The organism is Corallococcus sp. AS-1-6 (assembly GCF_020037015.1).
Taxonomy (GTDB): domain Bacteria; phylum Myxococcota; class Myxococcia; order Myxococcales; family Myxococcaceae; genus Corallococcus.
Genome location: NZ_JAIQDE010000005.1, coordinates 284,471 through 340,142, shown reverse-complemented (window position 1 = coordinate 340,142; position 55,672 = coordinate 284,471). Strand labels below are relative to the sequence as shown.

The 55,672-nt window shown below is 70.5% G+C and carries 49 protein-coding genes and 2 pseudogenes (2 of these 51 cut by a window edge); 23 read left to right on the top strand and 28 right to left on the bottom strand.

The annotated features are described in order from the left end of the window. From K8612_RS09920 to K8612_RS09875, 10 genes and pseudogenes are all read left to right on the top strand, one after another. Nucleotides 1-1,206: the 3' portion of a glycosyltransferase gene (locus K8612_RS09920; RefSeq protein WP_223762108.1), read on the top strand. The gene continues 708 nt to the left of window position 1, outside the view; only the last 1,206 of its 1,914 coding nucleotides appear in the window; its start codon lies beyond the left edge, outside the window; its stop codon occupies nt 1,204-1,206. 90 nt (nt 1,207-1,296) lie between these two features. Then, a complete protein-coding gene (locus K8612_RS09915) occupies nt 1,297-2,400 on the top strand; it encodes a class I SAM-dependent methyltransferase (protein WP_223762107.1) in 1,104 nt (367 codons plus the stop codon). 171 nt (nt 2,401-2,571) lie between these two features. After that, nucleotides 2,572-3,252 (top strand): RedB protein, encoded by a 681-nt coding sequence (locus K8612_RS09910; RefSeq protein WP_223762106.1) that lies wholly within the window; start codon nt 2,572-2,574, stop codon nt 3,250-3,252. Further along, nucleotides 3,252-4,751 carry a methyl-accepting chemotaxis protein gene (locus tag K8612_RS09905; RefSeq protein WP_223762105.1) on the top strand — a complete coding sequence of 500 codons (1,500 nt, stop codon included), beginning with the start codon at nt 3,252-3,254 and terminating at the stop codon, nt 4,749-4,751. The genes K8612_RS09910 and K8612_RS09905 overlap by 1 nt, the downstream gene beginning before the upstream one ends. 42 nt (nt 4,752-4,793) lie before the next feature. Continuing rightward, on the top strand, nt 4,794-6,005 hold the full coding sequence (locus tag K8612_RS09900; RefSeq protein WP_223762104.1) for a proprotein convertase P-domain-containing protein: 1,212 nt from the start codon (nt 4,794-4,796) through the stop codon (nt 6,003-6,005). A 155-nt stretch (nt 6,006-6,160) separates the two neighbouring features. Beyond that, nucleotides 6,161-6,757 carry a hypothetical protein gene (locus K8612_RS09895; RefSeq protein ID WP_223762103.1) on the top strand — a complete coding sequence of 199 codons (597 nt, stop codon included), beginning with the start codon at nt 6,161-6,163 and terminating at the stop codon, nt 6,755-6,757. Then, a complete protein-coding gene (locus K8612_RS09890) occupies nt 6,754-7,332 on the top strand; it encodes a fimbrial protein (protein ID WP_223762102.1) in 579 nt (192 codons plus the stop codon). Before K8612_RS09895 ends, K8612_RS09890 begins: the two co-directional genes overlap by 4 nt. 30 nt (nt 7,333-7,362) lie before the next feature. Next, nucleotides 7,363-7,797 (top strand): annotated as a pseudogene (locus tag K8612_RS09885) (SRPBCC domain-containing protein); the annotation flags it as partial. After that, nucleotides 7,797-8,126 (top strand): helix-turn-helix transcriptional regulator, encoded by a 330-nt coding sequence (locus tag K8612_RS09880; protein WP_223762101.1) that lies wholly within the window; start codon nt 7,797-7,799, stop codon nt 8,124-8,126. The pseudogene K8612_RS09885 and the gene K8612_RS09880, both read left to right, overlap by 1 nt. Before the next feature lie 106 nt (nt 8,127-8,232). Then, on the top strand, nt 8,233-8,748 hold the full coding sequence (locus tag K8612_RS09875) for an OmpA family protein (RefSeq protein WP_223741946.1): 516 nt from the start codon (nt 8,233-8,235) through the stop codon (nt 8,746-8,748). Between the two features lie 50 nt (nt 8,749-8,798). On the opposite strand, the gene K8612_RS09870 is transcribed toward K8612_RS09875, so the two are convergent. From K8612_RS09870 to K8612_RS09835, 9 genes are all read right to left on the bottom strand, one after another. Beyond that, entirely contained in the window at nt 8,799-9,824 is a 1,026-nt protein-coding gene (locus tag K8612_RS09870) for an acetylserotonin O-methyltransferase (RefSeq protein ID WP_223762100.1), read from the bottom strand. Between the two features lie 17 nt (nt 9,825-9,841). After that, complete coding sequence (locus K8612_RS09865) at nt 9,842-10,669, bottom strand: crotonase/enoyl-CoA hydratase family protein (protein ID WP_223741948.1); 828 nt, start codon at nt 10,667-10,669, stop codon at nt 9,842-9,844. Between the two features lie 47 nt (nt 10,670-10,716). Next, nucleotides 10,717-11,664, bottom strand: coding sequence for a hypothetical protein (locus K8612_RS09860; protein ID WP_223762099.1), 948 nt, complete (start codon nt 11,662-11,664; stop codon nt 10,717-10,719). A gap of 24 nt (nt 11,665-11,688) precedes the next feature. After that, complete coding sequence (locus K8612_RS09855) at nt 11,689-12,999, bottom strand: DUF1444 family protein (protein WP_223762098.1); 1,311 nt, start codon at nt 12,997-12,999, stop codon at nt 11,689-11,691. Between the two features lie 44 nt (nt 13,000-13,043). Continuing rightward, on the bottom strand, nt 13,044-15,209 hold the full coding sequence (locus K8612_RS39515) for an MYXO-CTERM sorting domain-containing protein (RefSeq protein ID WP_223762097.1): 2,166 nt from the start codon (nt 15,207-15,209) through the stop codon (nt 13,044-13,046). A 25-nt stretch (nt 15,210-15,234) separates the two neighbouring features. After that, on the bottom strand, nt 15,235-15,366 hold the full coding sequence (locus K8612_RS38845) for a hypothetical protein (RefSeq protein ID WP_255671480.1): 132 nt from the start codon (nt 15,364-15,366) through the stop codon (nt 15,235-15,237). Between the two features lie 59 nt (nt 15,367-15,425). Then, nucleotides 15,426-17,063, bottom strand: coding sequence for an LVIVD repeat-containing protein (locus K8612_RS09845; RefSeq protein ID WP_223762096.1), 1,638 nt, complete (start codon nt 17,061-17,063; stop codon nt 15,426-15,428). A gap of 66 nt (nt 17,064-17,129) precedes the next feature. Continuing rightward, nucleotides 17,130-18,146: an acetylserotonin O-methyltransferase gene (locus K8612_RS09840; protein ID WP_223762095.1), complete on the bottom strand. Its 1,017-nt coding sequence runs from the start codon at nt 18,144-18,146 to the stop codon at nt 17,130-17,132. Nucleotides 18,147-18,242: 96 nt separating this feature from the next. After that, entirely contained in the window at nt 18,243-19,034 is a 792-nt protein-coding gene (locus tag K8612_RS09835) for an endonuclease/exonuclease/phosphatase family protein (RefSeq protein WP_223762094.1), read from the bottom strand. 77 nt (nt 19,035-19,111) lie between these two features. On the opposite strand from K8612_RS09835, the gene K8612_RS09830 reads away from it, so the two are divergent. The 3 genes from K8612_RS09830 (at nt 19,112) to K8612_RS09820 (ending at nt 24,905) form a co-directional block, all read left to right on the top strand. Continuing rightward, nucleotides 19,112-20,014, top strand: coding sequence for a tyrosine recombinase XerC (locus K8612_RS09830; RefSeq protein WP_223741954.1), 903 nt, complete (start codon nt 19,112-19,114; stop codon nt 20,012-20,014). Between the two features lie 99 nt (nt 20,015-20,113). Beyond that, complete coding sequence (katG, locus tag K8612_RS09825) at nt 20,114-22,294, top strand: catalase/peroxidase HPI (protein WP_255671479.1); 2,181 nt, start codon at nt 20,114-20,116, stop codon at nt 22,292-22,294. 211 nt (nt 22,295-22,505) lie between these two features. Further along, the gene (locus K8612_RS09820; RefSeq protein WP_223762093.1) at nt 22,506-24,905 is read left to right on the top strand and encodes a M20/M25/M40 family metallo-hydrolase; all 2,400 of its coding nucleotides are present in this window, start codon (nt 22,506-22,508) and stop codon (nt 24,903-24,905) included. A 57-nt stretch (nt 24,906-24,962) separates the two neighbouring features. Here K8612_RS09820 and K8612_RS09815 read toward each other — a convergent pair whose 3' ends face one another. Together K8612_RS09815 and K8612_RS38840 are read right to left on the bottom strand one after the other, a co-directional pair. After that, nucleotides 24,963-26,087, bottom strand: coding sequence for an Ig-like domain-containing protein (locus tag K8612_RS09815; protein ID WP_223762092.1), 1,125 nt, complete (start codon nt 26,085-26,087; stop codon nt 24,963-24,965). 188 nt (nt 26,088-26,275) lie between these two features. Beyond that, complete coding sequence (locus K8612_RS38840; RefSeq protein ID WP_255671478.1) at nt 26,276-26,410, bottom strand: hypothetical protein; 135 nt, start codon at nt 26,408-26,410, stop codon at nt 26,276-26,278. A 53-nt stretch (nt 26,411-26,463) separates the two neighbouring features. Between K8612_RS38840 and K8612_RS09810 the strand changes: the two genes are divergently transcribed. Continuing rightward, nucleotides 26,464-26,664, top strand: a complete 201-nt coding sequence (locus tag K8612_RS09810) for a glutathione binding-like protein (protein ID WP_373692094.1) — start codon at nt 26,464-26,466, stop codon at nt 26,662-26,664. 93 nt (nt 26,665-26,757) lie between these two features. On the opposite strand, the gene K8612_RS09805 is transcribed toward K8612_RS09810, so the two are convergent. After that, entirely contained in the window at nt 26,758-28,044 is a 1,287-nt protein-coding gene (locus K8612_RS09805) for a hypothetical protein (RefSeq protein WP_223741958.1), read from the bottom strand. A 359-nt stretch (nt 28,045-28,403) separates the two neighbouring features. Here K8612_RS09805 and K8612_RS09800 point away from each other — a divergent pair, with 359 nt between their 5' ends. The 5 genes and pseudogenes from K8612_RS09800 to K8612_RS09780 all read left to right on the top strand — a co-directional run bounded on the left by K8612_RS09800 (nt 28,404) and on the right by K8612_RS09780 (nt 33,950). Then, entirely contained in the window at nt 28,404-29,171 is a 768-nt protein-coding gene (locus K8612_RS09800) for an endonuclease/exonuclease/phosphatase family protein (RefSeq protein WP_223741959.1), read from the top strand. Further along, nucleotides 29,159-29,839 carry a hypothetical protein gene (locus K8612_RS09795; protein ID WP_223741960.1) on the top strand — a complete coding sequence of 227 codons (681 nt, stop codon included), beginning with the start codon at nt 29,159-29,161 and terminating at the stop codon, nt 29,837-29,839. Before K8612_RS09800 ends, K8612_RS09795 begins: the two co-directional genes overlap by 13 nt. A gap of 145 nt (nt 29,840-29,984) precedes the next feature. Further along, nucleotides 29,985-32,456, top strand: coding sequence for a PQQ-dependent sugar dehydrogenase (locus K8612_RS09790; protein WP_223762090.1), 2,472 nt, complete (start codon nt 29,985-29,987; stop codon nt 32,454-32,456). Nucleotides 32,457-32,766: 310 nt separating this feature from the next. After that, nucleotides 32,767-33,198, top strand: a pseudogene (locus K8612_RS09785) (DUF6310 domain-containing protein); the annotation flags it as partial. Beyond that, entirely contained in the window at nt 33,195-33,950 is a 756-nt protein-coding gene (locus tag K8612_RS09780; protein WP_223762089.1) for a DUF5953 family protein, read from the top strand. The pseudogene K8612_RS09785 and the gene K8612_RS09780, both read left to right, overlap by 4 nt. Nucleotides 33,951-33,956: 6 nt before the next feature. Here K8612_RS09780 and K8612_RS09775 read toward each other — a convergent pair whose 3' ends face one another. The 5 genes from K8612_RS09775 to K8612_RS09755 all read right to left on the bottom strand — a co-directional run bounded on the left by K8612_RS09775 (nt 33,957) and on the right by K8612_RS09755 (nt 41,352). Continuing rightward, nucleotides 33,957-34,664 (bottom strand): DUF1361 domain-containing protein, encoded by a 708-nt coding sequence (locus K8612_RS09775; protein WP_223762088.1) that lies wholly within the window; start codon nt 34,662-34,664, stop codon nt 33,957-33,959. 158 nt (nt 34,665-34,822) lie between these two features. Then, the gene (locus K8612_RS09770; RefSeq protein WP_223741963.1) at nt 34,823-35,629 is read right to left on the bottom strand and encodes a hypothetical protein; all 807 of its coding nucleotides are present in this window, start codon (nt 35,627-35,629) and stop codon (nt 34,823-34,825) included. A gap of 110 nt (nt 35,630-35,739) precedes the next feature. Next, nucleotides 35,740-37,599, bottom strand: coding sequence for an ankyrin repeat domain-containing protein (locus K8612_RS09765; RefSeq protein ID WP_223762087.1), 1,860 nt, complete (start codon nt 37,597-37,599; stop codon nt 35,740-35,742). An 80-nt stretch (nt 37,600-37,679) separates the two neighbouring features. Beyond that, nucleotides 37,680-38,603 (bottom strand): hypothetical protein, encoded by a 924-nt coding sequence (locus K8612_RS09760; protein ID WP_223762086.1) that lies wholly within the window; start codon nt 38,601-38,603, stop codon nt 37,680-37,682. Between the two features lies 1 nt (nt 38,604). Then, nucleotides 38,605-41,352, bottom strand: coding sequence for a TonB family protein (locus K8612_RS09755; protein ID WP_223762085.1), 2,748 nt, complete (start codon nt 41,350-41,352; stop codon nt 38,605-38,607). A gap of 183 nt (nt 41,353-41,535) precedes the next feature. Here K8612_RS09755 and K8612_RS09750 point away from each other — a divergent pair, with 183 nt between their 5' ends. Beyond that, complete coding sequence (locus K8612_RS09750) at nt 41,536-42,207, top strand: hypothetical protein (RefSeq protein WP_223762084.1); 672 nt, start codon at nt 41,536-41,538, stop codon at nt 42,205-42,207. Between the two features lie 8 nt (nt 42,208-42,215). On the opposite strand, the gene K8612_RS09745 is transcribed toward K8612_RS09750, so the two are convergent. The 4 genes from K8612_RS09745 to K8612_RS09730 form a co-directional block, all read right to left on the bottom strand. Further along, entirely contained in the window at nt 42,216-42,716 is a 501-nt protein-coding gene (locus K8612_RS09745; RefSeq protein WP_223741968.1) for a hypothetical protein, read from the bottom strand. Between the two features lie 72 nt (nt 42,717-42,788). Beyond that, complete coding sequence (locus K8612_RS09740; RefSeq protein ID WP_223762083.1) at nt 42,789-43,541, bottom strand: bifunctional 2-polyprenyl-6-hydroxyphenol methylase/3-demethylubiquinol 3-O-methyltransferase UbiG; 753 nt, start codon at nt 43,539-43,541, stop codon at nt 42,789-42,791. A gap of 45 nt (nt 43,542-43,586) precedes the next feature. Beyond that, nucleotides 43,587-46,037, bottom strand: a complete 2,451-nt coding sequence (locus K8612_RS09735) for an excinuclease ABC subunit UvrA (RefSeq protein WP_223762082.1) — start codon at nt 46,035-46,037, stop codon at nt 43,587-43,589. Beyond that, complete coding sequence (locus tag K8612_RS09730; RefSeq protein WP_223741971.1) at nt 46,034-46,348, bottom strand: metalloregulator ArsR/SmtB family transcription factor; 315 nt, start codon at nt 46,346-46,348, stop codon at nt 46,034-46,036. Before K8612_RS09730 ends, K8612_RS09735 begins: the two co-directional genes overlap by 4 nt. 182 nt (nt 46,349-46,530) lie before the next feature. On the opposite strand from K8612_RS09730, the gene K8612_RS09725 reads away from it, so the two are divergent. Next, nucleotides 46,531-46,845: a hypothetical protein gene (locus K8612_RS09725; protein ID WP_223741972.1), complete on the top strand. Its 315-nt coding sequence runs from the start codon at nt 46,531-46,533 to the stop codon at nt 46,843-46,845. A 30-nt stretch (nt 46,846-46,875) separates the two neighbouring features. On the opposite strand, the gene K8612_RS09720 is transcribed toward K8612_RS09725, so the two are convergent. Next, nucleotides 46,876-47,421 carry a hypothetical protein gene (locus K8612_RS09720; protein ID WP_223762081.1) on the bottom strand — a complete coding sequence of 182 codons (546 nt, stop codon included), beginning with the start codon at nt 47,419-47,421 and terminating at the stop codon, nt 46,876-46,878. Next, nucleotides 47,418-48,002, bottom strand: coding sequence for a hypothetical protein (locus K8612_RS09715; RefSeq protein ID WP_223762080.1), 585 nt, complete (start codon nt 48,000-48,002; stop codon nt 47,418-47,420). Before K8612_RS09715 ends, K8612_RS09720 begins: the two co-directional genes overlap by 4 nt. A 43-nt stretch (nt 48,003-48,045) precedes the next feature. On the opposite strand from K8612_RS09715, the gene K8612_RS09710 reads away from it, so the two are divergent. Then, nucleotides 48,046-48,843 carry an endonuclease/exonuclease/phosphatase family protein gene (locus K8612_RS09710; RefSeq protein WP_223762079.1) on the top strand — a complete coding sequence of 266 codons (798 nt, stop codon included), beginning with the start codon at nt 48,046-48,048 and terminating at the stop codon, nt 48,841-48,843. A gap of 6 nt (nt 48,844-48,849) precedes the next feature. Here the strand turns inward: K8612_RS09710 and K8612_RS09705 are convergent, their stop codons facing one another. Together K8612_RS09705 and K8612_RS09700 are read right to left on the bottom strand one after the other, a co-directional pair. Beyond that, the gene (locus K8612_RS09705; RefSeq protein WP_223762078.1) at nt 48,850-49,236 is read right to left on the bottom strand and encodes a hypothetical protein; all 387 of its coding nucleotides are present in this window, start codon (nt 49,234-49,236) and stop codon (nt 48,850-48,852) included. Nucleotides 49,237-49,243: 7 nt separating this feature from the next. After that, a complete protein-coding gene (locus tag K8612_RS09700; RefSeq protein ID WP_223762077.1) occupies nt 49,244-51,610 on the bottom strand; it encodes an SH3 domain-containing protein in 2,367 nt (788 codons plus the stop codon). Nucleotides 51,611-51,753: 143 nt separating this feature from the next. Between K8612_RS09700 and K8612_RS09695 the strand changes: the two genes are divergently transcribed. Beyond that, nucleotides 51,754-52,731, top strand: coding sequence for an alpha/beta hydrolase (locus K8612_RS09695; RefSeq protein ID WP_223762076.1), 978 nt, complete (start codon nt 51,754-51,756; stop codon nt 52,729-52,731). Between the two features lie 6 nt (nt 52,732-52,737). Here the strand turns inward: K8612_RS09695 and K8612_RS09690 are convergent, their stop codons facing one another. The 3 genes from K8612_RS09690 to K8612_RS09680 form a co-directional block, all read right to left on the bottom strand. Continuing rightward, a complete protein-coding gene (locus K8612_RS09690) occupies nt 52,738-53,772 on the bottom strand; it encodes a hypothetical protein (RefSeq protein ID WP_223762075.1) in 1,035 nt (344 codons plus the stop codon). Between the two features lie 113 nt (nt 53,773-53,885). Next, nucleotides 53,886-54,791 (bottom strand): hypothetical protein, encoded by a 906-nt coding sequence (locus K8612_RS09685; protein ID WP_223762074.1) that lies wholly within the window; start codon nt 54,789-54,791, stop codon nt 53,886-53,888. A gap of 60 nt (nt 54,792-54,851) precedes the next feature. Next, on the bottom strand, nt 54,852-55,672 hold the 3' portion of the coding sequence (locus K8612_RS09680) for a matrixin family metalloprotease (protein WP_223762073.1). 649 nt of this gene lie beyond the right edge of the window; 821 of the gene's 1,470 nt are visible here — the last part of the coding sequence; the start codon falls outside the window, past its right edge — the gene reads right to left on this strand; its stop codon occupies nt 54,852-54,854.

The following is a 55,672-nucleotide window of genomic DNA, read 5'->3' as shown; positions in this document are numbered from 1 at the left end:
CTGGCGCAGGAGCACCTGTCGCTGCCGCTCGCGTACAAGGCGCTGCTCGACGGGCGGCGCTGGTGCCGCACCGTGTACTACGCGGGCGAGGTGCGCACGCCCCGGGTGCTCGTGGAGTACGGAGAGGGAGGGCAGGGCGCGTCCGACGCGCGCTTCTACAACATCCAGCGCCTGGGGCTGGAGCAGGGGCGGACGCTGGACCAGGTGTACCCCGTGGGCACCTGGCCCAACTTTCAAATCCTGCGCAACGGCCACCTGTGCGACCGCGTGGGCGCGGTGAGCGCGTCCGTGGCGGACGAGCTGCGGTTCCTGGACGCGCGCTACGCGCTCCAGCCGGTGACGGTGGTGCCGCACGGGCACCGGCCCGTCGACACGGGCTGGGACGCGAAGGAGGCCTCGCGGGCGAAGGTGCTGGCCCACGCGCGCAAGGCGTGGGGCAGGGACTTCCGCCTGCTGCTCACGCACATCGCGCGGGACGAGGTCTGCAAGGGGCTCTGGCGCGACGTGGACGTGTGCGAGCACCTGGCCCCGCGGCTGCCACCGGAGCGCAAGCCCGCGCTGCTGGTGATGGTGACGGAGTGGAACGAGGCCGAGCCGTCCGACAACCTGCGCGGCCTGAAGGCGCGGGTGGACGCGTTCAACGCGAAGGACACGGGCCTGCACATCGCGCTGGTGAACCAGCCCACGTGGCCCGAGGGCCTGGACTTCACGCGCGACGACCTGCACCGCGCCACGGACGTGTCCCTGGGGCAGTCGCTGTATGAGTCCTATGGCCTGGCGCAGTTGGAGGCCCTGGGCTGCGGCGCCATCTGCGTCATCTCCGGCGTCAGCGGCGCCCGGCGCGCCCTGAAGGCCGTGTGCGAGCGGCAGGGGCTGTCGGAGGCCGCGCATCCGAACCTCGTGGTGTCGGATCCGGTGGCGGATGCCCGGGCCGCGGCTCTGGCGGACTCGGTGGAGGGCTGGAAGGCGCTGCCCGCCAGCGTGCTGCGGGAAGAGGAGCTGCGCACCGCGGAGCGCGTGGCGGAGGAGGTGGTGCGCCGCCTGCCGCGCGACGCGCACGAAGGCCGCCTCCTGCTCGCGACCGGCTGGGCGCTGTCGGAGCGACTGCGCTGGGAGCTGCTCATCCGCGAGCAACTGCTGCCGCTGCTGCGCTTCCCCAAGGAGGCGGCGGAGGAAGCGTCCGACTGGAGCGCGGCCCATGGCTGAGCCCCACGCTCGCCGTCACGTGAAGCCGGGGCCGTGCTTCTGGAGTGCGCGGCGCCCAGGACCCATCCCTTTCAGAGTGGAGCGCGGAACATGGCTGAGAACGAGCAGGCCCCGGCGCTCATCGTCGTGGCCCACCCGGAGGACGCGGTCCGGCTGTTCAGCACGGTGGCGCCGGGAGCGGACCTCGCGGTGGTGACGGAGGACGGGAGCGCCGGCCGGGAGCTGGAGGCCGTGGGCCGGGCCCTGGGCGCGAGGAGCACGCACCTGTTGCTGTCCCCGTCGGAGGTGGGGCCGTGGTGCCGCGAGCAGCGCATCCGAGGCGACACGCGCGTCTACACGCACAGCCCGCAGGAGGACGCCCCGCTGCACCGCGAGGTGGCGCTGCTCGTCAGCCGCGTCTTCGAGCGGCTGTGGGTGCCCGCCACGGGCGCCAGGCCCACGGCCTGCACGGTGCTGGACGACGCGGCCTGGCAGCGCAAGCTGGCGCTGCTCAACTCCCTCTACCGGGAGCGCCCGGACGGCGCCTCCTCCGGCGCGTGCACGGACCCCGTGCGGGACGGGCCCGGCATCGAGGCCTTCACCCGGGTGCGGGCCGGGGACGTGGTTCGCGCCCTGTCCCTCACGAAGCCGGAGGTCTTCGCGGAGCTCGTGGACCCCTGGGGCTTCGCCCATTCCACGTACGAAGGCGAGCGCTTCGCCCTCACCGCGAAGGTGCTCGGGGCGCTGCGCCAGGAGGGACCGCCCCGGCGCGTGGTGGACGTGGGCGCCTGCGAGGGGATGATGACGGAGCACCTGCTGGCGCTCTTCCCGGACGCGACCCTCCAGGCCGTGGAGTCGGAGCCCCGCTTCGTCGCGCGCCTGCGCGAGCGGCTGGGGCGCCACGCGCGCGTGCGCATCGTGGAGGCCCGCGCGGAGGACGTGGCGCTGGACGCGGACCTGGTGCTGCTGGCGGAGGTGCTCTACTACCTGTCCGAGGACGCCAGCCGGAGCCTGCTGGACCGCCTGCGCGCGTCCCACCTGCTCACGTCCTACGGCGGAGGCTTCGGCGCCCAGGTGCACGCCGCGCTCGCCGCGCGCGGCTGGAGGTGCGTCCGGTCCGCGACACTCCCGGGCCGCGTCGAGCCCGTGGACGGCGCCTCGAGCCCGCTGCTCGTGCGCCGCGCGGGCACCGAAATCCGGCTCTGGAAACGGTGATAACAAGAATTCAGGGTGGGGAGCCCCGGCTCGCCCGATGGGCGGGGGCGCTTCTCTCCCGGAAGGGGACGACACCTGGGTTTGTCGTCATTCCAGGTATCAGGTTTGTATAGCCTTGCCTGCTTGAATATGCGTTGCCATTGGCACGGGAACTCTTCAGCATGACCGTGCATGGCCTCCCCGGTTGTTTCGCATGACTCAGCGGATGCCCCGGCCCGGGCGTCCCCTGAGGCGGGTCTGAAACACGGCGCGCTCCGGCGCCGGGCGCTGCCGTGGTTGGTGGGCGGCTGGCTCGTGGCGAGCGTGCTGGGGTTGGGGCTCGTGTGGTCTCACGCGAACGCGGCGGGGCTCGCGGCCACGCCCCCTGTCCGGCTGCCGGAGCGGTTCGCGCGGGCGCCGGGCACGTGGACGCTGCTCGTCTTCCTCCACCCCCAGTGCCCGTGCTCCCGCGCGACGCTGGCGGAGCTGGCGAAGCTCCTGGACCGGCACGGCGCGCGGCTCTCCACGCGCGTGTTCGTCTGGGCGCCGCGTGAGGCCCCGCCGGGCTTCGAGCGCTCGGAGCTGTGGACGCGCGCCGGGGCCCTGCCTGGGGTGGAGGTGGTGGCGGACGTGGACGGGCAGGCGGCGCGCGAGCTGGGCGCGCGCACCTCGGGACAACTGGTCCTCTTCTCGCCGGACGGCGTGGAGCGCTTCAGCGGGGGCATCACCCCCGCGCGAGGCCACGAAGGCGACAGCGCGGGGGGCAGGGCCCTCCGGGCGCTCCTGGATTCGCAGGTCTCCAGCGCCGCCCCCGCGCCTGTTTTTGGCTGTGCCCTGGAGACACCCCCCGCCTCCGCCGGTGATGACACGTGATGAGAATCCAGTTGTCCGAAGCCGCCGTGTCCGAGCGCGCGAACCAGTTGTTCGCCGCGCAGTGTCTGTCATTGGGCCGGCGGACCGACCGGACCTTCGTGGTCCTGATGGTGTTGCAGTGGCTGGGCGGCGTCGCCGCGGCGGTGTACCTGTCGCCCCGGGCCTGGGAGGGCCTGGAGAGCACGACCCACTCCCACGTGCTGGCCGCGGTGGGGCTGGGCCTGGTGCTGGGGAGTCTGCCGGTGGTGCTCGCGCTCACGCGGCCCGGCCGTGAGTCCACGCGGCACGTCATCGCGGTGGGGCAGGCGCTGATGTCCGGGCTGCTCATCCACCTGATGGGCGGCCGCATCGAGACGCACTTCCACATCTTCGGCTCGCTGGCGCTGATTGCCATCTACCGGGACTGGAAGGTGCTGCTCACCTTCAGCGGCGTGGTGGCGGCGGACCACTTCCTGCGCGGCATGCTCTGGCCGGAGTCCATCTTCGGCATGCACGCCCGCGAGTCCTGGCGGTGGATGGAGCACACCGCGTGGGTGGTGTTCGAGGACATCTTCCTCATCGCCTCCTGCGTGCAGGGCCAGCGCGACCTGAAGGAGGCCGCGCGGCGCGAGGCGCAGTTGGAGCTGTCGCGGAGCGCGGTGGAGGAGCAGGTCGTCCGTCCGCTGATGGGCTCCGCGGACGCGCTGCGCGACTCCGTGCGGACGCTGACGGAGTCCACCCGCGAGCAGCGCCAGGAGCTGACGCGGCAGGCCCGCGCGCTGGAGGAGACGCGGGTGACGGCGGAGGAGATCCGCCAGACCTCGCTCGTGGCGTCGGCGCAGGCCGAGCGGGTGCTGGAGGCCACGCGGGAGGCCGGGGACGTGGGCGCGGCGGTGGAGGAGGCCATCGGCCGGAGCGTGGAGGGGCTGGCGGACCTGCGCGCGCAGACGGCGGACCTCTCCGAGCGCGTCCAGGGGCTCGCGACGTACACCGAGCGCATCGCCGGCATCACCCGGACGGTGCAGGACCTGGCGGACCAGTCCAACGTGCTCGCCATCAACGCGGCCATCGAGGCGGCGAGGGCCGGGGAGGTGGGCCGGGGCTTCGCGGTGGTGGCGCGGGAGATGCGGGGCCTGGCGTCCCAGTCCGTGACGGCCACGCAGCAGGTGCGCGCGGTGCTGGAGGACACGCGCTCCCGAATCCAGGGGGTGGTGGATCTCACCCACCAGGGCGGCGAGCGCATGGGCCGGGGCATCGAGACCATCCGCGCCTCCGGCGAACGGCTGGGCATGCTGTCCGGGCTGGTGAAGGGCAACGCGGACTCCGTCCGCCAGATCTCGGCGTCGGTGAGCCAGCAGTCGGCGGGCGTGTCGCAGATCTTCAACGCCGTGTCGGACCTGAACGCGGTGATGCAGGCCTCGGTGGCCCGCGTGGAGGCCACCCACGCGGCGGCGGACCGCCTCCAGCAGGTCACCGACCAGGTCCACGGCGTCATCGCGCTGTATCAAGAGAGGACCTGAACGGTCACCGACACGCGGCCCGTCTTGGAGTACATGGACGCCATGAACTCCAGACTCCGTCGTTTTCTGTCGTTTTCCTCGGTTCCCCTCCTCCTGAGCTGCGGCGCCGCCGCGGTGTCGGACACCCCGGCCGAAGCGCTGGCGGTGCAGGCGCAGGAGCTGGCCACGGGCACGCCCGCGGGCATCGGGGTGGTGCTGTTCCTCAACGAGTACTCGCTGAGCTTCAACGTCCTGGACACGCAGGTGCCGCTCAACTCGCAGGCGGCGCAGAGCATCATCAACTACCGCTTCGGGCCGGACGGCATCCCGCACACGGCGGACGACAAGCGCTTCGTCTCCATCGAGCAGGTGGACGCGCTGCCCTACGTGGGGCCCGCGGCGCTGACGGCGCTGGAGACGTACGCCCGGGGCACGGGCCGGGTGGAGCTGCCGGTGGACGGCTGGGTGGGCACGTTCCAGGGCGTGTCCTTCAACGTGGCGGAGGCCCGCCGGGTGCTGGCGGTGGTGAACACGCAGCCGCTGGCGGCGCTGCAGTCCACGTACAACGTGCCCGCTGCGGCGGCGAACGCCATGGTGGCGGCGCGGCCGTTCTACGACATCCTCAAGCTGGGCCGGCTGCCGTCCGTGGACGCGACGGCGCTGCAGAACCTCAAGACGGCCACCCTGCAGGGCGAGGAGGGCGACCCGTGCACGGGCGCCGGGACGTGCGGGCCGAACCTCCACTGCGAGGGCAAGCCGTATGACGGCTCCAGCGCCTACGGCCGCTGTGTGACGACGGTGAGCATCCCGGGCGACGGCGCGTCGTGCTCGCGCTTCGTGCCGTGTGAGGAGGGGCTGGCGTGCCACGGCCTGGACTCGGGCGCGACGGAGGGCTGGTGCCGGCCGGCGTGGATGTCCGGCGAGTTCACGGCGTACGCGGACCTGACGCTGCAGGGGAACACGACGCCGCAGACGGCGACGCAGCCGGTGGTGGGTCTGGCGACGGTGCCGGAGGACATCACGGTGGAGCTGGACCTGGCGCACAACAACCCGTCCAAGCTGGTGCTGACGCTGGAGGATCCGGGCGGTGAGACGGCGCTCCTGTGGGACGGCCCCAACGAGGGCACGCCGCCCAAGCGCATCCCGGTGACGCGCGGCATCCCGCGTGACGGCTCCGTCAACGGCCTGTGGAAGCTGCACATCGTCAACCCGTCGGGCGTGGGCAACGGCACGCTGCGCGAGTGGAAGCTGAAGCTCACCAGCCGCTGGGACTGACGCGCGTCCTTCGAGCCCCTCGAAGGATGCGTTGACGCCCGCGAGCCCCGTGCTCGCGGGCGTTCTATCGGGGAATCCAGGCGACGCGACGGACGAGACCGGCCGCGACGTCATCGAACGGGGGGGCTCCACCTTCGCGGGCGAGGAGTGAAGACATGCATCCAGTGACAGGGAACATGGGGCCGCCGCTCGTCGCGGGGGTCGTCTGGTATGCCATTGGACGCTTCTACGAGGCGCTCGATGGCACGGTGCAGGACGTGGGCTACTTCGCGCACCTGGGAGGCGTGGAGGGGCCGCTCTTCAACGGGCCGCCGGGGGAGGCCACGGCCTTCTTCACCTTCCGCGCCGAGCCCTTCACGCCCCAGCACCTGACCAACGGCGACCTCACCGTGGCGTTGGATCCGGTGGGCCGCTTCACGCTGTATTTCAACCCGGAGCCTTGCGGAGACTTCTCCGCGCCGGAGAGCTTCGCGGTGGGCCAGCCCATCGCGACGCTCCAGCGCCTCTCCACGGTGGTCGGGACGGCGGTGGGGCCGCTCTCCAGCAACCTCTTCTCCGCAGTGCTGTGCTCCAGCGAGGACTTCGTCTTCCGGGGCCGGACGTGGAACCTGGGGCGCTTCCTGCCTCGCGGCATCACCCAACTGGGGACCGGAAGCACCGCCGCGCTCCAGCCGACGCCCGAGGGCTACCGGAGCGTCACGGCCTTCGTCGGCACGGCGATGGCGCTGGGCGGTGAAGTGCGCGCGCCATGAGCTCCCGCCGGAAGGGGGTCTTCCTCGTCCTCGGCGTGCTGGCCTGTTCGTGCCTGGGCGTGGTGGCCGTCAACACGGTCCGCCACTTCGTGCGCTTCGGTCAGCGCGCCCGCGCGGCCGAGTGCAGGTCGAACCTGCGGGCCTGGTACAGGCTCCAGCGCCGCCACTTCCAGGACACGAAGACCTACGAGCCCGTCTTCGCGAGGGTGGGCTTCGCGCCCGAGCGGGGCAACCGCTACGCGTACTTCGCGGGCCGGGGACCGATGGAGCTCCGCGACCGGGAGCGAAGCGAAGCTCCAGAGGGAGCGGTGGCCATCGGCGCGGATACCTTCCAGTTCACCTACCTGCGCCCCTTCGACGTGGAGGCGCTTCCTCCGTCGTTGAAGGCCCGGCTCGGCGTCTCCGGCACGTGCCCCGCCTGCGCCATCACCCTGGCGTGCGTGGGGAACACGGACGAGGACGCGACGCTGGATGTCTGGGTCCTCTCCACCGGAGCGCTGGACCTCCAGGACGTGGACGGAGAGGCAGCCGGGCCCGGTGTCCCCGTGCAGCTCGTGGACGACACGAGGGACTGACGCCCCGGGGGGGCGTAGCGGAAGGGCGGCCGGTATCAGCTCAAGGGGAACGCGGGGGGCACCATCACCCGCTGCGACAAGCCCTCGGCGTTCGACCTGACCTGGGAGATGAACGGCGGCATGAGCTGGGTGACGGTCCGCCTGTCGCCGGAAGGGAAGGGCACGCGGCTGACGCTCGAGCACATCGTGCACTCGGCGGACGTGGAGCAGTTCTGGAGCCAGTTCGGTCCTGGCGCCACGGGCGTGGGCTGGGACCTGGGCTTCCTGGGGCTGGGCCAGTACCTGGAGACGGGCAGGGACGTGGCCGCGGAGGCCGCTGCGTCCTGGGTCGCCTCGGATGAAGCGAAGGCCTTCATGCGCGCCAGCGCCCAGGCCTGGGCCGACGCCCATGTGGCGGGCGGTGAGGCGCCGGACGTGGCTCGCGGGATGGCCGAGCGCACGGCCGCGTTCTATACAGGGGGCTGATGCACGCCTTCGACGTCCTCGGCGATCCGGTCCGCCGCCGCATCCTGGAGCTGCTCGCGGAAGGCGAGCACGCTTCGGGCGAGGTCGTGGACGTCATCCAACGTGAGTTCGGCATCACGCAGTCCGCCGTCTCGCAGCACCTGAAGGTCCTGCGGGACAACGGCTTCGCGACGGTGCGGGTGGATGGCGCGCGGCGCCTCTACGCCGTGGACGCCGCGCCGCTGGCGGAGGTGGACGCCTGGTTGGAGCGCTTCCGGGCGTTCTGGACGCCGAAGCTGGACGCCCTGGCTACAGAAGTCGCGCGGGGGAAGAAAAAGCGGGGCGAGTAGGGCAGGCGACCTCCGCGGCCCACGCCGTGTCGCTGGACGCGGCGTGCCGCCCTCGGCAGCTTCTCGCTCCGGCTCCCTTCCCCCTGGAGCCCAAGGAGTCTCACGGATGAAGCTCAAGGCGCTCTGCATCGCCGTATCGCTGCTGGCCGTCCCGGGCGTGGCCTCCGCGCAAAGCCCCTTCGATTCAATCAAGAAGGCCGCGGGTGACGCCGGCAAGTCCACCGTGGAGAAGCGCGTCAACACGAAGCTCACGGAGGAGGGCCGCAAGAACCAGTGCAGCTTCAAGACGGGCACCGCCGAGCTGGCCCCCGGCTGTGACGCGAAGCTCAAGAAGCTCACCAACGCGCTCGTGGACGCGAAGAAGCAGCTCGTCGCCGCGGGGGTCAAGAGCTACAAGTTCGAGGTCTCCGGTCACACCGACTCGACGGGCGACGCCGCGAAGAACAAGGCGCTCAGCGAGCAGCGCGCGGAGGCCATCGTCAAGGAGCTGATCGCGCGAGGCATCCCCCGCAACGAAATCACCGCCGTGGGCTATGGCTCCGAGCGCATGCTGGTGAAGCCGGACAACACCGAGGCGAAGAAGGCGCAGAACCGCCGCTACGAGCTCCAGGTCCGGCTGTAATCCCTCGCGGGCCGTGACGAAGGGCGGCGCCGGTGGCGCCGCCCCGTCACTCAGGCCTTCACCGCCTCGATGATGCTCGTCCCGCTCTGGGTGGGGATGAGGCGGTGGACCTTCCAGGCGGTCGCGCCGAGCAGCGCCTGGAACTCGTTGTAGGTGCGCTCGCGTCCGTTGGCGACCACCAGCATGTTGAGGTCCATCAGGTGGGTGATGTCGGGCGTCCGGTTGTCCGGGATGACCATCTCCACCACGAAGAGCCGAGCCCCGGCGGGGGCCGCCTCGTGGAGCCGGCGCAGGAGGGTGGTGCAGGCGTCATCCTCCCAGTCGTGGAGGATGTGCTTGAGCAGGTAGGCGTCGGCGGCGGGGATGCCGGGCTCGAAGAAGTTCCCGGTCACCACCTCCACCCGGCTGGCGAGGCCCCGGGACGCCAGGACGGGCTTCGCGCTCTCGGCGACCTGGGGCAGCTCGAAGAGGATGCCCCGGCAGGAGGGATGGGCGCGCAGCACCTGCGCGAGCAGGTCGCCGTGGCTGCCCCCGATGTCCGCCACGCGGGCGAAGGCGGAGAAGTCGACGTGCCGGGCCACCTGGCTGGACACCATCTCGGACCAGTCCCCCATGGACCGGGCGAAGTGCTCCGCCTCGTCGGGGTTCTTGGCGAAGTGCTCCCAGATGTCGGAGCCCAGCGCGGCCTGGATGGGAGCGCTCCCGGTGCGGATCGCCTCGGTGAGCTGCCCCCAGGGCAGCCAATGCGAAGGGCTGCTCTGGATGATGGCCAGCTCCCGCAGGGAGCCAGGGGTGTTCGAGCAAAGGCCCTCGCCCATGGGGGTCAGGGCGAAGGTCCGCTCGGCGAAGGCCACGAAGAGGCCCGTGGCGAGGCCGGCGCGCATCAGCCGGAACAACGCCTCTGGGTGGACGCCCAGCTCGCTCGCGAGCGAATCACTGTCACGGGCCCCATCCGCGAGCAGGTCCGCGATTCCCAGACGGGCCACGGTGCCAATGACCTGGGTGCGCCAGTAGCTGGTGATGGCCAGGTGGAGCTGCTGCGTAGGGGAAGGACTCTCGCCATGCGCGTTTTCCATGGCGCGAGTCTACCGTCTCAGCGGCCCTGGAATTTGGGCGGGCGGCGCTCGGCGAAGGCGGAGAAGGCCTCCGTCAGGTCCAGCGACTGGAGGAACGCCGAGTTCCACACCGCCACGTAGCGCAGCCCGTCCGCGATGGACTTGTCCGCGCAGTACTCCATCACCTGCTTGGCGCCCTGGACCACGAGCGGCGGGTTGTCCGCGATGCGCCTCGCCGTCGCCCTCGCCTCCGTGAGCAGGGCCTCGGGGGAGGGGAAGACCTCGTTGACCAGGCCCATGCGCAGCGCGCGCGCCGCGTCCACGTCACCGCCGGTGTAGGCCAGCTCCCGCGTGTTCCCCTCGCCAATGATGCGCGGCAACCGCTGGAGCGCGCCCAGGTCCGCGACGATGCCGACCTTCACCTCGCGCAGGGAGAACTTCGCCTCCTGCGAGCAGTACCGGAAGTCACACGCGGCGATGAGGTCCATCCCTCCGCCAATGCACCAGCCATGCACCGCGGCGATGACGGGCTTCCTGCACCGGGCCATCCCTTCCGTGGCCTGCTGCATCTCCCCAATCAGCTTGAGCAGCCGGCTGCGCTCCAATGCCAGGTTGCTCTCGCCGGTCAGCAGCGGCCCCAGGGACTCCATCATCCCCATCAGGTCCAGGCCGTAGGTGAAGTTCTGGCCCTCACCGCGCACCAGCAGCACGCGCACGTCGTCGTCGGCGTCCAGCGCGCGGAGCGCCTCGGGCATCTCCCGCCAGAAGTCGGGGCCCATGGCGTTGCCCTTGCCCGGGCCGGTGAGCACCAGCTCGGCGATGCCGTCGGCCTTCTCGATGCGCAATGACTTGTAGGTGCTGTCCATCCAGTCCCTCCCAGGACGTGAGCGGATGGCACTTGAGCAGATGCCGCTCAGGCGGGCCAGAACCGGTGGCACTCCGCGCTCCATTCGGCACGGCGGGCGCGGTCGAATGTCCAGGTCTTGTAGCGGTAGTCGTGACGGCTGCGCTTCTGGAAGTAGAAGGACCAGCGCCCCGACTCCCGCACCCCGAACACGGTGCCGAACTGGATCAGCTCGTCCTGGTCCACCTTCCAGAACGACCGGAAGGCATGGGTGCCCACGTGGTACCAGGAGGCGCCGCTCACGCCGCGTTCATATTCGAGCTGCGCGGTGCCCGCCGCGCTCAGCATGCCGGGCATGTAGTCATGCATCGACGCGGAGGCGGACGACTGCTGGCTGCCGCCCATGACCTTCCGGGCGGCGTTGAAGCGGGCCTCCATGACCTGGACCTTCGCCTGGTACCTCGCCGCGTCGTTGGGCGCGTTCGCTCCCGCCGAGTTCGCGTTCAGGTGGTACACCGTCGGCGAGGCCGGATCTCCAGTGACGAAGATGGAGCACCCCTGGAGCGCGGCGGTGACGAAGTAGTTCGCGTGCGAGCCCAGCCGCACGCAGTGGGTGCTGTCGAAGCCCCAGTGCAGGTAATAGAGGTCGAAGGACTGCGCCACCACCGGGCCGCCCACCTCCAGCGACAGCAGGTTGTGGTCCCCGTTGAAGAGGATGCCGGTGCCCGGTTCGGTGATGGGGTTCGTGTTCTCCGACAGGTCAACGGCCTCGTGCAGCGCTCCGCTGAGCACACAGCCCTGCGTGTCGTAGACCGTGGCCTCCAGCCCGTGCGGGTCCAGGTTTCGCGCGTGCATCAGCCGCTTCAACCCGACCAGGGACCGTTGCTGGGACGGCGGTGGCGCCACCCTGAGGGCCGGGAAGACGGCCTGCTTCGAGGCCTTCTTCACCAGGTCCTGCGGCTTGTAGAGGGGAACGAGCGCCAGGGGCCATCTCCAGGTTGGGGGCCGCGTGAGCATACCGCCCGCGGGGCAGCCCTGGCGTCAGGGCACGTCCATGGCCGTCGGATCCGCCTTCCAGCGCTGGAGCTGCTCCTTGGAGGGAAAGCCCGTCACGCGGTAGCGCTCCGGGTACACGCCCAGCTCGGGCATCAGCAGCGTCCCCGCGTCGCGCACCACCAGGTCCCACCGGACCGAGGCCACCGGGGGCGCGTCCGGGCCCAGCGCCGCGTCCACGAAAAGGATGACATCCGCTCGCGGGAGCAGCGACTCGCCTTCATTGGACCAGACGGTCTGACCGAAGTAGCGCCCTCGGGCGTCCTTCTGCGGGAGCAGGCTGGCGACGAAGACGTCGCCTGGCTCCTCCTGCTTCCGGAGCCGCTCGGTCTGCTCCTGGTAGCCGCGCACCCGGCTGGCGAACGCGAGGTTCTCCAGGATGCTCCGCGACGGGCTCTCCCGGCTGGGGAGGAAGGGCTTCCATCCGTCGGTGGTGAGGCGCAGCGCGTGCCCGTCCACGGGGCGTGGCGCCTGGACGCCCTCCAGCGCGGCTTCCGCCAGCGTGAGCAGGCCCGTGGCGTCGTCGGCGCCCGTGATCAGCACCGTGTCCCGGTTGGGGACGACCACCACCGGATCGCCCTTCACCTCGCAGCCGCGCACCACGTCGTCCAGCAGCAGCCGTGAGGCACCGTAGCTGTCGTTCGTGAAGAGCGCGCAGGCGCCCAGGGTCAGGTTCCTGAGCGGCGCGGCCTCCATGCGCCGCAGGTTGGCCATCGCGTCCGCGCGGGCCTGCTCGTAGGTGATGCCCCAGCGCGCCAGCTCCTCCGTGGGGACGTAGCGCATGGCGTCCGGGGTGTCCTGGACGAGCGCCTCCGCCAGCACCTCGCCCACCGGCCGCCAGGACACCGGCGCGGACCCACCGGCCTGCTGGGAGAACGCCTCGAAGGTGTCGCGGGCGCGCACCACGAGCATCAGTTGGGAGCGCGCCTGCGCGTACGTGGCCGGGGCCTCCGGGAGGACGCCCGTCCGTCCCAACCTCGCGAGCGCCTCGCCGCGCCGCTCGGGCGGGGCGTCCTGGTACTCGCGGTAGAAGTTCGCGAGGTTGAGGGTCATCCCCAGGCCGCCGTCCGGGGCGAAGCGCTGGATGAGGAACTGCTCCGGGTCGTACTTCCATTCGCCCGTGGGGTCCGCGGCGCGGAGGGCCCCCAGCGCCAACTGGGCGTAATCCTCCCGGTCGCTCGCCTCCAGGGACAGCGGTTCATGGACCTTGGGTGTTCCGTTGGCGAAGACCAACGCGGCGACGAGCACCAGGGCCGACACACCGAAGCCCGCCACCTTCCACTGCGTGTTGCGTGACATGGGCCCGGCAGCAGACACCTGCCGGGCCACGCTGTGCAACCTTCCTACGACGCCCGAGCGCGGCGGCGGCGCAGCAGCAGGGCCAGGGGCAGGAAGCCCCAGAAAGGCGCGCCCGCGGACGAACATCCGCAGCCGGAGTCCTCGGGCGCCTCCGGGGTGTCCGTACCCGCGTCGACGGTCGTCCCCGCATCGACCGTCGCGCCCGCATCCGGCCGCGTGCCGCCGTCCATGCCTGCATCCACACCGCCGTCCGTGCCCGCGTCGCTGCCACCATCCGTGACGCCCCCCCCACCGTCGGTGCCTGCATCCACGCCGCTGTCCAGGCCCGCGTCACCGCTGCCGGCGTCCGGCTTGTCTTCTTCCGGCGTGATGCTCAGCACCCGCCCGTGCACGCGGTTCATGTAGAGGCCGGGGCCCGAATCGAAGCGCTGGTAGACGATGACCGCCTTGTGGGGCGCGAGCAGGGCCATGCCCGCCGGGTTCGCGTTGTCCTCCGCGCGCCAGACGTCCAGCGGCGCGGGCGTCAACACCGTCCCGTCCAGCGACACGCGCGCCAGCTTGGGACCCATGAATGCATCCGACCCCTGCTGCCAGAGGAGGGTGAAGCCAGAGCCGTCGAACATCGGCTGCGCGTAGCGCTTCATCGAACCGTTGGGGACAACGACCTTTCCGTCCGGGTCCTTCAGCGTGCCGTCGCTCGCCACGCGCGCGGCGCGGAGCTCCGGCCAGCCCCCTCCCTTGCGGTAGTCCGACCAGGTGACCAGGAAGTCGCCATGCGCGGCGACGTTCGGCTCGTACTGGTAGGACGCCGCGGCGGAGATGATCCGCGGTGTCGCATCCACCAGTTGCCCGGTGGGGCTGACCCGGGCGGCATGGATGTCGTAATCGCCGTTGTAGTTCGTCCACACGACCAGGAAGTGCGTGCCATTGAAGGCCACCTTCGGCTGGCTTTGTGTCTGGGAACTGGAGGCAGGCCTGGGAAGCGGGATGGGGCTGGACACCGAGCCGTCCTCGCGAACCATCACCCCGGTGATGCGGCTGCCCGCCGCCTCCCAGACGACGAAGAAGGAGTCTCCCGCGCTGGCGATGGAGGCGGGGCCGGAAACGGTGGACGTGGCGAGCGTGAGGGGCTGCGCGTCGATGAGCGTTCCGTCCGGCCGCACCCGCTGGGCCTTGATGTCATGGCTGGAGCTCCCCTCACCCCAGGCCACCAGGTAGATACCGTCGCCGTCGCCCACCGCCGGTCTGACCACGTAGGTCGAGGAGGAGAGGACCCGGACGTTGCCCGTGGGCTGGCCGTCGGCGTTCAGCGGCTGGATCCGGATGCTGGCGGTCCTCGCGGCCTCCTCGCCCACCTGGTCCCGCCACGCCATGAGCCCGGTGCCTCCCGATGAGGCCACGCTCGGGATGTCCTGGACGTTGGCGCCCCAGGCGAGGAAGCGGCCCTCTCCATCCACCGGGGTGCCGTTCGTCTCGAAGCGCCCGGACTTGAGGCCGTACGCGCCGACGTACTCGGCCCACACCGCGCGCAGCCGCGTGCCGTCGAAGATAAGGTCAGACAGCGTCTTCTGCCCCGAGTGGGTGAAGAGGGGCACCCGCGCGGTGTCCTTCACCACGCCGTCCTTGCCGAAGCGCACTCCATAGAAGCGCTCGTCGTAGGAGCCGGTCGCGGCGCGCCAGACGACCCACGTCTGCGTCCCGTCGAAGGCGAGGGCCGGGCCCTGCTTGTAGTCGCTGCTGGGCGGCGTGATGCGCACGCCGGTGCCGTCCAGCGGTTCACCCGCGACGCTCACCCGTCCCCCGTAGAAGTCGCCGTAGGAGGAGTTCCGGCCGTCGCCCCACAGCACCTGGTAGTTCGTCCCATCGAAGAGGGCCCGGGGATACGTCTGGTAGCTCGAGGCGAGGACGCTCACCGGGAGGCCCGCGGCGTCCAGCACTTCGCCGGAGAGCGCGACCCGCGTGGCGTAGATGTCCCACTCGAGGGTCTCGCCCACCTGGTGGCGGCCATCCTGCCAGGCCACGAGGAAGCCATCGGGCCCGCCCGCGAGGGTGGGGCTGCTCTGATTGCCTGCCCTTGAGACGACCACCCGCGGAGTGGCGTCCAGCACGGTGCCGTCGTCGCGGATGCGGGCCGCGAGGATGTCGTGGTCGTAGACGCTGCGGGTGCCGCGCTGCCACACCACCAGGCTCACCCCTCCGGAGGAGGCCACCTGCGGTTCGTCCTCCCACTCACCGTCAATGGCGGGGATGGGGGCGGACGCTGGTCAGCAGCCGCCCGTACCGGGGCGACTCCAGCGAGAACTCGTTGGACAGCTCCGTTGCTCCCACCACTGACGCCCACAACCCCATCACCACGACGGCTCGCATCGACACCTTCCCCCTGAAGAGGCCGGCATCCTCCCCAATTCGAATCCCCTCGTGCCAGCTCAGGGCTCGTTGAAGATGAGCAGGCCCCGGGAGGTGTCCACGACGTACACGTGGCCGTCTCCGGGAACGCGGATGCCAATGGCGCCTTCGAGCAGGTCATCACCCCGGTTCAGGTCGGACTCACGGAAGGTGTTGAACCAGGCGATTTCGCGCGGCCGAGGGGGGACGGAGACATCCAGCACGCGCAGCCCCTCCTGGTAGTAGGCGATGTAGAGCCGCTGGTCCTTGAGGATCATGTTGTGGATGGAGGTCTGCGGCCGCAGCTTGTAGCGCCCCATGAGCTGGATGTTCGTGGGGTCCGTGACGTCCAGCACGCGCAGGTGGGCGCCCTGGTACTCGCCTCCCTCGAACGCGACGGTCTTCCCCGCGAAGGTGCCCACCGCGCTCGCGTGGCTCGTCGAATAGCTGTTGTCGGTCTCGAAGGTGTAGTGGCCCAGCTCCCGTGGGCTCATCGGGTCCTTCACGTCGTAGACGACGTAGCCCGCGCTGAAGTGGTTGACGTAGAGCCGGTCCTGATAGGCGAAGGAGTCATGCGCCGAGGGAAACGCGGACTCCGTGTCGGCGGCGGTGAAGCGATTGAGCAGGACGGGCTGAAGCGGCGTGGAGATGTCGAAGACAAGCGTCTCGCCGGTGGGGGCGGGACCCGGGGACACGGCATACAGCCGGTTGCCCTCCACGAACATCGTGTGGACATCGATGGGGCCTCGACCGGGCACGCTGCGCACGAAGACCGGGGCCGAGGGGTCGCTGATATCGAAGACGATGACGCCCGAGCTCTTGCTGGCGATGTAGAGCGCGTCGTCCTTGGCCCAGGCCGCGTTCCAGTACGAGTCTTCCGGGAGGGTGAGCCGCTTCGTGATGACGGGATGGCTCGGGTCGCGGACGTCAACGACCGCGAGCCCTCCCGGGGCCTGGGTGAGCGGGTCGTCGATGGAGACGACGTAGGCGTGGCCCCGGTGGACATACACATCCACCGGGCGCACCGTCTGGACATGGGTCTCGGAGAGGAGCCGCAGCCCTCCCGAGGATTCGGACTCGCCCCGCGCCCAGGTCATCCGCGCGGCTTCGAAGGTGCCCGAGGTGGCGACCTTGCCATCGGTGCAGCGGGCGAAGCACCCCGTCACCAGCCCGGGCCCGGTGACGCCGCAGCCCGCGAAGACGAGGTTCCGGACGGTGTCCCGGAAGGTGTACCGCGCGGAGAAGCGGAAGCCTCCCTGGAGCTGCTGCCGCGCGACCGGAGCGCTCCGCATCGTCGGGAGGTAGTTCATGGTCGCGGTGCCGCCATCCGCGGGGATCCGGATGCCGGCGAAGTCCGCGAGGCCCGACGCGTGGCGCATGTCCACCTGGTAGATGCCATGCGGCTCCAGGGCGGCGAGCGAGGCGGTGTCACACTTCGACAGGTCGAAGAGGGACGGGTCGTCACAGTCGGCGACGGTCCCCGGAGGCGGTGTGAAAGAGCAGGGCGCGTACTCGCCCCGGTCGACCCAGTCCGATGGGTCGACCCGGGGGGTATAGGTCCCGTCCCAGGGGTCTTCGGGAGGAGGCGGGGGCGGAGGTTTGGACGTGTCCGAGCAGGAAGACGACAGCAGGGCACAACCGAGGATGACTGCACGAAGGGCAGGGGACTCGAGGGCCATGCCTGGGAGTGTATAGCGTTGCGCCGGGTGAGAGGGATTCACACCCTGTCTTTCTGGTTCAAATGCTCAGGCCTTTACTGTCTCGATGATGCTGGTCCCGCTCCGGGTGGGGATGATGCGCTCCACCTTCCAGGAGGTCGCGTCGAACAGCGCCTGGAATTCATCCCGGGTGCGCTCGCGGCCGTCGGCGAGCACCAGCATGTTGAGGTCCATCAGGTGGGTGGGGTCTGGATTGCGGTTGTCCGGAATCACCATCTCCAGCACGAAGAGCCGTGTCCCGGAGGGAGCCGCATCATGGATCCGGCGCAGGAGGGTGAGGGAGGCGTCATCCTCCCAGTCATGGAGGATGTGTTTGAGCAGATAGGCTTCGGCCGCGGGAATGCCGGGCTCGAAGAAGCTCCCGGCCACCACCTCCACCCGGCTGGCCAGTCCCCGGGACTCCAGCACTGTCTTCGCTGCCTCGGCGACCTGGGGCAGGTCGAAGAGGATGCCCCGGCAGGAGGGATGGGCGCGCAGCACCTGTGCGAGCAGGTCGCCGTGGCTGCCTCCAATGTCCGCCACCCGTGCGAAGGGGGCGAAGTCGATGTGGTGCGTCAGCTCGCTGGCCACCAGGCCGGAGAGGTTGCCCATGGCCTGGGCGAAGTGCTCCCTCTCGTCGGGATTCCGGGCGAAGTGCTCCCAGATGTCGGAGCCCAGTGCGGCCCGCACGGGGGCACTTCCGGTGCGGACCGCCTCGGTGAGGAGCCCCCAGGGCAACCAGTGGGACTTGTCGCTCTGCATGATGGCCACCGCCCGCAGCGAGCCCGGGACGTCCGTGCGCAGCCCCTCGCCCATCGGTGTCAGGACGAAGGTCCGCTCGGAGGGGGACGCGAAGAGGCCGGCGGTGAGCCCGCCTCGCATCAGCCGGAACAAGGCGCCCGGGTGGACGCCAAGCTCCGCCGCCAGCGAATCACTGTCGCGGGGGCCTCCCACGAGCAGATCCGCGATCCCCAGCCGGGCCACCGTGCCGATGACCTGGGTGACCCAATGGCCATTGATTGCCGCGAACAGTTGCTGCGTGGGAGACGGACTCTCGCTGGGCATGATTTTCATGCCGCGAGCCTACCCGAAGGATGTCTGGATTTGACCGGGAGTGTGACCGGTGGATGACCTCGCCGACCGTCCATCCGTCGTGGCACCTCAGCGCCGCAGCCGTACCGAGATGGGCAGGTGGTCGGAGGGCTCCTGCTCCGAGGGCAGGGGCGTGCGCTCGTCCAGCGCTGGCAAGGGGTCGGGCGAGGCTCGCAGCGCGGCTGGGTGGAAGAGGAAGTCGATGGTCTTGGGCAGGCCGTTCGCGTTGCAGGTCGGCTGATGCCGCCCCGCGTAGGCATCCCGCAGCCCGGCCGCTTCGAACGCCTGGACCAACGGCTCTCCGGGTTGGGCGTTGAAGTCGCCGCACACGATCCACAGGGCCTCTGGATCCTTCCGGACGAGCTCGTCGATCAGCTCGGTGGCCTGCCGCATGCCCTGGTGTTGCTCCACCGGCCGGTCGGGCCGGTCCCAGCGCAGGTGCGTGCATGCCACGCGCAGCCGCGCTCCGCCGACGTCGAAGTCCACGACCAGCGCCAGGTGCCCGGAGATGCGTCCGTCCTCCAGCCGGTCCTGGAAATGGTGGGCCCGGTGCCCCGGACCCAGGCCCAGGCGGTGGAACACGGCGCAGCCATCCGGGCGGCCTTGCCCCTTCTGGGCCATCACCCCCGTGTATCCGTGTGGCTTCAGCCCTTCCTGGAGCGCGGCGAAGCTGTCGGGTTCCACCTCCTGGAGGCAGACGATGTCCGCGTCCAGGTCCACGATGCGGCGGACCCGCAGTGCGTGGCGGCTTCGCGGCCGGAGCAGGTCCGCGGGCGTGTGCGGGAACCACTCGGGCTTGACGTAGGCATCCGCCAGGATGTTGTAGGAGGCGATTCGCAGGTCCACCGTCATGCCGTCCATGCTGTCACGCGCGGCGGACGCTCGCGCGCGGACGTGAATCTTGCGAGGCTCGGGGAGCCCCCTAGGCTTCGCCGACCATGTCCACCCTGTCCCCGCTGCTGGAGCAGTTCAAGGTCCACCTCGAAGGTGAGAAGGGCGCGTCGCCGCACACGGTGCGCAACTACCTCATCGACCTGAAGGACTATGAGCGCTACCTGGTGGAGCGGATGAAGCTGTCGCTGCTCGCGGGCACGCACGCGGCCATCCGGGGCTACCTGGGCACGCTCGCGGTGGACCACGCGCCCACGAGCCGCGCGCGGCGGCTGGCGAGCATCAAGTCCTTCTACAAGTATCTGGTGCGGCAGAAGCTCCTGTCCGCCAGCCCCGCGAAGCTGGTGAAGAGCCCCAAGCTGCCCAAGTCGCTGCCCAAGGTGCTGCCGGTGGAGGAGGTGTTCGCCATCCTCGACATGCCGGACGTGAAGACGGTGCTGGGGCTTCGCGACAAGGCCATCCTGGAGATGCTGTACGGCGGCGGCCTGCGCATCAGCGAGCTGTGCGGCCTGGACCTGCTGGGCGTGGACCGCGGCAGCCGCATCGTCCGGGTGATGGGCAAGGGCAGCAAGGAGCGGCTGGTGCCGCTCAACGTGAAGGCCATCCGCGCGCTGGAGGCGTACCTCGCGAGGCGCGGCGAGCTGCTGGCCGAGGTGCGCGAGGGGCAGGACCCGGACGCGCTCTTCCTCAACTTCAAGGGCGGCCGGCTGACGGCCCGCAGCATCGCCCGGCACCTGGACGCGTACGTGCTGAAGCTGGCCCTGGCGCGCAAGGTGAGCCCCCACGCGATGCGCCACTCGTTCGCCACGCACCTGCTGGGCGGCGGCGCGGACATCCGCAGCATCCAGGAGCTGCTGGGCCACGCCAGCCTGTCCACCACGCAGAAGTACACCCACGTGACTTTCGAACAGTTGCAGGAGGTCTATGACGCCGCCCACCCGCGGGCGTGAGCGGCAAGGGGTTCGGTAGCAAACGGCGGGTGAACCCCTCCGAACAACGGGAGCCCGGCGCGCGCGCCACCGGCCTACCGTCCCGGCATGACCGACGAAATGAAGTGCCCCGTCGCGCACGGCCCCCGCCGCGCGCGCACCAACGCGCAGTGGTGGCCGGAGCAGCTCAACCTCGCGATGCTGCACCAGCATTCCTCGCTGTCGGATCCGATGGTCGAGGACTTCGACTACGCGGCGGAGTTCCAGACGCTCGACCTGGACGCGGTGGTGAAGGACCTGCACGCGTTGATGACCGACTCGCAGGACTGGTGGCCGGCGGACTACGGTCACTACGGCCCGTTCTTCATCCGCATGGCGTGGCACGCGGCGGGCACCTACCGCATCTTCGACGGCCGCGGCGGCGCGCGCTCGGGTGAGCAGCGCTTCGCGCCCCTCAATAGCTGGCCGGACAACGGCAACCTCGACAAGGCGCGCCGCCTGCTGTGGCCCATCAAGCAGAAGTACGGCCGCAAGTTGTCGTGGGCCGACCTGATGATCCTCACCGGCAACGTGGCGCTGGAGTCCATGGGGCTCAAGACGTTTGGCTTTGGCGGCGGCCGGGAGGACATCTGGGAGCCGCACTCCATTGACTGGGGTCCGGAGTCCACCTGGCTGGGCGACGAGCGCTACAGCGGCGAGCGTGAGCTGGCGCACCCGCTGGCCGCCGTGCAGATGGGCCTCATCTACGTCAACCCGGAGGGCCCGAACGGCCGGCCGGATCCGGTCGGCTCCGCGCGCGACATCCGCGACACGTTCGCGCGTATGGCGATGAACGACGAGGAGACCGTCGCGCTCGTCGCTGGTGGCCACACCTTCGGCAAGTGCCACGGCGCCGGCCCGGTGCACCACGTCGGCGCGGAGCCGGAGGGCGCGAACGTCGAGGAGCTCGGGCTGGGCTGGAAGAGCACCTACGAGAGCGGCGTCGGTGAGCACGCGACCACCAGCGGCCTGGAGGGCGCGTGGACGCCCACGCCGACGAAGTGGGACATGACCTACTTCGAGACGCTGTTCGGCTACGAGTGGGAGCTGACCAAGAGCCCGGCCGGCGCGCACCAGTGGAAGCCCGTGGGCAACAGCGGCGACGGCACCGTGCCGGACGCGCACGTGCCCGGCAGGCGCCACGCGCCCATGATGACCACCGCCGACCTGGCGCTGCGCTTCGACCCCGTCTACGAGCGCATCTCCCGCGACTACCTGGCCCACCCGGCGAAGTTCGCGGACGCCTTCGCGCGCGCCTGGTTCAAGCTGACCCATCGCGACATGGGGCCCAAGGCGCGTTACCTGGGCCCGCTGGTGCCGAAGGAGGACCTGCTCTGGCAGGACCCGATTCCGGCCGTCGACCATCCGTTGATCGACGCCGCGGACATCGACGCGCTCAAGGCCGAGCTGCTCGGCTCCGGCCTCGAGCGCCAGCAACTGATCAAGACGGCCTGGGCCTCGGCGTCGACGTTCCGGGGGAGCGACATGCGCGGCGGCGCGAACGGCGCGCGCATCCGCCTGGCGCCGCAGAAGGACTGGGAGGCCAACGAGCCCGCCGAGCTCGCGAAGGTGCTCGGGAAGCTTGAAGCCATCCAGCAGCGGTTCAACGCCGCGCAGCGCGGCGGCAAGCGGGTGTCGCTGGCGGACCTCATCGTGCTGGGGGGCACCGCGGCCGTCGAAGCCGCCGCGCGCGACGCCGGCCACGAGGTCCCCGTGCCCTTCACGCCGGGCCGCACGGACGCGTCGCAGGAGCAGACGGACGTCGAATCGTTCCTGGTGCTCGAGCCGGCGGCGGATGCCTTCCGCAACTACGTCCGCGCGGGGGCCGAGGCGACGACCGCCGCCGCGCTCATCGACCGTGCCAGCCTGCTCACGCTCACCGCGCCGGAGATGACAGCGCTGGTGGGCGGCCTGCGCGCGCTGGACGCCAATTACGGCCACACGCCGCACGGCGTGTTCACGAAGCGCCCGGGCAAGCTGACCCCGGACTTCTTCGTGAACCTGCTCGACATGCGCACCGCGTGGAAGCGCTCGGAGAAGGCGCCGAACCTGTTTGAAGGCCGCGACCGCGCCACGGGCGCGCTGCGCTGGACGGCGACGATCGCCGACCTCGTCTTCGGCTCGAGCTCGCAGTTGCGCGCGCTGGCGGAGGTCTACGCGGCCCACGACGGCGAAGCGCACTTCGTGCAGGACTTCATCGCCGCGTGGACCAAGGTGATGAACCTGGACCGCTTCGAGCTGCCGGGGAAGAAGACGATCTGAGCGGCGGGTGGGCGAGCGGCGCGGCCCCTGGTGGAGGGGGGGCCGCCGCCTGCTCGCCCTGTTTCATGGGGCCAGGCAGAGGGCGCAAGGTCGGCGTGTCCGCCGGATTCCGGGTGACGTAGAGTGCCCGCGCGATGGACACCCCCTTCGACGGGGACTCCGCGAACCCCCCGCGGCCCCCGAAGGGTGGGCGCGCCTGAAGGACTGGAACATGAGCGACACCGCCCCGACCGCGGGCCTGGAACGGAGTGCCTCCCCTCGCGCGTCTTCGGTTGCACGGTGGGTGACCGCGGTGCTCGGCCTGGGCGTCATCCTGCTGGTGCTGCGCGGAAATGCCCTGCCGGCGCCGGTGCCCGCCTCCGCGCCCGCGGAGCGGTTCTCCGCTGAACGCGCCCGGGAGCACCTGCGCTTCATCGGCGCGGAACCCCACGCCGTGGGGACGCCCCGGCACGCGGCGGTGCGCGACTACCTGCAAGCGCGCCTGCGCGACGTGGGCGCGGAGGTCCAGCTCCAGCGCGAGGCCGTCTTTGCGCCCGCGCAGGGCATCCCCCGGCCCGCCGCGAACGTGGAGAACGTCGTGGGCCGGCTGCGCGCGAAGGACGGCGCGAAGGGCACGGCCGTGATGCTGGTGGCCCACTACGACTCCGTGCCCACGGGGCCGGGCGCGTCCGACAATGGCGCCGCCGTCGCGTCCATCCTGGAGGTGGCGCGGGCGCTCCAGCAGGGGCCGGCGCTGACGGGCGACGTGCTCTTCCTGTTCACGGACGCGGAGGAGCAGCACCTGCTGGGCAGCACCGCCTTCGCCGCCTCCCACCCCTGGGCTCGCGAGTCAGGCGTGCTCCTCAACGTGGACGCGCGCGGCAACGCGGGGCCGCTCCTGATGTTCGAGGTCTCCCCGGGCGGCGGCTGGCTCGTGCGCAGGCTCGCCGAGGAGGCCCCGGACGTCGGGGCCGGTTCGCTCTTCACGGCCGTGTATCAGCGGATGAAGAACGCCACGGACTTCACGGCGCTGCGGCAGGGCGGGTGGCAGGGGCTGAACTTCGCCAACGTGGAGGGCACGCAGGCCTACCACTCGCGCAAGGAGACCGTGGACGCGGTCTCCGACGGGCTCCTCCAGCAGCAGGGAGACACGCTGCTCGCGCTCACCCGGCGCATCTCCCGGGAGCCGTCCGTGCCGGAGGGTGAGGAGCTCATCTACTTCAACGCGGGCCCGCTGCGCGTCCACTACCCCCGGTCCTGGGCCGTCCCGCTGGCGGTCCTCTGGGGCGGCCTGTTCGTGTTCGCCATCTTCCGGGCGCGCCAGCGCAAGCAATTGCGCCTGTGGGCCGTGCTGAGGGAGGCGGTGGTGCTGTTGCTCGTGGGCTTCCTGGCCAGCAGCCTCGCGCGGCTCGCGTGGCCGCTGTTGCGCGCCCTCCAGCCCGGCTTCCGCGCCCTCAGCCGCTCGGAGACGCAGGACAACGGGCGCTTCATCCTCGCGGTGGTGCTGTGGGTGATGGCGGCGATGGGCGTGGGGCTGTACCTGCGCCGCCGCGCGCCGGTGATGGAGCTGGCGGCGGGCGGCTGCGTGCCGTGGGCGGTGCTCTGCATCGCGGTGAGCGTCGTGTTGCCGGGCGCGAGCGCGCTGTTCCTCTGGCCCCTGGCGGGCATGGTGCTGCTGCTCTTGTGGCTGGGAGGCCGGGGGACACCGCCGCCCACCCCGTGGCTCGTGCCGCTGTGGGGACTGGCGGCGCTGCCGCTCCTGCTGTTGCTGCCCGACGTGCTGGCCACCTTCTACACGGTGCTGCCGCTGGAGCGGGCCGCGGTGCCGTCCGACCTGCTGATGCTCGGCATCTGCCTGCTCGCGCCCGGCTGGCTGTGGTTGGCGGGCCGGGCGCTGCCGTGGGCCTCGGGCGGGGCCGCGCTGCTGGGACTGGGCCTGCTGGTGTCGCTCGCCGCCGGTCAGCGCTTCGACGCGCGAAACCCGCGCCCCACGGGCCTCTTGTACCTGGTGGACGCGGACGCGAGGACGGCGCGCTGGGTGTCGTCGGATGCCGTGCTCAATGACTGGACGCGCGCGTACCTGGGCGGCGACCCGAAGCGGGAGGCCGTGGACGCGCTGCCGGAGGTCAAGGGGCCGTTCTGGTACGCGCCGGCACCCGCGCCCACGGAGGACCTGCGGGGCCCCGCGGTCGAGACGCGGCGGGAGGCAGGGGAGGGCGGGCGCCGGAAGGTGTCGCTCCACATCACGCCGTCACGCCCGGACGCTGCCTTCGTGGACGTGCAGGTGCTGCCCGGGGACGCGGTGGTCTCCGCGCGGCTCGCGGGCCAGCTGGCCCCGGGCGACACGCTGCGGACCCGCAACGCGGCCCAGGGCGTGCTGCTGCGCTACTGGGTGCCGTCCACGGAGGGCTTCGACCTGGAGCTGGAGCTGACTCCAGGCAGCAGCCCCACCGTGAGGGTGGGCGAGCACACCTACGCGGTGCCCGCCTCGGTGTCGCAGGGGCTGCCCGCTCGCCCGGAGGACAGCATGCCGGTGCCCTTCGGAGAGGGCCTGGACGAGGGCACGCGCGTCACGCGGACGCTGCGGCTGGAGGACTCGGCGCTGGAGGTCTCTCCCGGCCCCGTGCCCTGACGGCCTGGGGCCGGGACGACGGGCCTCCGCGCGGGGCGGAGGCCCGCCTCACCTGGCTCAGGGCACGGTCACCGTCACCGCGTTGCTGCGCCGGCTGTTGCCCGCGCGATCGTAGGCGATGGCCACGATCGTGTGCGTTCCCGACAGGCCCGCGGTGTTCCAGGTCCGGGTGTACGGGCTGGCCCCGGCGAAGAACGTCGCCACCCCGTCGATCTCGAAGATGACCTGGAGCATCGCCTGGGTGTCGCTCGCGCTGGCGCTCAGCGTGACATCGCCGCTGACCACCGCCCCGTTGGTGGGCGCGAAGAGCAGGGCCGAGGGCGGCACGTTGTCGACGGTGAGGCTGCGGCTGCTCGTCTGGACGTTGCCCGCCTTGTCCGTGGCACGAATCCCCAGCGTGTAGGCGCGGTTGGCCAGCACCCGCGTGTCCCAGGTGAAGTTGTAGGTGTAGCTGGAGGTGCCGGGCGCCGTGGCCTTGACGACCCCCTCCTGCAGGAACTCCGTCAGCGCCACGCCGGAGAGGCCCTGGTCCGTCACGGCCCAGCCCACGTTGACGAGGCCACGCACGTAGTTCTGGCTGGTGGGGTTGTACTGGGGGACACCGGTGATGATCACGGGCGCGTAGTTGTCCACCATCGCCGTCACGGCGCTGGACGTCGTCGCGTTGCCGGCCGCGTCGAAGGCCTGCGCCGTCAGCGTGTGGTTGCCGGAGGTCGCGCTCGTGGTGTCCCAGCTCACGCTGAAGGGCGCGGCGAAGGAGGAGCCGATGAGGGTCGTGCCGTCGTAGAAGTCCACCCGGTCGACGCCCACGTCGTCGAAGGCGTTCGCGGTGACCACGAACGTGCCGCGCAGGAAGCTGGCCGGGGCCGGCGAGCTGATCGCCACGGCGGGCGGCGTGGTGTCATCGAGCAGCAGGGCGCCCTCCTGTTGGCGCGGGGCCGGCGAAGCCTCCGCCTCCGGGGCCGGGCGCGCCGGCTCATCCAGCACCGCCGCGTCCTGGATGACGAGCCCGTGCTCGGCTCCGTCGGCGGACGTCTCCTCCGGGGCGCCGTCCACCGGACGGACCTGGGACGGGGTGTTCTCCTGCTCGGCGGGGAGCTCGCCACAGCCCGCGGAGACCCAGGCGCCCGCGCCGACCAGCGCGACGGCGAGGCGACGGGCCCTTCTTGAAACCATGCTCATGGGGGTGTTCCTTTCGGAGCGCGGCGCCTGCGAAGACGCGGCACCGGCGGGTGCGCAATATCAGACTCCACCGGGCCTCAGGGAGAGTCAGCAATTACGCGTTCCCGGGTGTCCAAGGACTCGCCGTGTCTGGGAAGACATGTGAGGGGTTGGCGTCACCCTCCAGTGCGATGGACGGCCATTGCCCGCTAGCCCACCGCGAGCCCCCGGGGCACGGTGGACTCGAGCGCGGCGAGGAGGCGGAGCGCGGAGTCTGTGACGTCCTTCCTCCAGGCCATCCGCCAGGGCTGCCGCGACGGCCCGGACGCGAGCCGCTTCACCACGAGATCGCCCCTGCCGAGGTGCGGGGGAGCGGCACCTCACCGGACGCGAGTTCCTGCTGGAGCGCTTCAGCGTCGCGGACGCGTACCTGGTGACGGTGCTCGGCGGGTGCGTGGCGACGCCCATCGACCTCAAGAAGTGGCCCGCGCTCAGCGCCTACTTCGCGCGGTTGCAGGAGCGGCCCAGCGTCGCGAAGGCCTTCTTGGAGGAGCGGGCGCGCTACGCGGCCCAGCAGAAGCGCAAGCCGCGTGCGTGACGGCGGCCGCGCGGTTCGCGGACAGCGACTCCCTCCGCCGCCTCCTGAAGCGATGGAGGCGGGGAGGGAGTCTTCATCCCGGACGGGCGTCCGTCAGGCCAGGGGCTGGGTGCCGCCGACGCCGTTCTTCAGCTCCTTGCGCACCGCCTCGGCGACGCGCTCGCGCACCATGCTCGCCATGCGCTCGCGGAGGTCCTCGCCCACGCGCTCGCGGATGGCGGACACGAGCGTCTCCGTGTCGACCTGGCCGGGGCCCTGGGCCTGGTAGCCGCCCATGTGCTGCTCACCGTACCCGCCCCGCATCGCGTGGCCCACCCCGCCCATGGTGCCCATCGACTCGCGGATGGCGTCACCCAGCCGCTCGCGCAGCGCGTCCTGCAGGTGCTCGCGGAGGTTGCTGGCCAGCCGCTCGTGGAGCACGTCGACCAGGCGCCCGCGGAGGGTGTCGGCGATGCGCTCGGGGTCCACCATCCCGATGCCCTGGGGCTGGAAGCCCATGTAGCCCTGGGCGCGCTCCGTCAGCCGGGCGCGCAGCTCGTCGCCCAGCCGCTCGCGCAGCGCGTCGCGCACGCGCTCACGCAGGCCGCTCTGGACGCGCTCGCGCAGGGTGTCCGCGATGCGCTCGCGCACGGTGTCGGCGAGGCGCTCCGGGTCGATCTGCCCCATCTGCACGCGGCGCTCGGACAGCGCGGAGCGCAGCGTGTCCGTCAGCCGCTCCTTCAGCGCCTCGCGGACGCGCTCGCGCACCACGGAGTGGATGCGCTCGGACACGGCGTCGGCGAGCCGGGTGCGGAGGGTGTCGGCGATGCGCTCGGGGTCCATCCCGAAGCCCTCCATGCCCATCCGGCGCTCCATCATCGCGGAGCGCAGCGCCTCGCCCAGCCGCTCGCGCATGGCGTCGCGAACGCGCTCGCGCACGACGTTGCCCAGCCGCTCACGCAGGGCGTCCTCCAACCGGATGCGCACGCGCTCGGCGATGCGCTGCGGGTCGAAGTGACCGTGCCCCTGCTGCATGCTCATCCAGTTCTCCGCCAGGGCGGAGCGCAGCGCCTCGCCCAGCCGCTCGCGGAGCACCTCGCGGGCGCGCTCGTGCACGCCGCTGACGACGCGCTCGTGGATGACGTCGGTGAGGCGGTTGTGGATGGCTTCAGCGATCTGCTCCGTGTCGTACGGCATTCCGGCCCCCTCCCCCTGCTGCATGCCCGTCATGCGCTCCCGCAGCGCACCGCGAATCGCGTCACTGACGCGCTCGCGGATCTCCGAGCCGATCCGCTCCTCCAGACCGGACACGACGCGCTCGTTCACGGCGTCGACGATCCGAGCCTTGAGGGCGTCGGCGAACATCTGCTGCCCCTGCATGGAGAACTGTTCCTGGTTCATTCAGCTGCCTCGTGGGTACCGCGGGTAGAACGGCGGCGCGGAAGGCGCTCCTGGGCCCGCCACGCGAGGCGAATGGATAAAGCCCGTGGCCCCGCGCGAATACAGGGCCCGGGTCTCGCGCGAGCGTTGGCGCGGGCATTCCAGGCCGTGCTCGCGGGAGGGGCAGGCGTGGACATCAGCCAATGGTGAACTGTGCGGCCTCCCGGCCATGCAGGCATGGACGTCATCCCCGTGGAAATCCCGGGCTTCCCACGGCGTTCGTTGCGGGAATGACTCAGTCCTTGCGGCGAGACCCAGCCCGCCCGGCCGTATGGCTGGGGGCGCTCCTGATGCTCGGCTCCCTGACCGGTTGCCCCATCATGCCGAGCTATTCCGACGCGGAGGGGCCTCGCTACAGCGGAGACTACCGGCCCGTGCAGCCCACCGCCGTGGAGGCCCCCTCCTCGGTCACCGTGGTGACGTACAACCTCGCCTTCGCCGAGCAGGTCACCGACGCGGTCACCTCCCTGTCGAGCCCTCCGCTCGCGAACGCGGACGTCATCGCGATGCAGGAGATGGACGCTCCGGCCGTGGAGCGGATCGCCCGGGAGCTGGGGCTGTCCTACGTCTACTACCCGGCCTCCGTGGCCAAGGACGGGGATGACTTCGGGAACGCGGTGTTGAGCCGGTGGCCCATCACCGCGGACCAGAAGATCAACCTTCCCCACGACGACCCGTATCACCAGCAGCACCGCATCGCGGTGGCCGCGACGGTGGACATCCGGGGGACCCCCTTCCAGGTGGTCTCCGTGCACGGCGCGACCCCCATCGTCGGGCTGGGCGCGCGGTTGGAGCAGGCGGAGACCGTCATCCACGCGGTCGAGGGCGCGGCGCCGGCGCAGGTCATCGCCGGGGACTTCAACACCTCCGACCCGGGGAGCCTGACGCAGACCGTGAAGCTGTTCTCGCAGTGGGGCTTCCAGTGGGCCTCCGAAGGGGTGGGGGACACCGTGGACTCCGTCATCGGCGGCCTGGCGCTCGACTCCGTCTTCGTCCGGGGGCTCACGCCGCTGGAGCGCGGCGTGGACCCGCGCCCCTCCGGGAGCGACCACCAGCCGGTCTGGGTGCGCTTCGCATGGCCACAGTGATGCCGAGGCCCTTCCTGCGGGCCCTGGGGATGGGGGCGCTGCTCCTGGGCGCGCCTGGCTGTCTGAGCGGAGCGCGCAACCTGGGCGCGGCGACGACCCCGGTGGGGACGACCGAGGTCGGCGTCTCCGTGAACACGATTGCCTTCGAGCGCGGCCGGGAGCGGGCCTATCTGCCCAACCCCGAGCTCACCTTCCGCAAGGGGGCCGGCGAGAACTGGGACTGGGGCGGCCGCCTCACCCTGCTGGGCCTGGAGCTGGGGACCCGGCATCGGCTGGTGGAGCGCTCCCCCTGGACCGTGTCGGTCGCCCCGAGCGCGGGCCTCTGGTACGTGCCCGTCACCAACAACACCACGGAGCCCGTCAACTTCCGCCTGGGCGCCCAGACGCTGGTCGACTATCGGCTCAATCCCCGGTGGACCCTGACCGGCGGTGCCTCCCTGATGGGGGCCTTCGCGGGCCCGCTCACCGTCTTCCAGGGCAGGTTCAATGGCTCGCACCTGCTCATCGCGCCGGGCGGTTCGCTGGGCGTGGCGTACCGGCTCAATCCCTCGCTGGAGCTGCGGGCGGAGGGCGGCATCGAGCTTCCGCTGGATTTGCAGGGCGGCCGCCGTCAGCCGACCGGTTACGCCGGACTGACGCTGCGTTGGGGACGCACCTCCCGCCGCTGAGGAGGGAGGCCGCGCGCGCCCGGCCCTCTTCGGCTGGGGTGTCGCGTGTAAGGTGACAGCGGCCCGGAGCCCCGGGACGGATGGCCGGAGGGAGTGGAGGCACCAGCTTGCGCCCACTCTTTTCGCACCCGTTGGAGGGGGCTCCATGTCCTTGCCGCGCCGCTGGCCGGATCCGTTCGCCGTCTGTCTTTGTCTCGGGCTGGGCTGGGTGTTGTTGGCGGCGGCCAGGGCGCCGGAGCCCGCCGCGCGGGCCCTTCCAGGAGGCTTCTCGTCCGAGCTCGTGGTGGGCGGCCTGCACTACCCCACGACGTTCGCGCACCTGCCGGACGGGCGCATCCTCGTCGCGGAGAAGGCGGGGGTGGTCCGGATCGTCAAGGACGGTGTCCTGTTGCCCACGCCCTTCCTGGACGTCAGCGCGCGGGTGAACAGCCACCATGACCGGGGCCTGCTGGGGCTCACGGTGGACCCTGGCTTCACGCAGAACGGCTACGTCTACCTGCTCTACACCTACGACGACGATGCCACGGACGACGACGGGCCCAAGACGTCGCGCCTGGCGCGGTACACGGCGGAAGGGGACACGGCCTCGCCCGCCAGCGAGTCGGTGGTGCTGGGCACCGCGGTGGCAGGCTCCTGCAAGGACCTGCCTCCCGGGGCGGACTGCATCCCTTCCGACAGCGCCTCGCACTCCGTGGGCAACCTCCGGTTCGCGCCGGACGGCACCCTCTTCGTGTCGCTGGGGGACGGGGCCCGCTTCGACGTCGTGGATGACGACGCGCTGCGGGCGCAGGACCTGGACTCGCTGGCGGGCAAGGTGCTGCGCATCACGCCCACCGGCGAGGGCGTGCCGTCGAACCCGTTCTGGAACGGGAATGGCCAGGCCAACCGCTCGAAGGTGTGGGCGCTGGGGCTGCGCAATCCCTACCGCTTCAACCTGCGGCCGGGCACGGGCACGCCGTACGTGGGGGACGTCGGCTGGAACGACCACGAGGAGATCAACGTCGCGACGCCGGGCGCGAACTTCGGCTGGCCCTGCTACGAGGGCCCGGGGCGCCAGCGCGGCTACGAGCCCAAGGCCGCGTGCCAGGCGCTGTATGCCCGGGGGCCGGACGCGGTGCGGCCGCCGCTGTACTCCTGGACGCACGCCGAGGGCCAGTCCGTCACGGGCGGCGCCTTCATCCAGGATCCGGCGTTCCCGGAGCAGTGGCGGGGCGCCTACTTCTTCGCGGACTACGTCCAGCAATGGATCCGGGTGCTGCGGGTGGACGCCAATGATCAGCTCGTGCCGGACAGCGTGGCGGTCTTCGCCACCGAGGCGGGCGGCATCGTCAACCTGAGCAGCGGGCCCGATTCCCAGCTCTACGTCGTGGACATCCTGGCGGGAGAGCTGCGCCGCATCCGCTACCCGGGCACCAACACGCCGCCGGTCGCGGTGGCCTCGGCGACGCCGCGCGAAGGCGGGCCGCCCCTGCGGGTGTTCTTCTCCAGCGCCGGCTCCCGCGACGCGGACGGGGACGCGCTCCAGTACGTGTGGGACTTCGGGGACGGCAGCTCCGTGTCGGGCGTGGCGAACCCGGAGCACCTGTACGAGGTGGCCGGCCTCTACGTGGCCCGGCTGACCGTCAGCGACGGACATGGCGGCAGCCACACGGCCTCCGTGTCCATCTCCGTGGGGAACCTGTCGCCGGTGGTGTCCATCCATTCGCCGTCGGAGGCGTTCCGCTTCAAGGTGGGGGACGTGGTGACGTTCGCGGGCTCGGCGAGCGACGCGGAGGACGGCGCCATCCCGGGCGACCGGATGGCGTGGTCCCTCACGCTGGTGCACTGCACGCCGGGCGCGTGCCATTCCCACCCCTATGACGAAGGCCAGGGCCCCAGCGGGACCCTCACCATCCCGGACCACGGCGACGACGTGCGCTTCGAGCTGACGCTGACCGCGACGGACTCCGCGGGGCTGACGGGCAGCCGGACGGTGACGCTGCTGCCCTTGAAGGTGCAGGTGACGGTGGAGACGTCGCCGCCCGGGCTGGAGGTGGTGTTCGACGGGACGGCCAGCCCGGCGCCGTTGGTGCGTTCGGTCGTCGCGGGCTCCTCGCACGCGATCCTCGCGCCGTCACCCCAGGGCCTCTACGGCTTCGTCGGCTGGTCCGACGGCGGGGCCGCGGAGCACACGGTGCAGGTGGGTACGGAGGACCTGGGCGTCACGGCGTTCTTCGAATCCATCGCGCCCGCGGAGTGTCCGAGGGGGCAGTACCGGGCGGAGTACTTCGCCAACCGGGAGCTGGCGGGCGCCCCGGTGACCGTGCGCTGCGAGGGGGCACCGCTCATGCACTTCTGGGGGGCGGGCAGCCCCGTGCCAGGCGTGGGCGCGGATGACTTCTCCGTGCGCTGGACGGGGCGGTTCTACTTCGCGACGGGCCTCTACTTCTTCCTGGCCCAGGCGGACGACGGCATCCGGGTCTTCGTGGACGGCAGCCGCATCATCAACGGCTGGAAGGACCAATCCTCCACCAGCTACGTGCACGCGCGCTGGATGCGCGCGGGGGAGCACTCCGTCGTCGTCGAGTACTACGAGCACGGCGGGGACGCCGTGGCCGGGCTCCGCTGGACCCGGTAGCCCTTCAACTGGCCGCGCGTCGCCCGCTTCCGGTGCTGCGCGGATTGAGGCCTGTGGCTTGGCGCCGCCACGGCCTCTCCTTTCTTCAGATCGACTGAGCTTGGTGTCAGGAGGCTGTTGGCATATTCCGCAACCGGCAAGCCCTGTTCCCAGGCTTGCTGGAGCGACCCCAAGCACGTGACCATGCGACTCCGCGCCTGCGCCGCACTCCTGATCCTCCTCTCCGCGTGCGCTACGCCAGGGCCGAGTCAGGGAGAGCGGATTCCCCGTGACACTAGGCTCATCAACCTCCAGCGAGCAGCAATGCAGGCCCGAGCCGGCAGGACAGGACTGGCAGCCTCCAGTGCCGCCTGTGCCTGTGGACCGGACGGGACGCGCCAGTTGCGAACCTGTTCCAGTACCGCACGCGGGCGGAGACACCGCTCATAACGAGTGCGCCGACAATGCACCTCCCAACCGGTATCCAGGCAAGGACGTGATTGTTGGCGGCGTGCGCTTCGATGCGTTGCAGGTCGGTGTGCGCAAGCTGTGGGAGATCAAGACCCATCAATTCGACTCGTACAATCCATTCATCCGGAGGCGGGAGATTGAGACGGAGCTGGAGCAGATTGAAAAGGAGCAAGAGGCAGCGGCGGCATGCGAATATGACTACGTGATTGGGGTTGGAACCCAAGCGCACAAAGACGCGCTACTCGAGGCAGCCCCTCTCCTTGATGTCGTCGTCACAGGGTGCAAACGATGAGCAGGCCTGATTCCCTTACCCTCATCGTCTACGCGCCCGCCATCGTGAGCAACGATGACCGCGGGCGGGATGTCATTCATGGGATGGAGAAGGCGCTTCCCGGCTTGCGCCTGGCATGGCGAATCCCCGAAAGCGGGCCTCCCATTGCATTGCAGCATCGCGACGCATGGCTTGCGGAGAAGACGCAGGAGGGGAAGTTCCCTCTCTTGTGCAACGGGGATGAGACCCACCCCGTGACGATTTCGGGGAGGGGAGTCTCGGGGCGCCTCGGCCCGGGCGGACAATCACGGCTTGAGGTGCATGCGGAAATACCACTGGATGCCCCCACGCTCGCGGCAGCGGTGGCTGTGCTCGAGGCCGTGGCCGAGGGGGCTCACGCGCACTGGGGGCATGCGTCGCCGTATGGTTACGGCTCGGAGGTCGCGCAGCAGTTTCGCCGTTCGCCTCACGGGCCGGAGCGTTCACCCCGTGGGCTTCCCATGCTCAACCTTCCCGTGAAGCTCCCCACACCGATGATTCCCTGGTTCCTTGGGTGGCTGAACTATTGGTCTGCCGCCACTGCCCAGGCCATCGGATTCCCGGACCCTGCTCGCGACGCCGAACTGCTCACGCGGGCGCGGCGTACGGCGTCGGGTGGGTGGGTGGTACAGCTCACGGATGTGCCGCTCTCATACGAGAACCCTGCCCATCTGGACGCGCTCCGGTGGGCTTACGAACGATTTCCGAGGATTGGCGGGCGTGCGGTGCCATGAGCTGATTCAGGAGCTGGCGCGTCGCCCGCCGCGCTGACGGCACAGGCGGGCGACGAGCGCCTCGTAGCCGGCGTAGGACAGCGGCAGGAGCAGGGCGAAGAGGAGCGTGAGCGAGGGCAGGGCGGGGTGGGCCAGCGGGTCCTTGACATGTGAGGCCATGGCCCGCAGGAGCCGGTCCGGCTCCGACAGCACGTCCCAACTGTTCCAGCGCTCCACGCGGCCCAGGTAGATGCCATAGCCACACAGGCCGGACGTGATGGCGACGAAGGCCCACGCGGTCGTGGGCCCCCAGCGCTCCTCCAGCCACCGCTTCCAGATGTCCAGCGACAGCAGGCCCAGCAGCCACCCCGTGGCGGCGAACAGGGCCAGGAGCGCGGCGTCGAACCAGAGCGGCACCACGGGCCGCTGACGCAGGTGGATGAAGTCGGTGGCCAGGTAGGGCGCGTTGGGAAACAGCGCGAGCCAGCCGAGCGCCAGCGGAGCCAGGAGCCACGGGCGGTCCAGGCCTCGCACCATGAGCCCCCGCGCGACGAGCGCCAGGGTGTACGGCGCCCAGGCCAGGAACAGGTTCCATGACAGGAAGGCGAAGCTGGCGCGCTCGCTCCAGTCGAGCCGCAGGGCCAGCAGGTCCACCGCGAGCAGGCTGCACACGATCGCGGGCAGCAGGCCGTGGCGGCTCGGGATGGAGGGGATGGGGGAGTGCGGTCGGGACATGGTGGCGTGTGGCGCCACAGCCGCGCACCGTGGCGCCATGGCCACGGTGCGACGGCTCCGGGAAGGGCGTGGACCCGGAGCGCCGTCAATGGAGCCCTCGGGTCTGGCCTTCAGCAATGCGCGGGCCAGGGCTGGACGCCACCGGCCACGCCTGGCGCTCAACAGTCGATGTTGAACGTCTTGATCTCGTCGTTCGGCGCGGTGACCCGAGCGGTGTTGGTGCCGTCGAACGTGGTGGTGAACGTCCCTTCGGTCGTGTCCACCTGCACCATCCCCGCCGTGGGGCACTGGTGATCGCAGCGCTGGTATCCGGACACGGTCGACGTCGAGTTGAGGCCGCCCTTCGTGGCCTGGGTCGTGCTGTCCACGGTGATGCACCCGCTGCCCCCCGTCCAGGTCACCGTGCTCTGGGACGTGCGCGAATCGAAGCGATTCGGCGAGAAGCTGTTGGAGGTGACGGTCACCTTGCGCGTGTCGCCATCCGGCGGCTGGCCGGCGATCTGCAGCGAGAGGTTGTACGGCTCGCCGTTGATGGTGAGCTGGTTGGAGGTCGCCGTGGCGGCGAGCTGCCCCTGGTTGTCAGAGAGCACCAGCTCCACGTTGCCGGAGATCTGCGTGAGGGAGACCGGCGCCGTGCAGTTGTTGAAGGCGTAGTTCACCGTCGCGCCCGTCGCGGTCGCGGTGACGCAGCCGGCGGGCGTGAAGGCGGTGGAGGCATTCGCCGCGAGCTGCGAGGCCGCCGTGTTGGGATCGACGGTGGCCATGGCCTGCACGTTGCCGATGGCGTAGTACCAATAGCCGTAGACAGGGTCGACCCAGGTATAGGCCCAGGCCGCGTCATACGCCCCGTAGTACGGATCGTAGTAGACGGTGTCGTAGTAGTACGGGTCGTAGGTGGTGGCACAGCCCATGCCCGCGCCCGCGCCCAGCGACAGGAACAACAGCGCCGCTTTCATCCGTTTCATCCGCGCCCCTTGTGTGTGGGTTCTTCCAAACGGGCCCAAGGTGGGGCCCGGTGGTGGGCGGGTGTACTGGCCTGGGGAACAGCCCGACTGCGCGCTGCTGGTCCGCGGGCTCACCTGTTGATGCGGTGTCTTCCCCGGGTCTGCATGTCGTGGTCCTCCGCGATGACCTCCTCGGCCTTCAGCTCACCGCCGACCCGGAGCGTCGCGTCGTTGCCGTGCCCCCGGACGGACCGCGCCTCCAGGTCCTGGCCCACGAGCAGCGCTCCATCCGTGTCCACGCGGCTGGCGCGAAGCGAGCCCCCCACCACGAGCAGGCCTTCGGGCCCTGCGTTGCTCAGCACGCCTTCCACCGTGAGGTTCCCCGTCACCAGCAGCGGCCCGTCCACGTGCAGGTCGCCCTTCACGACCAGGTCCCCGCGCACGAAGCGTGGGAGCTTGGAGAGGGAAGCCTTCGACTCCACCGGCAGCGCTTCCCGGGCGAGCTCCACCAGGGCCATGGCCGTCCAGGGAGGCATGCCCTGCACCGCCGCCGCGAGCGCGTCCCACGACGTGGCGCCCTCCAGCGCGAGCCGGTTCAGGACCTGCTCCACGGAGGCCACGTCCTTGTCCTCGGAGTACCAGGCCTCGAGCAACGCCTCCCGCTCGCGGGCCAGCGCGTCCAGCATCGGCCGCACGTCAATCGCTCCGGTCTTCCCCACAGGGGCCTTGGCGCCCATGAGCTGGGCGAGGTGCGGGTTGCCGTGCTCCAGCGCCTCCTGCACGGGCGTCTGTCCCGCGGCGTCCTTGCGCGCCACATCCGCTCCGGCCTGGAGCAGGACTTCGATGACGGGCCCGCGCTCCGGGATGCGCGCGTACTGGTGCAGCGGCGTCCAGCCCTTGCCCGCGTTGGGGTTGGCGCCCGCGTCGATGAGCGCTCGCGCCACGTCCGCCCGCCGCGCGTTGAAGAGCGCCGTGCGCCCCGCGCTGTCGAGCGCGTCCACGGGGACGCCGCCCTTCGCCAGCAGGGCGATGCAGGCCGCGCTCGCGTGCTCGGCCGCCGCGTGCAGGGGCGTGCTCTTCGCTGAATCCATCACGTCCGTGGGAGCGCCCAGCCGCAGGAGCTCCTTCACCAGCGATGCGTCGCCCACCATCGCGGCCAGGTGGAGGACCCCGCGCTTGTCCCTGTCCCGGGCCTCCAGGTTGGCTCCCAGCGCCACCAGGGCCAGCACCCGGCCCGTGCGCCACTCCCCTTCGAACCCGGGGCCGAAGAAGGGGGCCGCGTCGAGCCCCGCCGCCTGGAGGAGCGCGTCGTCCAGGGCCTTGGCCCTGCGCGCCGGGGTACGCGGCGCGGGCTTCTGCTCCCGCAGCCACGCGTGGAAGCCTTCGTCGGAGAAGGCGCCCTCCAGGCACTGGAAGGCGAACGGATCCTCGTGGCCCTCGTCGTCAGGGGCGCGCGGGTCGGGAGCGGCCTCCACCAGGGCAAGCAGCTTCCGGTAGCCCTGCTCCGGAGCACCTCGCCTCAGCGCGTGCCAAGCGTCCAGCCCCCGCCGTGCGCGGGCGTGCTCCGCGATGTCGCGCAGGGCCAGGGCCTCCTCCAGCGCGGCCTCCGCCTGTTCGAGCTGCGCGTCCGTCGGCTTGCGCCGCACCAGGTCTTCGGCCCACTGGCTCAGCGCCAGCGCGCGCGCCTTCTGCCCGGTGGACAGCGTGCCGCCGGGCTTCGTGCCTCGGGTCAGCTCGAGGACGCGGTCGCGAACCCGCCAGTGCTCGGCCTTCAGCTCGCGCTCCCAGCGGTGGGGCTCCATGCGCCGCGCCGGGTCCAGGGCCCAGTTGAGCGAGTGCAGGGCCAGGAGGTGCCCTGGATCCGCCTCCACGATTTCGCGCAGGAGTCGGATGGCCTGCTCCAACTGGGGCGGCATCTCATCCAGGAAGGCATCCGCCTTCTTCATCAGCGCGGCGGTGTCGGGCTTCTTCGTCGACGGGGAGCGTGGCATGGCCAGACACCTTGCCAGCACGCGTGGTGGAGTGCCCGGATAAACCACGGCGCCACACGAGGGCGCTGACGGCCCGTGCCTCAGGGCGTCCAGCGCGCCCTGCGCACCAGCCAGGAGCTGCCGCCGCGCCCGTCCCGCACCACGGCCCAGAACGTCACCTCCTGGGCCGTCGCGCCTGCCGCCGGCTCCCACTCCACGCGGTGGCGTCCCTGCTGGCCACCGAAGTCCGCGCCGCCCGTCTCCGACAGGCTGAACTCGCCCAGCGTGGTGTACCAGGCGATCTCCCAGGCCTCCTTGAGGTTCACGGCCTGCAACCGCAGGCCCGGGACCACGTAGGCCTCCTCCCGGTCCGACACGTCGTCGGCCGTCACCACGAAGGGGCCGGGGCCGCTCAGCTCCAGCGGCTCACCCTCCGGCCAGGGGACGTCGTCCACCCGCAGGCCCGGGAGCACCGGCTGCTCGTTGGCCTTCATGCCCTCCACGACGGGGCACCAGAAGACCATCAGCTTCTGCGCGTAGACCTCCTCGCCGCCCGCCGCCACCCTCAGGACGAGCGGCATGCGGATGCCGCCCAGCCCCTGGTAGGCGTCCTCCTCCAGCACGCGCTCCAGCAGGAGCTTGTCCTCCGCGACCCGGGCCGCGCCGGGACGGATGGGCAGCGTCAGCTCGCCCGCGGAGGTGGTGCCCTCCGCGAGCAGGGCGCGGTCCGCCGCGTTCGCGCACGTGCGGTCGTCCTGATCCGCGCAGGCCCACAGTTGGTACTGGAGGGGGCGCCCCTCGCCCGCGGGGTCCACCAGCAGCGCGCGGTACGTCACCTCCGCGGCGAGCTCGTCGAAGGCCTCCGGGGTCTGCTCGCAGGTGGAGGCGAGCAGCTCGGGCTGCTCCGTGGACACGCCGAGCACGCGGAGGTCGTGCACGCTCGACGGCTTGTCCTCGGGGTCGACGCAGGCGATGGCCGCCAGGCCCCACAGCAGCAGGACTCCGGTGTTGAGCAGGGTCTTCATGTCAGAAGCTTCCTTTCACGCCCACCACGGGGAGGATGGGGATGCCGGGCACCTCGTACTCGCGGCGCTGCCGGTAGTCGTTGAACGTGAACTCGGTGTTCTCCGCGTTGTAGAGGTTCTGCACGTCCAGGTAGACCCCCAGCGTCCAGCTCTGGAACCGCCAGCCCTTGTCCACCCGCACGTCCAACTGGTGGAAGCCGCGCATGCGCGCGGACGCATAGGGGCCGTACATGCCGCTGAAGCGGTTGCGGTCCACCTGGTACTGGTCGAAGGTGTGGTTGAGCGGCGTCGTGGGGCGGCCGGTGGTGTAGCGGAAGCGCCCGCCCAGCTCCCAGCCGTTGCCCAGGACGTAGTTGCTCACCAACGTGAGGATGTGCGTCTGGTCGAAGGGGCTGAGGCCATACGCCGTGTCGTCGCCGGTGGGCCCGAAGCCCCCGAAGCCTCCACCGCCTTCGGGGAGGGGGCCCGCTCTCCCGTCGAGCGACTGGCTGAAGGTGTACGACAGCCAGCCGGACCACTTGTCCGTCGCGGACGCGCGCTGCTTCTTCACCATCACCTCCACGCCCAGGGCGCGGCCGATGCCGTCGTTGGAGTACGGCACCTGGAACACGCCTCCGCCCGGCAGGGAGATGATCTGTCCGGGCGCGACGATGTTGCTGAAGCGGCGGTTGAAGAAGCCCGTCACGTCGACGTTGAACACGTCCGTCAGCCGGTGCTCCACGCCGAGGCTGCTCTGGAACGCGCGCTGGTAGGAGAGGTCCGGGTTGCCGTACGGCAGGGTGATGAAGCGGAACGTCTCACCCGGCTGGCTGTAGAGGCCGAGCGAGCCCTTGAGCTGGGTGCGCTCGGTGGCGTTGAAGGCCACCCACAGCCGGGGATCCAACGCCACGTTCCGGGCGTCGCCCGCGCGCTGGTAGTTGGCGCGCACGCCGGGGGTGAAGATGAACTTCCCCACCTTCAGGTCCGCCTCCACGAAGAGCGCGCCGTCGAACGAGCCAAGGCCGATGTGCTCGACCAGCAGCTCGCCCACGGACTCGGCGCCGGGGAAGGCCACGTACTCGAAGTTCTCCGGGGCGGGGAACTCCACGTCGAAGGACTGGTGCTCGTAGACGAGGTCCAGGCCCGTGCGCACGGTGAGGCGGGGGGACAGCTCCAGGCCCAGCACCTCGCGCGCGCCCACCGTGTAGCCCACGCCGTCCTGCTTCGCGACGCCGAACTTGAAGCTGGTGCCGTCATAGCCCACGTACGGCGTGAAGACGGACGTGAGCGCGCCCTTGCGGTACGTCCAGTCGCCCTTGATGCGGTGGAAGAGGGTGTGCGTGTCCACCGTCAGGTCGCGCTCCGTCTCCGGGCCTCCGGTCACCAGGCGGAGCTGGTCGTCACTGCCGAAGGCCATCACGTAGCCGGTGCTGCGCGCGCCGCCGGCCAGGGCCTGGGCCTCGTCCTCCGAACGGGCGTCCCGCTTCGCGCCGAAGTCCACGCGCAACTGGTAGTCCCAGTACTTGGGGACCACGGACAGGGTGCTGCCTTCGTCCTTGGGCAGGACGGCGGGCAGGAGCGTGTCGATGTACGAGCGCCGCGCGGCGGCGGCCACGCTGATGCCGTCCTTCACGGGGGCTTCCAGGAAGAAGCCCGCGTCCAGGAGGTCCACCTTCACGGAGCCGTGGAGCGTGTCGGCGGCGCCCTTGCGCGTGCCCACCTCCACGATGCCGCCCACCGCGCGGCCGTACTGGCTGCCGTAGCCGCCCGGGAAGAAGTCGAGCTGGTCGATGAACTCGGCGTTCACCACCGAGGGGCCGCCGAGCAGGTGGAAGAGGAGGGGGATGCCGACCCCGTCCATCATCGTCGCCGTCTGGCCGGGGTTGGAGCCGCGCACCAGCAACTGGCCGGAGATGAAGGGCGCGCGCGCCACGCCGGGCAGGGTCTGGATGACGCGGATGGGGTCTCCGAAGGTGCCCGGCGTCCGCTGCGCCTCCTGCCGCGTGATGGTCCGGCGCACGACCTCCTTCTTCGGCCGCTCGGAGCGCACCACCGTCTCCAGCGCGCCGCCGGTGGGGGCGAGGAAGAAGTTCACCTCCGTCGTCTCGTCCTCCTGGAGCAGCTCCTTCGTCTGGTAGAGCTGGTAGCCGGACGCCACCACGCGCACCGCGCACTCGCCCGGGGGCACGTCGAGGCTGAAGCGGCCGTCCGCGTCCGACACGGCCTCCGGCGCCTCCGGGTCGTCACCGCAGCGCACGGTGGCGCCGGCCACGCGCGAGCGGCTCCCGCGTGAAATCAACTGCCCCTTGAGCGTGGCCTTGCGCGCCACCGGGGCTTGCTCCGGACCGGGGGCCTCCTGGGGCGGGGCGTCGAGGGTGAAGTGGTAGATGTATTCCACCTGCACCGGCGCGGGCACACCGTCCACCTCCGCGGGAGAGAAGCGGAACTGGCGCACCGCCGCGATGGCCGCCTCGTCGAAGCCATGGCCCGCGGGCTCCGTGGGCAGCACGTCCGACACGGAGCCATCCGCGGCGATGGTGATGATGAGGCGCACGGAGGCGGTGAGTCCCTCCGCGAGCGCCTCGGGCGGGTAGGGGGCCTCCACCTGCTGGAGCAGCTCGGGAGGCTTCGTGATGACGGGCTGGGCCTGCGCGGGCGGGGCCGCTTCCGCGGGCGGCGCGGCGTCCTGCGGTGCCTGCGCCAGGGCCGGGGTGCCCAGCAGGAGCGAGGCCGCGACGAGCGCGCTTCGGGCGTTCAGGGACGGGGACATGGGGCGCGGAGCATACGGGATGCGGCCCCGGCTTCGCGCGCCCCCCGCCCCGCGTTCCGGCGCGGTCGGGACGTGTGCCATCGTGGGCCGGTCCTCACCCATCCGTGAGCAGAGGGAGTCCACACCGTGTCACGGTCACAGCCCCATCCGTCGCGGTCTTCCCTCGAAGCGATGGCGGACGCCGTGCGCTCGCCCGACGCGACCCGGGCGGACACCGACCTGCTCATCGCGGCGCTGGGCCAGGCCCCCACGGGAGCGGAGACACCCCGGGCGCGAGCGGATCTGCTGCTGGCGTTGATGGCGCCGGGCCAGCCGTTGGGGGACCGCGCGGGCCGCGAGGGGGTGACGGTGCGGCAGGCGGCGAAGGACGCCTTGATGGCGCTGGGGCATCCCTACGCGTTGGAGTTGCCACCGGAGCTGGTGGGGCGGGACGCGCGGCCCCGGACGCGACCCGGAGGGCTCGGGGTCGCCGTCGCGACGGCCGCCATGCTCTACCAGACGGGGCTCTTCTACGGGGTGCTGCTCCACGACGGCGTGGTGCACACGCAGTACTCCATCCACAGGCCGCCCGAGCAGCTCACGGCGGAACGCGTGGTGCCGTGGGCGCTGTTCACCCTGAGCGGCGTGTTGCCGTGCCTGCTGGCGCTGGGCGGCCATGCCTTGAAGCGCCGGCGGCTCCAGCTCACCGGCTGGCTGCTCATCCTGGCGCAGGCGCTGCTCTGGACGGGGGCCGTGGGCATCTCCTGGGCCAGCATCGGCCCGTCCGCCTTCACCTTGCTGGCGCCCTGGCACGTGGCCGGGTTGAGCGCCTGGGTGACCCGGCCGCTGCCGAAGCACTCCCGTGGCCTCGGTTGAGGTGACGCTCAGAGCATGGGGGAGAAGGGCTTCTTGAGGGTCAGCGTGAGCCCCACCTCCCGGCCGTATGGGAGGCGGCCCGACAGGTCCCGTCCCTCCTGGAAGGGGACGCTGACGCGCACGCCCACGGAGCCGTAGACGAAGCCGAGGAAGGGCGCCAGGTGGAGGGACGTCGTGGGCCGGTGGGCCGCCGTCCCCGTCTCGTGGGCCACGCCCGTCTCCAGCCCGAAGATCAGGAAGGTGCCCTGGACTCCGCCACACAGGCGCGCGTGGTCCCCGTCCATCCACTGGCCCTGCCCGAAGACGCCCACGGAGCCCGACCTGAAATCGCGCATGCGGTTGTTGTGCATCACCACGTTGAGCGTGGACTCCAGGCCCACGCCCCAGGCGGTGTCCTGCTGGCGGCGGCTCACACTCAGCAGTGGGCCCACCGTGAACCAGGGTTGCGGCGAGCCGTCGTCGTGCGGAGCGGCTGGGATGACCAGGGCGAGCAGGGCCAGGGCGTTCATTCCGCCAGGATACGCGGGGGCCTTTCCTGCGCCCGGGCTCCCTTGCGGACACTGTCCACGCGGGGCGCGTGCCTACCGGGGAATGAGGATGACATCCTCATCCTGTTCCAGCCGGTACGTCCCGTCAGGCTGCTGGCAACGCTCGGCATGCGCACGGATGCGCGCGTCGAGCCTTTCCGCTTCGTCCGGCGTCAGGGCCGCCAGTTGCGCGGCCGTGTAGCACCCCTCCAGGACGAGGAAGCGGCAGAGCGTGTACATCTCCTCGAAGGTCTTCGCGGCGAACCCGCTCATCGTCGCGATCGACTCGTGGGGCAACTGCTTGCGCCGCACTTCGGCGGCGACGTCCTCGCTGAAGTGCAGGGTGTCGCAGAACTCACGGCACATCGCATGGGTCGGTCCCCGGGCGGCGGCCATCACCATCAGACAGCTCCCTCCCGGCCGCACGAAGCCGAGCAGTCTGTCAATGAAGCCGCCCCATTCAGAGACAGGGACGTGATACAGGACGTGTGAGCAGACGACCAGGTCATATCTGTCATTGGAGGCGTACCGCTCCAGGGGGACAGGAATGACCGTCGCCTTCTCATGATGGAAGCCGGCGCTCTGCTCGGGATGGGGTTCGAGCAGGGTGAGCGAGTCGAAAAGCGGCGCGAGCCGTTCCGAGACCTTGCCCGCCCCCGCTCCGACATCCAGCAGGGTGGGGTGCTCGGGGAGACCTGGGAACAGCCGCTCCGTGACGATCTGGTGGATGTTCGTCGGATGCCTTGCGGACGCAGCGAGCAGGCGGAACGCCGTGGCGTACTCCTGCGGTGACATCGTGATCGCCATGATTTCCCCCCGTGCCGGGACGACTGCCGGGGGGACGCTATCATTTCAGGAAGAGCGCTTCTGGGAGCGCGCCCGAGCCGGCTCGGAGGCCTTCCCAGACGCAGCCTTCGACGCGCCGCCGACGAACTCCGCCAGGTGCTTGCCAGTCAGCGTCGACTTCGCCGCGACCAGGTCGGCCGGCGTGCCTTCGAACACGATGCGTCCGCCGTCGTGGCCCGCGCCCGGTCCCAGGTCGATGATCCAGTCCGCGTGCGCCATCACCGACTGATGGTGCTCGATCACGATGACCGACTTCCCGGAGTCGACCAGCCGGTCCATCAGGCCCAGCAACTGCTCCAGGTCGGCCAGGTGCAGGCCCGTGGTCGGCTCGTCGAGCACGTAGATGCCGCCCTCCTCCCCCATGTGCGTCGCGAGCTTGATCCGCTGCCGCTCGCCACCCGACAGCGTGGTGAGCGGCTGGCCGAGCCGGAGGTAGCCGAGGCCCACGTCCGCCATGCGCTGGAGGATGGCCGACGCGGCCGGCGTCTGCGCCTTGCCCGAGCCGAAGAAGCCCACCGCGTCCTTCACGGGCAGGTCGAGCACCTGGGCGATGTTGAGCCCGCCGAGCTTGTACTCCAGCACCGACGCCTGGAACCGCCGGCCTTCGCAGTCCTCGCAGACCGTGGTGACGCCGGCCATCATCGCCAGGTCGGTGTAGATGACGCCCGCGCCGTTGCAGGTCGGGCAGGCGCCCTCGGAGTTGGCGCTGAACAGGGCCGGCTTCACGCCGTTGGCCTTCGCGAAGGCCTTGCGGATCGGCTCCAGCAGGTCGGTGTACGTCGCGGGGTTGCTCCGCCGCGAGCCGCGAATCGGCGACTGGTCGACGGAAACCACCCCTTCCCGGGTGCTCACCGAGCCATGGATGAGCGAGCTCTTGCCGGAACCCGCCACGCCGGTCACCACCACCAGCACGCCGAGCGGGATGTCGACGTCGACCTTCTTCAGGTTGTGCGTGCTGGCGCCGCGCACCTTCAGCACGCCGGACGGCTTTCGCACGGACGGCTTCAGGGTGGCCCGGTCGCTCAGGTGGCGCCCGGTGAGCGTGTCGCTGGCGCGCAGGGCCTCGACGGTGCCCTCGAAGACCACCTCGCCGCCGGCGGTGCCGGCCCCGGGGCCCAGGTCGACGACGTGGTCGGCGATGGCGATCAGCTCCGGCTTGTGCTCCACCACGAGCACGGTGTTGCCCTTGTCGCGCAGCCGCAGCAGCAGCTCGTTCATCCGCTGGATGTCGTGCGGGTGCAGTCCGACCGTCGGCTCGTCGAAGACATACGTGACGTCGGTGAGCGAGGACCCGAGGTGGCGGATCATCTTGGTGCGCTGCGCCTCACCGCCCGACAGCGTGCCGGCGGGCCGGTCGAGGCTGAGGTAGCCCAGGCCGATCTCCACGAACGATTCGAGCGTGTGCCGCAGCGACGCCAGCAGCGGGGCGACGGACGGCGCGTCCAGGCCGCGCACCCACTCGGCCAGGTCGCTGATCTGCATCGCGCAGGCGTCCGCGATGTTGATGCCCTTGATCTTGGAGGACCGGGCGGCCTCGCTGAGCCGGGTGCCCTTGCATTCGGGGCAGGAGGTGAACGCGACCGCGCGCTCCACGAACGCACGGATGTGCGGCTGCATCGCGTCCACGTCCTTGGACAGGAACGACTTCTGGATCCGCGGGATGAGCCCCTCGTAGGTGAGGTTCATCTTCTCGACCTTCACCTTGGTCTGTTCCTTGTGGAGGAAGTCGTGCAGCTCCTGCCTGGTGTACTTGCGGATCGGCTTGTCCGGGTCCAGGAAGCCCGAGGCCCCGAAGATGCGCACGAGCCAGCCGTCCGCGTTGTAGCCGGGGATGGTGATGGCGCCCTCGTTGAGCGACTTGCTGTCGTCATACAACTGGGTCAGGTCGATGTCGCTGACCGTGCCCATGCCCTCGCACCTGGGGCACATGCCGCCGGTGACGTTGAAGACCTTCTTCTCGGTCTTGCCTCCGCCCTTCTCGACGGTCATCTCGCCGGTGGCGCGGACCGACGGGACGTTGAAGGAGAAGGCGTTGGACGAACCGATGTGCGGCTTGCCCAGGCGGCTGAACAGCACGCGCAGCATGGCATTGGCGTCCGTCGCGGTGCCGACCGTCGAGCGCGAGTTGGCGCCCATGCGCTCCTGGTCGACGATGATGGCGGTGGTCAGTCCTTCGAGGACGTCGACCTCGGGCCGGCCCAGCGTGGGCATGAAGCCCTGGACGAACGCGCTATAGGTTTCGTTGATCAGCCGCTGCGACTCCGCCGCGATGGTGCCGAAGACGAGCGACGACTTGCCGGAGCCGGAGACGCCGGTGAAGACGGTGAGCCGCCGCTTCGGCAGCTCCACGCTGACGTCCTTCAGGTTGTTCTCCCGAGCGCCCTGGACGCGGATCAGGTCATGGCTGTCCGCGAGGCTCGAGCGGCGCTGGGAGGCGGTCTTGTCGGAGGAGGTCATGGGTCCATTTTCTCCAGCAGTTGTTCGAGGCGGTCGACGTGCTCCGACCAGAACGCGCGGTAGTGCGCGAGCCAGTCGATGAGCGGCTTCATCCCGCGTGGATCCACCCGGTAGTAGGTGCAACGTCCTTCACGCCGGCCCTTCACCAGACCGGCGTCCTTCAACGCAGCGAGGTGCTGGGAGACCGCGGGCTGCGAGATGTCGAATCGCGCCGTGAGGTCCTTCACCGCCGCTTCGCCACGCGCGAGTGACGCGAGAATCGCCCGGCGGTTCGGGTCCGCCAGTGCCTGGAAGAGTTTGTTCTCGGCCACGGCCACGCGCTGCATGCGCGACGAATAAGTTGCTGCTTATGGATAGTCAAGCGCGGGGGCACTCCCGCGTCGTGAGCCCATATGCATCAACAACACACATCGAAGACCGTTGTCCTGGGAGTCCATGGGCAGAGCCTTTCATGTAGGATCGCGCTGCACGCGAAAATAAGGAGAGGTGCCTGATGAAGCGTCTGCTGATTTCTTCCCTCGCGGTCCTTTCCCTCCAACTGGCGGCCTGTGGCGCTGGAATGGAGGAGGGTGAAGGCCAGACTCCTCCCGCTCCGGCCGTGGATGACACGACCCAGCTCGGGCCCATCGGCGGCCTCCAGTATGGGACGCACGTGAGCTACTACACCGACAGCTCCAAGACGGTGCTGGTGGGCGAACGCGAGTGGGGCTGCCCGCCCTCGACCTATCTGATCAACTGGGGCGCGACGTCCGCCTACTCGCTCACCTGGAAGTTCCTCTGCGCGCAGGAACCGCAGCAGGTGCAGTAGGGCGAGCGGCTTTCACGGCCGTCACGAACCTCATCCGATGGGAACCGGCGAAGGCGGACCGCCGATGAAGCTCACGGGCGTCAACAGGTAGTGAAGGCAGAGCGCGGAGAGTCCGCCGAACAGCAGCAACGCCAAGGCCAGCGCGGCTCGCTGCCGCGCTGGCGTGTCCAAACGCGAGCGGAGGAGCCTCGTGGGGCCGGAAGCTCCCACCGCCAATACGATGACCAGACAGGTGAGTGAGGTCCCGAGCCAGACGGTCGCCAGCAGTCCCAGTCGCTCCGGTCCGGGCATCAACGTGAAGCCTGACAAGACCCAGAGAATCGTCAGCAGGCCTCCCACCGAGAGCGTCGCTCCCAGCCGCCTGAGCCACATGAACCCGTGGAGCCGCGCGAACGCCTCCAGGCCGAGGTCCAGGGTTGCTAGGAGCAGCAAGGGGGCCACCATCATGGTGAAGGGGGACGGAAACGCGAAGAGCGCGTTGAAGGCGACGACATAGACCCACGGCGCGATGAGCAGGCCCAGCAGCAGCGCGCCGAGTCCGACCGCGCCCGGGTCCTTCCAACGAGTGGTGGTCATCGGCGTGTGCCTCCTCCGGGAGGGATGGGGACCCTGAACTCCCGCTCGAAGGCGATTCGGGTGATGAGCGGCGCATATCCATGTTGGAACTGAAGCTGCCACCAAGCCGTGATGCCTTGTGACGCGTTGCTGTCAAGGCCGCCATCCGCGCCATACTCTCGAAGGTCGTCATCATCCAGCCCGAACACGTCGTAGAAGACGTATTCCAGCTTGATGAGGTATTCACTCCTGGCGCGGTCGAGCCGATACTCCTTTGCGACGACGATGACGTGCTGGATGCCATTGATCATCACTCCCAGCCCATTGCTGAAGTCACCGGTGTGCAATGCCGGGCTTCCGTCGTTGAACGCAGGTACGCCCAACCCCGTCACGGGAGTGAGCGCATTGATGTCCCAGCCGGCCTTCTCGAGCGCCTGATGGATCCGCACCTGTCCTGCTGTGCGCTCCGGCGAGTTTGGTGCGGACAGTGCACGATGGACGAAGGTGGTGATGTTGGGATGGGCCTGGGCATCCGCGGTGAGGCCTGTGTCACTCCAGAAGCGCAAGGCGCGCTGTGGCTCGAACTCCCGGCTCAGCGTCATGCTACCACCCGCTTCCTGCGCCAGTAGGGGTAGTCTCTCCCGCATGTCGCTGAAGGTGATGACGCTCAACATCCTGATGGGAGGCGAGGAGCGGATGCCGCTGCTCCTGGCCCTCATTGCCCGTGAGCGCCCGGACGTGCTCGTGCTTCAGGAGTGTCTGGGGTGGGAGGACGGCGAGCGGCTTCGTCAGGTCGCCGCCGCGCTCGGGCTCCCCGCCACCGACACCCACGTGCGGCTGGGCACCGCGCGTCCACGTCCCAGCGGCAGCCGCTACCATGTCGCCGTCGCCAGCCGCCTCCCCCTGCGCTCGGTCCGCGCTCACGCCAATGCCCACTTCATTGGCCACTGCCTCCTCGAATGCGAGCTGGAGACGGGCGCGGAGCCGCTGACCGTCTTCGCGGCCCACTTCGACTCCCACCATGAGTCACTTCGCTTCGTGGAGGCGCGCTACCTGCGCTCCCTCATCGAACCAGCGGCTTTCGGTTCGCGGGACTTCCTCCTGGCGGGAGACCTCAACTCCCTGTCCCGCGCGGACCCCTATCCCGTGGACCTGGCTGACCGCGTCCGCCGCGCCAGGATCGACAAGTACGGCCACCCTCCACGCTTCGACGTCATCGACGACCTGGAGAACTTCGGCTGGCTGGACACGCTGCGCCTCAAGCCGGGCTCCCCCCAGTGGGCCACCGCGCGGCGCCACCGTGAAGGGGAGGTCATCGACTTCCGCACCGACTACGTCTTCGCGTCACCCGCGCTGGCCCGGCGGCTGCTCGCGGCCCAGGTCGTGGACGTGGGCGCGGCCTCCGACCACCACGCCCTGACCGCGAGCTTCAGCGACGCGTGAAGCCCCTCACGCCAGCTCGTGGCGCTGGAGCGACTCCGCCTCCGCCACGATGGCCGCGCGGACCTTCCCCTTGAGGGTCGCCTCGCTCTTGAGCACGTCCTTGAGGGCGGCCGTCTTCCCGTAGAACACCCAGGTGGAGGAGTGGCTGCCTCCGCTGGGGGTGGAGACCCGCACCTCGAGGAAGCGCTCCTGCTTGCCCTTGTCCCCGCTCGGCGCGGCCACCCGGAGCTCGACGTCGCCCACGCCGGCCACGAGCTCGCCGCCCGCGAAGCGGGTGCTCAGCGCGGTGAAGGCCCCCGTGTCGGGCACGCCCTGGAGCGCGCGCCCCGCCAGCTCGTGGAGCGCGGCGCCAATCGCCTGCTGCAGCTTCTGTTCATTCAGGACGATCTGCATGGGCTCCTCAGGGAGACTTGTACCGGGCCTTGATGGCCGCGATGGAGCGCTCCAGCGCCTGGATCCGTTCGATGCTCAAGACCGGGCTCAGCCCCGGAGGCAGCGGGGGCGTGGTGGACGCCTGCCCCAGCTCCATCATGCGGGCGTGGATGTAGGCCTGGTTGAGGTACTGGAGGTATTGCGCTTGCTGCGCCTCGGTCAGCGCGGACATGGCGGTCTCCACGGGCTTGACCAGGTTCTGGAGCTCGACCTCGGCGGCCTTCGGCACGTTGCGCACGAGCGGCTTGCCCAGCATCACGTCGTACGGGATGTGCTCGGCGTTGGCGATCGTCAGCACCTCCTTGCCGATGATCTGCAGCTCGCCCCGGACCCCGTTGCCGTGCTTCAGGTAGGCGCACACCACCGTGTAGCCGCTCTCCATCAACTTCGACTCGGTGATGCGCAGGGGCGGCTTCCCACCTTCCAACGCGGCGATCTGCAACGCCTCCAGGTGCTCGGGCGTGAAGTAGGGCTTTCCCCCGGGGCCGTGGAGGTTGTTGATCTCGATGACCTCCACCTCCCCCAGCCGGATGGCCTCCGCGAGCCGGTTCACCACCCGCGTCATCGCCGCCGGTGACGTGTCCGACAGGACGAGCCGCGTCCCAATGGCATCCCAGAGGTTGGCGATGGCCTCCTGGACGGTGGAGACCTTCGCCCCGAACCTGTCGACCGCGCGCTGCAAGCGATTGGCCGCGGAGACCGGGTCCTTCGCGCGCGCCTGCACGGAGCCCATCTCCTTGAACACCCGCGCAATCAGGTTGCGAGCAGGCACCAGCTCCTTCTCGTAGAGGGGCGCGGCCTGCTCGGCGAGCTCCGCGATGGTCGGGGAAGGGGGCTTCTCGCGCTCACGCAGGCGCCTGAGGACCTGGCGGGGGCCGGGCACCGGCGACTTGCCCGCGGAGTGATTGGCGGCGCGTTCCTTGAGCCACGACGCCAGGCGGGTCGAACCAAAGGCCTTCTCCACCGCCGTGCCCTTGAGCGCCTTGAGCGCGGCGCCGACGCCCTTGGCCGCGGCCCACATCGCCAGGACCTCGACCAGGACGCCCGCGAGGACCCCGATGGTCTCGGCCAGCTCGCGCGCCGCCTCGTCCAGCCGCTGCGCGTTGCCGCGCGCGTCCCACACCTTGCCGAAGAACTTCGCGAACGCGGCGCCGACCTTCTTGAGCGAGTCGAAGATCCACTTGGCGAGGAAGGCCAGGCCCATCCACTCCAGCAGCGCGAGCCCCACCTCGAACCCCGCGGCCGCGCCCGGCGCGGCACCCGCACCGCCCGCGAGCGCGCCCAATGCGGCGCCCACCGCCGTGCAGATGGCGAGGAAGAGGATGGCGCCCACCGCCATCTCGAGCAGCGCGATGAGGACCGTGCGCAGGGCCTGCTCGACGTGCCGCGTGACCGCTTCGGGGATGTACTTCAGCGACAGCTTGATGGCCTCCCAGATGTCGCTCAGCAGCTCGGACACGCGCTGGAAGCCGGACGCGAACGCGTCCACCACGTTGAAGCTGTACGAGCCCGAGTTGACCGAGCCGCGCAGCCCCTTGGCGAACTCCTTGCTGGGGATCCAGATGTACGTGTCGGCCTTGAACTCGAGCGACTTCCAGCCCGCCGTGGTGTTGGGAATGGCCCGCCGGTTGACCTGGGCGAGCACGGCCACGAAGAAGCGCAGGTCCGCGCCCCACGCGTGCGCGACGTCGCCGTAGTAGGCCTCCGCGATGGCGATGGCCGTACCGCTCACGCCCCGGGTGACGCGGTGGAGGCGGGCGTTCGGCTCGGGCATCGGGTGGCGCGGCGCGGACCAGACGTAGTCGGCGGAGACGAAGCCCACGCGCCCGTCCCGCGTGCTCACCGACAGCCAGCCGCCGGGCATCTGCGCGATCACCTGCACGGGGGTGTTGAACGCCAGGCTCCCGAGGACGTTGTCGCCCTGCTCGGGGCTGGAGCGCAGTTGCAGCGCCGGCGCCTTGTTCCACATGACGATGCCCACGCCGTGCGCGGGCCGGGCCTCCGCGTCCAGCGGGCGGACGGGGAGGGCAGGCGCGGGCTTGATGACCGTGGGGGCGTTGGCGCGCGTCAGCCCCACCAGCTTCCCCGTCTTGAACGCATCCGACAGGCGCTGCTTCATCACGGGGTCGGCCGGCCATGTCGCGGAGCCCGGGGTCGCCGCGCAGGCGGTGTACATCTCCCGGACGGCCTGCCGGTGCGTGCGCATCCACCCGTCGATGCACATCTGCATCACGGCGGGCGCGACCCGGCGGCTCGCGTTCTTCGCCTCCGCGTCGTTCCAGAGGACGACGACGTAGGTGGCCCCGCCGCCGGAAAGTACCCACTGCTTCGACATGGCTTCCCTTCACGTGACGGGAGCCCCGGATGCTAGCCAGTTGACCGGGGGCGGGCCAGGGGCGGGCCCCAGCACCCCGCAGCGCCACTGTTCCAGCCCAGGGAACGTTTGACGCGAGCGCGGAGGCTTGATCCTCTCCCCGGATGAGCGCTCACCCCATCGAGTTCGACCCCCAGTTGGCCGCCCTCCTGCCCGCGCTGGAGGGGTATGTGCCCCGGCGGATGACGCTGGAGCAGTTGGAGCACTTCCGGGGCCTGAGCCGCGTGACCCGGGAGGACCTGATGGGAGACGCGAAGGTCCACTGCGTCGACTACGGCATCCCCGGCTATCAGGGCGCGGAGATCACGGTCTCGGTCATTGCCCGGCAGGGCCACTCGGTTCCGGGGCCGGCCGTCTATCACATCCATGGCGGCGGGATGGTGATGGGGACCCGCTTCGCGGGAGCGAAGCCGCTCGTGGACTGGGCGCTCCGCCATGATGCGGTCTGCGTGACGGTCGAATACCGGCTGGCGCCCGAGCACCCTGCGCCGACCCTGGTGGAGGACTGTTACGCCGGGCTGGTCTGGATGGCGGCGAACGCCGACCGGCTGCGGTTTGATCCGAAGCGGCTCGTGATCTTCGGCGGGAGCGGTGGCGGCGGGCTCGCGGCCGGAACCACGCTCCTGGCGCGGGATCGACAAGGCCCGAAGCTGTTGGGGCAACTGCTGCAGTGCCCCATGCTGGACGACCGCAATGAGACGGAGTCCGCCCGCCGGTATGACGGCGTCGGGGTCTGGGACCGCACCAGCAATGTGACCGCCTGGAAGGCGGTGCTGGGCGAGCGCTGGGGAGGCCCGGACGTGTCTCCCTATTCCGCCCCCGCGCGCGCCACGGACCTGCGGGGGCTGCCGCCGACCTTCATCGACGTCGCGGAAGGGGAGACGTTCCGGGACGAAGCCGTCGCCTACGCGCGCGAAATCCTGGCGGCAGGGGGCGAGTGTGAGCTGCACGTCTGGGGCGGGGCCTTCCACGGCTTCTACGACATCGCCCCTCGGTCCGACGTGGCGCGCGCCTGCATTTCGACGCGCGACGCATGGCTGGGACGGATGTTCGCCCGAGGGGCCACCCCGCCTGTCCCGTGACCGTGCTCAGGGTTGCGCGATGCCCGTCTCGTAAGCCTTGCGGACGGTCTGGGCACAGGCGCGTGACTTCTCGCCCTCCTCGCTGCCGAGCTGCCGGCTGCGGGCCAGGACCATGTACCGGGTCCTGGCGGCGTTCACCCAGGGGTAGAACCCGAAGGCCCCCGGCGAGGAGTGGCCCGTCACGGTCCAGGTGCTGCTGACGGGCTCGCCCTCAATCCAGTGCCCGAGCCCGTAGTAGACCTCGCCCGCCGCGGTCCACGGCGTGAAGGCCACGTTGGGGCCTCCCGACCAGGCGGGGACGGAGTCCACGGTCAGCTTGGAGGACAGCGCGGTCTGGCCGTTGAGCAGCTTCTGGAGGAAGACGCGGTACTGCGCCGCGCTGCCGGAGAAACCCCCCGCCACGGCGACGTCGCTGTCGGACTCCGGGAAGGTGGTGCCCAGCAAGGGGTTGAGCCAGTCCATCACGCTCAAGAGGCCCGTGCCCTTGCGCGCGCCGATGTCATCCAGGGCCAGCTTCTGCATGTGGCCGCCGTTGTAGAAGAAGCGGCCGTTCTGGAGCGGGCGGTAGGTGACGTCCTTGAAGGAAGGCCCGTAGCACGCGGAGACGGTCGTCCCGGCGACGTCGCACAGGGTGGTGTTCTCGTCGATGTAGCCGCTGGTGAAGTTGAGCCGCTTCTTCTCATCGGCGGTGAGGTTCGCGTACCCCTTGGACTGCACGTAGGCGCCCACGTACAGCCACTTGCTCGCGGACGCGATGGGCATCACCGTCGTGGCCGTGACGCCGCTGCCTTTCGTGAGGCCGTAGAGCGGCCCGGACCCGTCGCCAATCTCCCAGTAGAAGTTCCCGAGCGGCTTGCAGCCCGCCGCGTTGTTGGCCGTGTCCAGCGCGGCCTGTTCGTACACGGTGAGGGCCGCCTGCGACGTTCCCCAGGTCACGCCATCGATGGACTCGCCCGCGTCCCCCGGGCTTCCACAGCCAGCGGTGCCCAGGGTCCACAGCGCGCACGCCCAGATGAACTGCGTCACATTGCTTCGCTTCATGGGGAATTCCTCCAGGAAAGTCCCCCATGAACCCGGCCCGCGCGCGGAAGTTGCGCGGGAAACGCGCGGCTGTCCCGGCCCGCCTCGACTGCTCGAGGCGGGCCGGGGGTGGGTCAGAACGTCTTGTCGAGCAAGGCCTCACACGTCGAGGGGAGGACCCCGTCCTTCACGTGGAGCGCCACCGGGCCGGAGGCCGCACCGGGCTCCCACTGCGTGCGCACGAAGCACTTGCCCCCGACACTGAGGACGTGGAGCCGCGAGGCCACCGCGCCCTCCGGCAGCGCGTCGAACACCAGCACCCCGTCTTGCTGGGTCTTCAGCGCCTGCCGCAGCGCGGCCGGCGTGTCGCTCCGCCCGTAGAAGCGGCCCGGCTTCACGCCCTCGGGAAGCGCGCCCAGCGACTCGCGCTCCGTCGCGGGAAGGGAGACCCGCACCGTCGCGGCGTAGCGCCGCACCTCGTCGAGGACGGCGGAGGGCGTGCCGCCGCGCAGCACCTCGTGCCGCACCGAGGCGCCCGTCAGGTCGACGCGCCCGTTCTCCCCCCGCAGGAGGACGAAGGCCCCCGGGACGAGCGGTGAGCGCCGCAGGAAGAACAGGTGCGTGCCTCCGCCCGGGCCCGCGATGTGGGCGCGCCCCGTGGTGAGGTCCGTCCCCGCCGCGGGCACGGAGACGACCAGGCGCGGGCTCCGCTCGCCGGGAGCGCGCTCCGTGTTCCGGTAGAGCTCCTCGTCCACCTCGAGCTCGAGCCGGTGCGAGTACCGCGGGCTCTTGCTCCCGGCGGCGAACGTCCGTGCATCGAGGACCCGGGTGATGCGGCCCGTGACGATGACGTCCGACTGGGCCACGTATCCTTCGGGGCCGAAGACATACTCGCCATGGTCATCGTGGATCTCCCCCTGTGTCACCATGGGCCCCGGCCGGGCCTGCTCGGGGAGGAACCCTGTCGCCACGCCGGTGGCGCCCACACCCAGGACCGCTCCAAGGACGAGCGTCATTCCCTGCTTCTTGAAAGGCATCATGTCTGGCTTGCTCCAAAAGTCATTCACAGTGAGGTGTCGTGACAGGCCTGCGAGCGCCGCTCATGGAGCCGCCGTCACCAGCTTCGTGCTCGAGATGCCGCCGCCGACGTAGGTCCGCTGATCCAGGGGATACGTGGAGTCCGTGCACCCGCTGCTGCAATCACGGACATACATATACGCGGTGCGGTTGTTGTCCGTGGCCCCGTGGATGATCTCCAGGCGGTTGCCGTTGATGATCTGGAGGTCCGGCGCGATGTTGAGGGTCCAGCCCCCGGCCACGTAGGTCCCCAGGTGCACGTAGCCGCCGAAGGCGTTGATGTAGCCCTCCGCGATGCGCAGGCGGTGGGTCCCATCCGCGGAGGGGAAGGCCATGAAGCAGCGGTTCGCGCCGGCCGGCGCCCAGTACCCGCAGTCGATGCCGACGGGCGCGTCGGTCCACTCCGTGTTCACCTGCGTGGGCGTCGTCCACGTGCCGGAGCTGGTGGAGGTGGAGATGCGCAGTTGGCCCGTGTTCCGGTCGATGAAGGCCATCACCAGCCGGCTGGTGCCCGCGTCGTACGCGAGGCTGGGACGGCGCCGGGACGACATCGTCGTCAGGGTGCGCGTCCCTTTGATGCAGCCCAGCAGGGCGGGGTAGATGTCCCGGTAGACGAGGATCTGTCCTCCGTCGTTGGCCGCGAGGAAGGCCTTCGCGAAGCCACCCGAGGTGTCCTCGGAGACGGCCACGCCGTCGTACGTCCACTCGTCCCAGTTGATGCACTCCGGGCTGACGCCGCCGGTGGAGGAGATGGCCAGGTGGGCCACGTTGCTGGTGGTGTCGCGGGTGGGGTCCGTCTCATAGGCCACCAGGGACCAGCCATCCGCGCGGGTCGCCACGCCGA

What these genes read in the sequence shown, in the direction of transcription:
- K8612_RS09910 (WP_223762106.1), top strand. Translation starts at nt 2,572, where the DNA reads ATGGCCTCCCCGGTTGTTTCGCATGACTCAGCGGATGCCCCGGCCCGG.
- K8612_RS09855 (WP_223762098.1), bottom strand. Translation starts at nt 12,999, where the DNA reads ATGTCACGCAACACGCAGTGGAAGGTGGCGGGCTTCGGTGTGTCGGCC.
- K8612_RS09740 (WP_223762083.1), bottom strand. Translation starts at nt 43,541, where the DNA reads ATGGCGATCACGATGTCACCGCAGGAGTACGCCACGGCGTTCCGCCTG.
- K8612_RS09705 (WP_223762078.1), bottom strand. Translation starts at nt 49,236, where the DNA reads ATGCAGATCGTCCTGAATGAACAGAAGCTGCAGCAGGCGATTGGCGCC.
- K8612_RS09790 (WP_223762090.1), top strand. Translation starts at nt 29,985, where the DNA reads ATGTCCTTGCCGCGCCGCTGGCCGGATCCGTTCGCCGTCTGTCTTTGT.
- K8612_RS09880 (WP_223762101.1), top strand. Translation starts at nt 7,797, where the DNA reads ATGCACGCCTTCGACGTCCTCGGCGATCCGGTCCGCCGCCGCATCCTG.
- K8612_RS38845 (WP_255671480.1), bottom strand. Translation starts at nt 15,366, where the DNA reads ATGCGAGCCGTCGTGGTGATGGGGTTGTGGGCGTCAGTGGTGGGAGCA.
- K8612_RS09800 (WP_223741959.1), top strand. Translation starts at nt 28,404, where the DNA reads ATGCCGAGCTATTCCGACGCGGAGGGGCCTCGCTACAGCGGAGACTAC.
- K8612_RS09775 (WP_223762088.1), bottom strand. Translation starts at nt 34,664, where the DNA reads ATGTCCCGACCGCACTCCCCCATCCCCTCCATCCCGAGCCGCCACGGC.
- K8612_RS09710 (WP_223762079.1), top strand. Translation starts at nt 48,046, where the DNA reads ATGTCGCTGAAGGTGATGACGCTCAACATCCTGATGGGAGGCGAGGAG.
- K8612_RS09865 (WP_223741948.1), bottom strand. Translation starts at nt 10,669, where the DNA reads ATGGACAGCACCTACAAGTCATTGCGCATCGAGAAGGCCGACGGCATC.
- K8612_RS09845 (WP_223762096.1), bottom strand. Translation starts at nt 17,063, where the DNA reads ATGGCCCTCGAGTCCCCTGCCCTTCGTGCAGTCATCCTCGGTTGTGCC.
- K8612_RS09700 (WP_223762077.1), bottom strand. Translation starts at nt 51,610, where the DNA reads ATGTCGAAGCAGTGGGTACTTTCCGGCGGCGGGGCCACCTACGTCGTC.
- K8612_RS09720 (WP_223762081.1), bottom strand. Translation starts at nt 47,421, where the DNA reads ATGACCACCACTCGTTGGAAGGACCCGGGCGCGGTCGGACTCGGCGCG.
- K8612_RS09695 (WP_223762076.1), top strand. Translation starts at nt 51,754, where the DNA reads ATGAGCGCTCACCCCATCGAGTTCGACCCCCAGTTGGCCGCCCTCCTG.
- K8612_RS09780 (WP_223762089.1), top strand. Translation starts at nt 33,195, where the DNA reads ATGAGCAGGCCTGATTCCCTTACCCTCATCGTCTACGCGCCCGCCATC.
- K8612_RS09905 (WP_223762105.1), top strand. Translation starts at nt 3,252, where the DNA reads ATGAGAATCCAGTTGTCCGAAGCCGCCGTGTCCGAGCGCGCGAACCAG.
- K8612_RS09805 (WP_223741958.1), bottom strand. Translation starts at nt 28,044, where the DNA reads ATGAACCAGGAACAGTTCTCCATGCAGGGGCAGCAGATGTTCGCCGAC.
- K8612_RS09860 (WP_223762099.1), bottom strand. Translation starts at nt 11,664, where the DNA reads ATGCTCACGCGGCCCCCAACCTGGAGATGGCCCCTGGCGCTCGTTCCC.
- K8612_RS09870 (WP_223762100.1), bottom strand. Translation starts at nt 9,824, where the DNA reads ATGGAAAACGCGCATGGCGAGAGTCCTTCCCCTACGCAGCAGCTCCAC.
- K8612_RS09890 (WP_223762102.1), top strand. Translation starts at nt 6,754, where the DNA reads ATGAGCTCCCGCCGGAAGGGGGTCTTCCTCGTCCTCGGCGTGCTGGCC.
- K8612_RS09765 (WP_223762087.1), bottom strand. Translation starts at nt 37,599, where the DNA reads ATGCCACGCTCCCCGTCGACGAAGAAGCCCGACACCGCCGCGCTGATG.
- K8612_RS09760 (WP_223762086.1), bottom strand. Translation starts at nt 38,603, where the DNA reads ATGAAGACCCTGCTCAACACCGGAGTCCTGCTGCTGTGGGGCCTGGCG.
- K8612_RS09840 (WP_223762095.1), bottom strand. Translation starts at nt 18,146, where the DNA reads ATGCCCAGCGAGAGTCCGTCTCCCACGCAGCAACTGTTCGCGGCAATC.
- K8612_RS09685 (WP_223762074.1), bottom strand. Translation starts at nt 54,791, where the DNA reads ATGATGCCTTTCAAGAAGCAGGGAATGACGCTCGTCCTTGGAGCGGTC.
- K8612_RS09690 (WP_223762075.1), bottom strand. Translation starts at nt 53,772, where the DNA reads ATGAAGCGAAGCAATGTGACGCAGTTCATCTGGGCGTGCGCGCTGTGG.
- K8612_RS09745 (WP_223741968.1), bottom strand. Translation starts at nt 42,716, where the DNA reads ATGAACGCCCTGGCCCTGCTCGCCCTGGTCATCCCAGCCGCTCCGCAC.
- K8612_RS09875 (WP_223741946.1), top strand. Translation starts at nt 8,233, where the DNA reads ATGAAGCTCAAGGCGCTCTGCATCGCCGTATCGCTGCTGGCCGTCCCG.
- K8612_RS09830 (WP_223741954.1), top strand. Translation starts at nt 19,112, where the DNA reads ATGTCCACCCTGTCCCCGCTGCTGGAGCAGTTCAAGGTCCACCTCGAA.
- K8612_RS09820 (WP_223762093.1), top strand. Translation starts at nt 22,506, where the DNA reads ATGAGCGACACCGCCCCGACCGCGGGCCTGGAACGGAGTGCCTCCCCT.
- K8612_RS09735 (WP_223762082.1), bottom strand. Translation starts at nt 46,037, where the DNA reads ATGACCTCCTCCGACAAGACCGCCTCCCAGCGCCGCTCGAGCCTCGCG.
- K8612_RS09815 (WP_223762092.1), bottom strand. Translation starts at nt 26,087, where the DNA reads ATGAGCATGGTTTCAAGAAGGGCCCGTCGCCTCGCCGTCGCGCTGGTC.
- K8612_RS09795 (WP_223741960.1), top strand. Translation starts at nt 29,159, where the DNA reads ATGGCCACAGTGATGCCGAGGCCCTTCCTGCGGGCCCTGGGGATGGGG.
- K8612_RS09715 (WP_223762080.1), bottom strand. Translation starts at nt 48,002, where the DNA reads ATGACGCTGAGCCGGGAGTTCGAGCCACAGCGCGCCTTGCGCTTCTGG.
- K8612_RS09770 (WP_223741963.1), bottom strand. Translation starts at nt 35,629, where the DNA reads ATGAAACGGATGAAAGCGGCGCTGTTGTTCCTGTCGCTGGGCGCGGGC.
- K8612_RS09755 (WP_223762085.1), bottom strand. Translation starts at nt 41,352, where the DNA reads ATGTCCCCGTCCCTGAACGCCCGAAGCGCGCTCGTCGCGGCCTCGCTC.
- K8612_RS09725 (WP_223741972.1), top strand. Translation starts at nt 46,531, where the DNA reads ATGAAGCGTCTGCTGATTTCTTCCCTCGCGGTCCTTTCCCTCCAACTG.
- K8612_RS09895 (WP_223762103.1), top strand. Translation starts at nt 6,161, where the DNA reads ATGCATCCAGTGACAGGGAACATGGGGCCGCCGCTCGTCGCGGGGGTC.
- katG (WP_255671479.1), top strand. Translation starts at nt 20,114, where the DNA reads ATGAAGTGCCCCGTCGCGCACGGCCCCCGCCGCGCGCGCACCAACGCG.
- K8612_RS09835 (WP_223762094.1), bottom strand. Translation starts at nt 19,034, where the DNA reads ATGGACGGCATGACGGTGGACCTGCGAATCGCCTCCTACAACATCCTG.
- K8612_RS09915 (WP_223762107.1), top strand. Translation starts at nt 1,297, where the DNA reads ATGGCTGAGAACGAGCAGGCCCCGGCGCTCATCGTCGTGGCCCACCCG.
- K8612_RS09900 (WP_223762104.1), top strand. Translation starts at nt 4,794, where the DNA reads ATGAACTCCAGACTCCGTCGTTTTCTGTCGTTTTCCTCGGTTCCCCTC.